42 protein-coding genes (2 of these 42 cut by a window edge) are annotated in these 57,671 nt (G+C 44.6%); 27 read left to right on the plus strand and 15 right to left on the minus strand.

Annotated features, from left to right (window positions below):
- From DLD82_RS04570 to DLD82_RS04580, 3 genes are all read right to left on the minus strand, one after another.
- Positions 1-44, minus strand: partial view of a sugar phosphate nucleotidyltransferase gene (locus DLD82_RS04570; RefSeq protein WP_109939933.1) — the 5' end (the start) only. Its footprint begins 1,135 nt before the window's first position; 44 of the gene's 1,179 nt are visible here — the first part of the coding sequence; its start codon is at positions 42-44; the stop codon falls past the left edge of the window.
- A 62-nt stretch (positions 45-106) separates the two neighbouring features.
- Positions 107-427 (minus strand): hypothetical protein, encoded by a 321-nt coding sequence (locus DLD82_RS04575; protein WP_109939934.1) that lies wholly within the window; start codon positions 425-427, stop codon positions 107-109.
- A 45-nt stretch (positions 428-472) separates the two neighbouring features.
- Positions 473-1,642 (minus strand): redox-regulated ATPase YchF, encoded by a 1,170-nt coding sequence (locus DLD82_RS04580; protein ID WP_109939935.1) that lies wholly within the window; start codon positions 1,640-1,642, stop codon positions 473-475.
- Positions 1,643-1,681: 39 nt separating this feature from the next.
- Here DLD82_RS04580 and DLD82_RS04585 point away from each other — a divergent pair, with 39 nt between their 5' ends.
- Both DLD82_RS04585 and DLD82_RS04590 read left to right on the plus strand, forming a co-directional pair.
- Positions 1,682-2,272, plus strand: coding sequence for a pyruvate kinase alpha/beta domain-containing protein (locus tag DLD82_RS04585; RefSeq protein WP_109939936.1), 591 nt, complete (start codon positions 1,682-1,684; stop codon positions 2,270-2,272).
- A 2-nt stretch (positions 2,273-2,274) separates the two neighbouring features.
- Positions 2,275-3,117, plus strand: a complete 843-nt coding sequence (locus DLD82_RS04590) for a hypothetical protein (RefSeq protein ID WP_109939937.1) — start codon at positions 2,275-2,277, stop codon at positions 3,115-3,117.
- On the opposite strand, the gene DLD82_RS04595 is transcribed toward DLD82_RS04590, so the two are convergent.
- On the minus strand, positions 3,114-4,322 hold the full coding sequence (locus DLD82_RS04595) for a TIGR00297 family protein (RefSeq protein WP_109939938.1): 1,209 nt from the start codon (positions 4,320-4,322) through the stop codon (positions 3,114-3,116). The two genes, DLD82_RS04590 and DLD82_RS04595, sit on opposite strands and share 4 nt — an antisense overlap.
- A 219-nt stretch (positions 4,323-4,541) precedes the next feature.
- Here DLD82_RS04595 and DLD82_RS04600 point away from each other — a divergent pair, with 219 nt between their 5' ends.
- The 3 genes from DLD82_RS04600 (at position 4,542) to DLD82_RS04610 (ending at position 10,126) form a co-directional block, all read left to right on the plus strand.
- Complete coding sequence (locus tag DLD82_RS04600; protein ID WP_109939939.1) at positions 4,542-5,612, plus strand: tetratricopeptide repeat protein; 1,071 nt, start codon at positions 4,542-4,544, stop codon at positions 5,610-5,612.
- A gap of 101 nt (positions 5,613-5,713) precedes the next feature.
- Complete coding sequence (locus DLD82_RS04605; protein WP_109939940.1) at positions 5,714-8,311, plus strand: valine--tRNA ligase; 2,598 nt, start codon at positions 5,714-5,716, stop codon at positions 8,309-8,311.
- Positions 8,312-8,428: 117 nt separating this feature from the next.
- The gene (locus tag DLD82_RS04610) at positions 8,429-10,126 is read left to right on the plus strand and encodes an AAA family ATPase (protein ID WP_219968302.1); all 1,698 of its coding nucleotides are present in this window, start codon (positions 8,429-8,431) and stop codon (positions 10,124-10,126) included.
- 9 nt (positions 10,127-10,135) lie between these two features.
- Here DLD82_RS04610 and tmk read toward each other — a convergent pair whose 3' ends face one another.
- Together tmk and DLD82_RS04620 are read right to left on the minus strand one after the other, a co-directional pair.
- Positions 10,136-10,759, minus strand: coding sequence for a dTMP kinase (gene tmk, locus DLD82_RS04615; protein ID WP_109939941.1), 624 nt, complete (start codon positions 10,757-10,759; stop codon positions 10,136-10,138).
- Positions 10,750-11,424, minus strand: a complete 675-nt coding sequence (locus DLD82_RS04620) for a HisA/HisF-related TIM barrel protein (RefSeq protein ID WP_109939942.1) — start codon at positions 11,422-11,424, stop codon at positions 10,750-10,752. The genes tmk and DLD82_RS04620 overlap by 10 nt, the downstream gene beginning before the upstream one ends.
- Positions 11,425-11,468: 44 nt before the next feature.
- Here DLD82_RS04620 and DLD82_RS04625 point away from each other — a divergent pair, with 44 nt between their 5' ends.
- The 7 genes from DLD82_RS04625 to DLD82_RS04655 all read left to right on the plus strand — a co-directional run bounded on the left by DLD82_RS04625 (position 11,469) and on the right by DLD82_RS04655 (position 20,804).
- On the plus strand, positions 11,469-12,155 hold the full coding sequence (locus DLD82_RS04625) for a (5-formylfuran-3-yl)methyl phosphate synthase (protein ID WP_109939943.1): 687 nt from the start codon (positions 11,469-11,471) through the stop codon (positions 12,153-12,155).
- 1 nt (position 12,156) lies between these two features.
- Positions 12,157-13,617: an IMP dehydrogenase gene (gene guaB / locus DLD82_RS04630; protein WP_109939944.1), complete on the plus strand. Its 1,461-nt coding sequence runs from the start codon at positions 12,157-12,159 to the stop codon at positions 13,615-13,617.
- 33 nt (positions 13,618-13,650) lie between these two features.
- On the plus strand, positions 13,651-14,271 hold the full coding sequence (locus DLD82_RS04635; RefSeq protein WP_109939945.1) for an ArsR/SmtB family transcription factor: 621 nt from the start codon (positions 13,651-13,653) through the stop codon (positions 14,269-14,271).
- Positions 14,261-14,734, plus strand: coding sequence for a CS domain-containing protein (locus DLD82_RS04640; protein ID WP_109939946.1), 474 nt, complete (start codon positions 14,261-14,263; stop codon positions 14,732-14,734). Before DLD82_RS04635 ends, DLD82_RS04640 begins: the two co-directional genes overlap by 11 nt.
- A gap of 82 nt (positions 14,735-14,816) precedes the next feature.
- A complete protein-coding gene (locus DLD82_RS04645; protein WP_109939947.1) occupies positions 14,817-16,136 on the plus strand; it encodes an FAD-dependent oxidoreductase in 1,320 nt (439 codons plus the stop codon).
- A gap of 125 nt (positions 16,137-16,261) precedes the next feature.
- A complete protein-coding gene (locus DLD82_RS04650) occupies positions 16,262-19,420 on the plus strand; it encodes a PAS domain S-box protein (protein ID WP_109939948.1) in 3,159 nt (1,052 codons plus the stop codon).
- Positions 19,404-20,804 carry a response regulator gene (locus tag DLD82_RS04655; RefSeq protein ID WP_109939949.1) on the plus strand — a complete coding sequence of 467 codons (1,401 nt, stop codon included), beginning with the start codon at positions 19,404-19,406 and terminating at the stop codon, positions 20,802-20,804. The genes DLD82_RS04650 and DLD82_RS04655 overlap by 17 nt, the downstream gene beginning before the upstream one ends.
- A 23-nt stretch (positions 20,805-20,827) precedes the next feature.
- Here DLD82_RS04655 and DLD82_RS04660 read toward each other — a convergent pair whose 3' ends face one another.
- On the minus strand, positions 20,828-21,442 hold the full coding sequence (locus DLD82_RS04660) for a response regulator (protein ID WP_181391254.1): 615 nt from the start codon (positions 21,440-21,442) through the stop codon (positions 20,828-20,830).
- 216 nt (positions 21,443-21,658) lie between these two features.
- Here DLD82_RS04660 and DLD82_RS04665 point away from each other — a divergent pair, with 216 nt between their 5' ends.
- Both DLD82_RS04665 and DLD82_RS04670 read left to right on the plus strand, forming a co-directional pair.
- Positions 21,659-22,126 (plus strand): hypothetical protein, encoded by a 468-nt coding sequence (locus tag DLD82_RS04665; RefSeq protein ID WP_109939951.1) that lies wholly within the window; start codon positions 21,659-21,661, stop codon positions 22,124-22,126.
- 242 nt (positions 22,127-22,368) lie between these two features.
- Complete coding sequence (locus DLD82_RS04670; RefSeq protein WP_109939952.1) at positions 22,369-24,843, plus strand: methyl-accepting chemotaxis protein; 2,475 nt, start codon at positions 22,369-22,371, stop codon at positions 24,841-24,843.
- 94 nt (positions 24,844-24,937) lie between these two features.
- Here the strand turns inward: DLD82_RS04670 and DLD82_RS04675 are convergent, their stop codons facing one another.
- Complete coding sequence (locus DLD82_RS04675; protein ID WP_342764532.1) at positions 24,938-25,522, minus strand: response regulator; 585 nt, start codon at positions 25,520-25,522, stop codon at positions 24,938-24,940.
- On the opposite strand from DLD82_RS04675, the gene DLD82_RS19135 reads away from it, so the two are divergent.
- The 5 genes from DLD82_RS19135 to DLD82_RS18885 all read left to right on the plus strand — a co-directional run bounded on the left by DLD82_RS19135 (position 25,445) and on the right by DLD82_RS18885 (position 34,406).
- Positions 25,445-25,618, plus strand: coding sequence for a hypothetical protein (locus DLD82_RS19135; protein WP_245920362.1), 174 nt, complete (start codon positions 25,445-25,447; stop codon positions 25,616-25,618). The two genes, DLD82_RS04675 and DLD82_RS19135, sit on opposite strands and share 78 nt — an antisense overlap.
- Before the next feature lie 230 nt (positions 25,619-25,848).
- Positions 25,849-28,944: a PAS domain S-box protein gene (locus DLD82_RS04680; RefSeq protein ID WP_109939954.1), complete on the plus strand. Its 3,096-nt coding sequence runs from the start codon at positions 25,849-25,851 to the stop codon at positions 28,942-28,944.
- Positions 28,945-29,026: 82 nt separating this feature from the next.
- Positions 29,027-29,911, plus strand: a complete 885-nt coding sequence (locus DLD82_RS04685; RefSeq protein WP_109939955.1) for a proline iminopeptidase-family hydrolase — start codon at positions 29,027-29,029, stop codon at positions 29,909-29,911.
- Between the two features lie 76 nt (positions 29,912-29,987).
- A complete protein-coding gene (locus DLD82_RS04690) occupies positions 29,988-32,051 on the plus strand; it encodes a thioredoxin domain-containing protein (protein WP_109939956.1) in 2,064 nt (687 codons plus the stop codon).
- A gap of 192 nt (positions 32,052-32,243) precedes the next feature.
- Positions 32,244-34,406, plus strand: a complete 2,163-nt coding sequence (locus tag DLD82_RS18885; RefSeq protein WP_219968303.1) for a PAS domain-containing protein — start codon at positions 32,244-32,246, stop codon at positions 34,404-34,406.
- 20 nt (positions 34,407-34,426) lie between these two features.
- Here the strand turns inward: DLD82_RS18885 and DLD82_RS04715 are convergent, their stop codons facing one another.
- Positions 34,427-36,313: a PAS domain S-box protein gene (locus DLD82_RS04715; protein WP_181391255.1), complete on the minus strand. Its 1,887-nt coding sequence runs from the start codon at positions 36,311-36,313 to the stop codon at positions 34,427-34,429.
- Between the two features lie 460 nt (positions 36,314-36,773).
- On the opposite strand from DLD82_RS04715, the gene DLD82_RS04720 reads away from it, so the two are divergent.
- On the plus strand, positions 36,774-38,402 hold the full coding sequence (locus DLD82_RS04720) for a CotH kinase family protein (RefSeq protein ID WP_109939958.1): 1,629 nt from the start codon (positions 36,774-36,776) through the stop codon (positions 38,400-38,402).
- A 196-nt stretch (positions 38,403-38,598) separates the two neighbouring features.
- On the opposite strand, the gene DLD82_RS04725 is transcribed toward DLD82_RS04720, so the two are convergent.
- Entirely contained in the window at positions 38,599-41,112 is a 2,514-nt protein-coding gene (locus DLD82_RS04725; protein WP_181391256.1) for a methyl-accepting chemotaxis protein, read from the minus strand.
- 545 nt (positions 41,113-41,657) lie between these two features.
- Between DLD82_RS04725 and DLD82_RS04730 the strand changes: the two genes are divergently transcribed.
- Together DLD82_RS04730 and lon are read left to right on the plus strand one after the other, a co-directional pair.
- On the plus strand, positions 41,658-42,026 hold the full coding sequence (locus DLD82_RS04730) for a MarR family winged helix-turn-helix transcriptional regulator (protein ID WP_342764531.1): 369 nt from the start codon (positions 41,658-41,660) through the stop codon (positions 42,024-42,026).
- A gap of 49 nt (positions 42,027-42,075) precedes the next feature.
- Positions 42,076-44,472, plus strand: a complete 2,397-nt coding sequence (gene lon / locus DLD82_RS04735) for an endopeptidase La (protein WP_109940055.1) — start codon at positions 42,076-42,078, stop codon at positions 44,470-44,472.
- Between the two features lie 82 nt (positions 44,473-44,554).
- Here the strand turns inward: lon and DLD82_RS04740 are convergent, their stop codons facing one another.
- The gene (locus tag DLD82_RS04740) at positions 44,555-45,343 is read right to left on the minus strand and encodes a phosphotransferase family protein (RefSeq protein ID WP_109939961.1); all 789 of its coding nucleotides are present in this window, start codon (positions 45,341-45,343) and stop codon (positions 44,555-44,557) included.
- A 93-nt stretch (positions 45,344-45,436) separates the two neighbouring features.
- Between DLD82_RS04740 and DLD82_RS04745 the strand changes: the two genes are divergently transcribed.
- The 4 genes from DLD82_RS04745 (at position 45,437) to DLD82_RS04755 (ending at position 49,524) form a co-directional block, all read left to right on the plus strand.
- On the plus strand, positions 45,437-46,267 hold the full coding sequence (locus DLD82_RS04745) for an SDR family oxidoreductase (protein ID WP_109939962.1): 831 nt from the start codon (positions 45,437-45,439) through the stop codon (positions 46,265-46,267).
- Entirely contained in the window at positions 46,224-46,898 is a 675-nt protein-coding gene (locus DLD82_RS19140; RefSeq protein ID WP_245920363.1) for a hypothetical protein, read from the plus strand. The genes DLD82_RS04745 and DLD82_RS19140 overlap by 44 nt, the downstream gene beginning before the upstream one ends.
- Positions 46,895-47,509 (plus strand): hypothetical protein, encoded by a 615-nt coding sequence (locus DLD82_RS19145; protein WP_245920364.1) that lies wholly within the window; start codon positions 46,895-46,897, stop codon positions 47,507-47,509. Before DLD82_RS19140 ends, DLD82_RS19145 begins: the two co-directional genes overlap by 4 nt.
- Positions 47,510-47,736: 227 nt before the next feature.
- Positions 47,737-49,524, plus strand: a complete 1,788-nt coding sequence (locus DLD82_RS04755; protein ID WP_181391258.1) for a lectin like domain-containing protein — start codon at positions 47,737-47,739, stop codon at positions 49,522-49,524.
- A gap of 93 nt (positions 49,525-49,617) precedes the next feature.
- Here the strand turns inward: DLD82_RS04755 and DLD82_RS04760 are convergent, their stop codons facing one another.
- Positions 49,618-51,846, minus strand: coding sequence for a S8 family serine peptidase (locus tag DLD82_RS04760; RefSeq protein ID WP_181391259.1), 2,229 nt, complete (start codon positions 51,844-51,846; stop codon positions 49,618-49,620).
- A 239-nt stretch (positions 51,847-52,085) separates the two neighbouring features.
- On the opposite strand from DLD82_RS04760, the gene DLD82_RS04770 reads away from it, so the two are divergent.
- Complete coding sequence (locus DLD82_RS04770) at positions 52,086-52,472, plus strand: cupredoxin domain-containing protein (RefSeq protein ID WP_109939965.1); 387 nt, start codon at positions 52,086-52,088, stop codon at positions 52,470-52,472.
- Between the two features lie 139 nt (positions 52,473-52,611).
- On the opposite strand, the gene DLD82_RS04775 is transcribed toward DLD82_RS04770, so the two are convergent.
- The 3 genes from DLD82_RS04775 to DLD82_RS04785 all read right to left on the minus strand — a co-directional run.
- Positions 52,612-55,371 carry a response regulator gene (locus tag DLD82_RS04775; RefSeq protein ID WP_109939966.1) on the minus strand — a complete coding sequence of 920 codons (2,760 nt, stop codon included), beginning with the start codon at positions 55,369-55,371 and terminating at the stop codon, positions 52,612-52,614.
- Positions 55,372-55,475: 104 nt separating this feature from the next.
- Complete coding sequence (locus DLD82_RS04780) at positions 55,476-55,811, minus strand: hypothetical protein (RefSeq protein WP_109939967.1); 336 nt, start codon at positions 55,809-55,811, stop codon at positions 55,476-55,478.
- Positions 55,811-57,671 carry the 3' portion of a hypothetical protein gene (locus tag DLD82_RS04785; RefSeq protein ID WP_109939968.1) on the minus strand. The gene runs 1,289 nt beyond the window's last position, so the window shows 1,861 of its 3,150 coding nt (coding positions 1,290-3,150); the start codon falls outside the window, past its right edge; its stop codon occupies positions 55,811-55,813. Before DLD82_RS04785 ends, DLD82_RS04780 begins: the two co-directional genes overlap by 1 nt.

Below are 57,671 nucleotides of genomic sequence, written 5' to 3' on the forward strand. Positions count from 1 at the left end.
CGGAGACGGGTTCCTTCGCCTCCGCACATGATACAGACCTTCATATCGAGTATGTAGGATCTGCGGACATTTAAGACCACATGAAAAAAGACAACGCCTAAAAAAATTACAGAGTGTCCAGGCTCACCGAATCAAAGTCCTGGACAACCTCGGAGATTTCCTTGACACCAAATGCAGTTTTCACTGCGGTTATCTCAAGTTCAGACGCAATACCGCACATGTAATCAAGCACATCAATAGAGAGTTCCTTTTTTACTTTACTCTGTTTGAGTTGCTCTACAAGGCGACCAATCATCTCCACATCTTCACCGCGAAGCTTGGCTAGGCTGATGACACACATGTATATCCGGGTAAGATTCCTGTCGGTACCCGTGATAGTGTCAAAAAAGTTCTTCAGAACCTGGGCCTGATACACCTCGCCGCCCATATGTAAACCACTTATATTAATTCTTTAGTATAAAAAGATGCGGATTTATTTTGCTGTGCTCACAATCTTGATGATATCCCCATCTTTGAGGATTGCACTCTCTTTTATCCGCATTTTTGTTTTTGCATCAATAGCATACAAAAACCCGTTCCCAATGTCTGAGTGAACCTGAAATGCAAGGTCATGGGGGGTTGATCCCTTTTTCATCAGAAATGCATCCGGGAGGACTCGTCCCTGTCCGTCGGTGAAGTGTGTTTCATCCTCCACCGGATAGAGAACAATCATATCAAGGAGCTCAAAAACGGCCCGATTGATGATATCCTGAACACCGGTGCCTCCGTGCTGGTCCATGTATGCCTTCATCTTCATAAGACCAGTCTTCTGGGCCTCACTCAATTTGCTCTCATCCGGAATGCTAAAGGACGGATCGCCAGGATGATAGGCTATCACCTGCGATGCTGCGGCAGTCCGAAGAGCCAGTTCTGCCGCCCCGGATGTAAGGATAGCACCGGATCCTTTTACCTTCTCGATGAGTTCAGGTGATGCAAGATCTGCTTTATTCCCGGCAATTATCATCGGTTTTGCATGTTTCATCAGGATCCTGGAAAATTCGATCAGGTTCTCTGATGATGCAAGCCTGAGCTCTATGCCGGCTTCCCGCTCAGCTTCCAGGACATGTTCCTCTTTTATTGAAAGGCCGGCCAGAACTTCTGCAATACCTGCATATACGGAGAATGTCTTTGACTGGGCCTGTCGTTGCATTTTTGCCCAGTGTTTCTCGATAATTCCATGCAGCCACATTGCCATCTCGGTCTTGAGCATAGGTATCTCATCGATCGGATCATGGGTGCCGGGGTTGTCAGGGTTTCCTTCAATGTCCGTACTTCCGCTGGCATCAATCACCTGGATGATTGCATCAGCCTGACGAAGATGATCAAGGAACTGGTTACCAAGTCCCTTCCCGGTATGTGCCTCAGGGACCAGCCCGGCAACATCGATCAGATGAACCGCAATGTACCTGATACCGTCAGCGCAGACACCACAGCGATGCGCAAGGGCGGTGCAGGGGCAGGGAACCCTGACATAGGCCACTCCCCGGTTTGCATCTATTGTCGTAAACGGATAATTGGCAATCTCGGCGGGAGCCATGGTTGCTGCCCGGTATAACGTAGATTTACCACAGTTTGGTTTTCCAGCAAGTGCGAGGGTTATCATAGATGGTCCTCAAATCCCAGTGCGAACTAACAGGTATGTATGGGATACTGCACCAAAAAAGTGTATTATTTTGATAAACCCGGTGAGGCAAACACCAGGGATGCTATCCGGATTGGTGCTGAACGTGCACAGGAACTTGGATTATCAACGATAATTGTGCCCAGTACAAGCGGGAATAGCGCCCGGGTGGCATATGAAGAACTGAAAGGAAAACAGATCCGCCTGATTGTCGTAACTCATGTTGTCGGGTTTTCCTCGCCCGGAGTATGGGAGTTTGATGAGAAACTGGCAGCAACACTCCGGGAGGCAGGAGTGACCATAATAACCGGAACTCATGTCTTATCCGGCCTGGAACGCGCATTTTCGTCTTCTCCCAAGGTTAGTGGAGGATCCCGGAGTGAAGCTGTCGCAGAAGCTCTCCGGAGAATAGTTGCTGTGGGACTCAAAGTGGCGGTTGAAAGTACCCTTATCGCTGCAGACCAGGGTGCTATCGGTGTAACAGATGAAGTGATTGCTCTTGGAGGAACAGCAAGCGGCGCAGATACCGTCTGTGTTATCAGACCCTCAACCACCCAGCGATTCTTTGATCTTCAGGTCCGTGAAATTGTAGCAATGCCCAGGAACAGGTAACCATGATACAAACCGCTTTGAGGAATACTTTCTCAAAACTGATTCACACACCCCTGCTTTGGATCTCCGGAGTATATGCCGGACTTATCATGACCAGTGTTATCTGGCTTGAGTTTTCCGATGGCATGTTCCTTGCAGGAAAAATAGCGATGCTCTCTCTGATTGCAGCCCCATTCCTGGTCGGGATGATGAATTTTGTTCTGCAGACAGGAGAAAAATCCCCCAGGGAAATCCTCTCTGCAGGACTGAAAAACTATTTTCCTATCGTCCTGCCCTGTATCACACTCGCAGGAATGATGTTTATCCTGATGCTGCTTCTCAGCATCCCCCTATCTATCATGGGGTTTGGAGGAGACCCCTATACCCTTACCGGCCTTACTATTGGAATCGTGATTCCAGCCCTTATCTTCTCCCTGTACATTGACAATGTGGCAGTCTGTGAAAAAAGAAACATATTTGGGACCCTGAAAAGGAGCCTGGAACTTGTCAGTTTGAATTTCTTCGGTGCCATCGGATATTACATTATTAGCGCCTTTTTCATCCTGGGAGTCTCGTTGTTCGGGGCATTCCTCTGGGGCATAATCCTGGCGGATAAATTCACCCCGTTTATTGAGATGAACATGACCGTTCAGCAGGAAACCTTTTCCCACTATACTCTTGTTGACTGGCAGAATCTCATCGGACCGGAAGGAAGTCTTGTCACCGCAATTGTTTTCGGCATTGTTTCCTGTATCGTTGTCCCGTTCCTGATTGTCTTTAAATATCAGTGCTATTCGGAAATATCACAACAGACAATTGTTGAATATGGGGAATTTGACGAAAAAGGACGCTGGTATAAGTATTAACCAGAAAAAAAGACGATTATTCCCCACAGAAGAACAGTAATAATCCCGCCTCCAAGGGTTGCGAAGAAATTCGTCCCTGCATTCCCCCACACTTTTTTATTTTCGTATAATTCTCCTAGCAGACTGTCAAGGTTTGTACCGATAAAGCCACCGATTACCGCAGCAACAAATATCGAGGCATCTGCAACACCGAGAAGAAAGGCGGAGAGGGAGATAAACAGTGCACCAATAAGTCCTGCCATCTCACCGATAACCGAGACACCACCATTTGTCCCTTCAGGCACCGGCTGAAAGGTGGTGATAAGCCGGGGTTTTCCAAAGCATACACCTATCTCTCCTGCAACGGTGTCAGCAGCAGCGGTTGAGACACTGCCCACATATGCAGCAATAAATACCGGATGCTGGGTCACACCAAATCCAATCGCGGCACAAACGGATACGAGGCCATTTGCAAAGACATTGATGTACCCTCTGACCCCTCCCTTCTCTTCCTCAACATGCAGGGATTTCTTGTAATCCATTTTATATCGGGTGGTAATAGCTCCAAGAATGAAGAAGGCCAGCATGATTAAAAACCAGGATATGCCTCCGGCAAACACAATCAATAGAACCCCTACCAGGGCAGCGGAAAATAATCCGGGGATATCTGCAGTTTTCAGACGGTATGCAAAATAACTAAACCCGAATGCAATAACGACTGCAGTGGCCACCAGGGGGAATTCAGCTTCATATTCCAGGTCTTCAATAAGCAGCATGATCATAGCAACGGCAAGAAGTTCGATGGTTATGGCATTCTTTTGTGTTTTAAGAATCGAATGAAGAAGGACACAGACCGTAGCACCGACAACCGCAGAGAGCCATGACCGGACACCAAGGTATTCCATCACAAATGCCGCAATCAGAAGACCGCAGATGAAGGATAATGCATATTCTATGGTCCGGCCCCCGGTCAGGGAGAAGATGAGTTCTTTTGTTGCGATAATAAGAATTGCTGCACACAAAACGAAAATTGGAAGAATCCCGATAAGACCCAGGAACCCTATAGCCCCTAATGCAAAAACAAGTAACCGGTCTTCGTTCTTAAACCACAACGAGACCGCTGCGATAAAAACCAGAAATCCGGGGATTCCAGGTGGAAGATATGGAGATATTATCAGGAGAAGAACTGCAAGAGCAAAAGCAATCCATCTCACTGTGCTGAACATAGGGTATGTAATTTGTTAGTAACGCAATAAATAGTTGGATGGAGGTTTTTTGATTTATTATATAAAGCCCTTTACTGTTCCGGCATTCTGAATTAAACGAAAATTTAGGTTAATTTTATTCAATTACGGTGGGGAGATGATTTTTTTCTCCATATCATCCAAGTATCATCCATGAAATTCTTTAACCTTACGCACCAATTTTTATACTGAATAATTGTGATGCAAAAATATCAGAGAACCGCCAAATACTCAATTGTTGTTCAGATATTTGTTCTCCTCTTTCTATTAAGCAATGGAGTGTGTGCAGCACCAACCTATGCTCCCACAGAAGGAAAAGCCCCTTTAACAGTCTATTTTTCATTTCCCGGAGCTGAAGAATGTGATAGGGTTCACTGGTCATTTGATGATGGAAATTCCTCGAATGCCATTACAACTTCCCACACCTACTACAAACAGGGGATGTTTTATCCAACCTGTTCCTGTGAGCTTCCGGGGGCAAATGCCTCCTATACGTATGATTATGTCTATGTGATTCCCTGGGCGTCAAGCATCAGGGACAGCCCTACCGGAGGAAACCCGAAAAGTTCACAGGTGATTCGATCATCAGAGGACCTCAGCTCAACGGATCTACAAAAGCAGGCAGAAGGACTTGCTGCAATCGGTGAACTCAAATATGCAGCAGATGCATATGCTGACCTCTCCCGGATATCGTCTCCTGATTTTGAAACCCTCACCGATTATGGGGATGTCCTCGCAGACCTTGGAAGACTTACTGAAGCTGAGGCTGTTTACCTGCAGGCACTGGTGCAGAATATTACCCCTTCGGTCCTCAAAAAAATGGCTGAAACGCAATTTTCCCTTGGGAAAACCAGTGAAGCAATAGAGACCATGAACCGGACACTTCTTCTTTCTCCTGACGATGCTTCCAGTTATGCTTCCTATGCAGCATTTCTCCAAAAAGCAGGAAGAACCAGCGAGGCCCTTGACGCATACGACCACTCATTCAAACTTAATGACGCTCAGCCAGAGTTATGGGCAGACTATGCCAATCTGCTTTCATCTATCGGCAGAAATAAGGAGGCTGCAGATGCCTATAAACATGCAATAGATATTGGAATGGGAGGCAATGATATCTGGAATAATTATTCCCGGGTCCTTCAGCAGCTTGGATTAAAGGAAGAGGCGCAGCGGGCTAAGGAACAGGCCACAAGATCATATGTTCCGATATCATCCTCGATGTTTGGTTCAAGCGACAGTATCCCGGTCTGTGGTATCGGCTCTATGTGCTGAAACCTCCCTATTCTTTTAGAATTTATTAAGTTTCTTACTCCCCTTTTTTTTCCGGATTGTTCCATCATCTACATTACCCTTCACCCACAAACGTATGAGCAATGTCGAGGGTCTTGCGGGAACTTCCCAAAACCTATGAGTATCGTGAGGTAGAATCGCGATGGCAGCAGACGTGGAAAGATGAAGACGTCTACTTTAAAGAGGGGTCAGAAAAACCCCGGTTTGTCATTGATACACCTCCACCATATCCCACCGGTGAATTTCATATTGGAAATGCATTTAACTGGTGTTATATTGATTTTTTAGCCAGATACAAGCGGATGAAAGGATTCAATGTCATGTTCCCGCAGGGATGGGACTGTCATGGTCTTCCAACCGAGGTGAAAGTCGAGGAGATCCATAAGATAACAAAGAATGATGTTGACCGGCAGAAATTCCGCGAGATGTGCCGCGAACTGACAATCGGCAATATCACGAAGATGCGGGCATCCATGCGGAGAATGGCATTTTCCATCGACTGGAGCCACGAATACATCACGATGATGCCGGAGTACTTTGGCAAGACCCAGCTCTCGTTTCTCCGGATGTATAACGCCGGACAAATCTACCAGTCAGACCATCCGGTCAACTTCTGTCCCCGGTGTGAGACTGCCATTGCCTTTGCAGAGGTCAATTACAGCGACCGGACCACAAAACTCAATTATTTCAACTTCTCCGGCCTTGAGATCGCAACCTCCAGACCTGAACTTCTTGCCGCCTGTGTTGCTATTGCAGTTCATCCGGATGATGAGCGGTACAAGGATAGAAAAGGTCAGCACCTGAAAGTCCCTATCTTTGGACATGAAGTCCCCATCATCTGTGATGAGGCAGTCGATCCTGCCTTTGGTTCCGGAGCCGTTATGATCTGTACCTTTGGAGACAAGCAGGATGTCATCTGGTGGAAGGTTCATAAACTCCCGCTCAGGAAGGCAATCGACAAAACCGGCCATATGACCGAGATCGCCGGAAAATACCAGGGCATGGATACAACCTCCTGTCGTGAAGCAATCCTTTCAGATATGAAAGCCGGGGGAATCCTTCTCAGGCAGGAACCACTCGAGCAGCGTGTCGGAACCTGTTGGCGGTGTAAAACACCCATAGAAATCCTCTCCGAACACCAGTGGTTTGTAAAAATCCCGCATGAAGCAGCATTAAAAGCCGCAAAAGAGGTCAAATGGTATCCGGAGCACATGTTCCTCCGAATGGAGAACTGGATCTCACAGATGGAATGGGACTGGTGTATCTCCCGGCAGCGTATCTTTGCAAGCCCAATCCCTATCTGGTTCTGTAAAGACTGTGGCGCAATACTGCTCCCGGATGAAAAAGACCTCCCCATTGACCCGACGGTGGATGCTCCGAAAAAACCCTGTCCGAAATGTGGCAGTACCAATTATAAACCGGAAACCGATGTTCTTGATACCTGGATGGACTCGTCAATATCGGTTATGCATGTGACCGGATGGGACGGAAGCCAGAAGGTTCCTCCTCTCTTCCCGGCACAGATCCGTCCCCAGGGCCATGATATCATCCGGACATGGGCATTTTATACCATCCTTCGTGCAGTCTCCCTTACCGGAGGAAAGCCTTGGGAACAGATCCTCGTAAATGGAATGGTACTCGGAGAAGACGGCTTTAAGATGAGTAAGAGCCGGGGCAATGTTACCGTTCCGGAAGAAATCCTGGAGCAGTACGGGGCTGATTCACTCCGGCAATGGGCTGCATCAGGAGCTGCAACCGGATCTGATATCCAGTTTAACTGGAATGATGTGGTTGCTGCAAACCGGTTCCTTACCAAAATGTGGAATATCTCACGGTTTGCCCTCATGCAACTCGACCGTGCCCCCTTTAAGGATGATGCACCGGTAACTGCTCTTGCTGACCGCTGGCTGTTTACAAAGCTCAGTGAGACTGTCAGTGAAGTATCCGAATCCCTGGAATCATACCAGTTTGACAAGGGCCTTAAAGCAATCAGGGAGTTTGCCTGGGATGTTCTCGCAGACAATTATATTGAGATCGTAAAAGGCAGACTGTATACGGATTCCTCCGAACGGGACGGTGCCTGTGTTGCAATCCGGACCTCTCTTGATGCAATCTGCCGGATGCTGGCACCATTTACTCCCTACTTTGCTGAAGAGATCTGGTCATTCATGAATGAAGGATCAGTTCACCAGCAGCCATGGGTCTCTTTCTCGTATACAGATGAAGAAGCACTCAAATCAGGGGAGACCCTTGTCCAGGTAATATCTGAGATCCGGCGGTACAAACATGACAAAGGGCTGGCCCTTAATGCTCCGCTTGGTAACGTCACCGTATACACTCCTTATGCAGTTGACGATGCCGGAGACGGAAGTAGTGCCCTTAACTGCACCCTTACCTGGAAGGCCGGAATGCCACAGCTTACCCAGGTCGTAAGTGGTGTGAAGTTTGATATGGGCATAATCGGACCAAAACTCAGAGGAAAGGCAAAAGGATTCATGCAGGCTATTGAAGCACTGCCAAAGGATCAACTGACAAAGGTTCCAAAAACCATCATGGTCGACGGAGAGGAGATAAGTGTTCCGGAAGGATCTGTTCTCCCCCAGCTTTCGTATACGGTTGCCGGGGCAAGTGTTGACCTGATTCCGGTCAGTGATGACTTGGTCATCACCATCGACCAGTAACACGAGTAATTATTAAAAATCTAACTTTTTTTATCACCATTATTATCACTGGACACACCTTTCAAAAAAAGAATTATACATGTGACAAGGCAATGTACCAGAATATTATTCACAATAATGATGCTTACATCACTTTCTATTAAAAATTTCAAGCGATTCGAAGATGTTACAATTCCCCTTGGGGACCCGGTGGTATTCATTGGCCCCAATAACTCAGGGAAAACAACCGCCCTTCAGGCTCTGACTCTGTTTTCAATCGGGCTTTCAAAATGGATAGAAAAAAGAGGATTGAATTCTTCAGTACAAAAACGAACAGGCGTCACAATCAATCGGAGGGATCTTCTTGCAGTCCCTATTCCGGAGGCTACCCTTCTATGGCGAGACCTTCATGTTCGATCATCAGAATTGACAGAGGGGAAACAAAAAACCACAAATATCAAGATTGAGATCATACTGGAAGGAATAACCGATAATGAACCCTGGACATGTGGACTTGAATTTGATTACGCTAATCCTGAATCCCTCTATTGCCGACCAATCAAGGATAAAGAAGGAAGACTCCTTTCCATCTCACAAAACTTAAAGTCATTTTCTATTGCTTTTCTGCCACCAATGTCAGGCCTTGCAGCACAGGAAATAAAATTAGAAACCGGAGCCATTAATGTAAAAATTGGTGAAGGAAGAACAGCAGAAGTCTTGAGAAATCTTTGTTATCAGATTAGTTCATCAGGAAATGATGAACCCTGGAAAACAGTTGTTCAAAACATCAGGGATCTCTTTGGAGTCATCTTACATACACCAGAATACATCATAGAACGTGGTGAAATAACGATGGAATATGATGAGATAGGATCCGGAATAACTCTGGATATCTCATCAGCAGGAAGAGGTCTGCACCAGACGCTGCTATTGCTTGCATATTTGTATTCACATCCGGGAGATGTTCTGTTACTTGATGAACCAGATGCGCATCTGGAAATATTACGGCAACGGCAAATATTTAATCTTCTTATTCAATCATCACAAAAAACAAAAAGCCAGATAATTGCAGCAAGTCACTCAGAGGTTGTTTTAAATGAAGCAGCAGATAAAAACGTTGTCGTGGCGTTTATTGGCAAACCTCACCGAATAGACAAAAAAGTAGGACTTGAAAAATCACTCAGGGAATACGGATATGATCAGTATTATCTGGCCGAGAGAAGGGATTGGGTACTCTATGTTGAGGGATCAACCGATTTGGCAATACTTCAGGAATTTGCAAAAATACTGAATCACAAAAGTCTTCCTTATCTTACAGCTCCTTTTATCAGATATATTGGATGTAATGAACCATCAGAAGCACAAAAGCACTACTACGCCATGAAAGAAGCAAATAAAAACCTTCGTGGTATTGCACTTTTTGACCGTCTTAATAAGGAGATAAAAAAAGATCCAAATCTTACCATTATTTCCTGGAAAAAACGGGAAATTGAAAACTATTTTGCCATCCCGGAAGTAATAGTGAGATTTCTGGAAAATAAACCAGACCCTGCAACACAGCAGATGGTAAACATGATGAAAGAATGTTTAACTGATGCGATTCCTCCAAGGGCGATGCGGGATCGGAAAGACAGATGGTGGACAGAAACGAAGATGAGCGATGATTTCCTTGACCCACTTTGGGCTGATTTTTTTGAAAGATCAGGACAAAAGGTACTGATAAATAAAGGCGGTTATTATGAAATTGCACAATATCTATATCCTGACGAAATTGATCCGGAGATTATTGAAAAACTCGATAAAATATATGATATAGCCGTAAAAACCGTTGATTAGTACAAAATTTTACTTATTATTTTTTCTTTTTTTTCTCTGTTCTGCATGCCGGAACCTAACCGCTTCTGATGCCACCCGGAGAATATGTTCCGGCGGCAATGTCCCGTCGATGATAACAAACCTGGATGGGTCTTCTTCTACGAGCCGCATATAATACTCCTGAACCCGGGAGAGGACATGTTCCTGTTCAAAATGTTCTCCTTCTCCTCTCTTTCCGGTCCGTTCCAGGGCAACAGCAACCGGAACCGCAAGGAGAATAGTAAGATCAGGAATAATAGTCCATCCTGAATGGACTGCCCTGAGCCATGAAAGCGGGTCAGGGATGATGCCATCAAGGGTGACCTGCTGGTACACATACCGGCTGTCTATATACCGGTCAGAGATAACAAGATGACCCTCTGCCAGGGCAGGCCGGACAATCTCCCGGAGGTGGGCTGCATGATCAGCAACAAAGAGCAGGGCCTCTGCCACCGGATCTGCCTGTTCCCGGATAGCCCGGCGGACCGCATCACCTATCCAGGTAGACCCGGGCTCACGGGTTATCACCGGAGAAAAATCCGCCAGAGCAGTTCCAAGTGCCTGATGCAGGGTGGATTTTCCACTTCCGTCAATCCCCTCAATAGTTACAAGCAAAATGTTCCCCTCCGGATATACTCAACGGGGATGATTCCAGTATGCACCGCGGTTGCAATTATCGCCCCGTCAAACCCTGATTTTGCAAGGAGAACCAGGTCATCTTCAGAAGAGACACCCCCGCCCCAGAGAAGTGTGCCCGGATATGCTGCACGAAATGCAGAGAGCATGCCGGAGGAAAGACCTCTCCTGGTCCCGACCCGGCCGATGTCCAGAAGAATTACCATCTCGAAGTGATACCTGCTGCACGAAGAAAGAAACGAAACCGGATCGGACTTCCAGGGAATGACCAGGTCATTTTTTATATCAACCGAAAGAACTCCCCCGGTAAACCGATCAAGGACGTCTCCGGCAGTTTCGGTGCCCACGATATTTTTCACCCCGGCAATGTGGAGCATGTCATCCGGACCCCGGCAACCCCGGTCAAGAAGGATACATTCTGTCCGCTCTGCGAGATGGGGTATCAGGGAATCATGATCGCCAGTGCCACAGATTCGGTCCAGATCTGCGATATAAAGATATTTTGGCTGCAATTGATCGATAAACGCGATTGGCTCTGCGGTCGATGCATGAATGGATGTTACCGGAGCGTAACTCTCCCGCATCCCACTCTTTCCGTGAACGATACAACCGGATTTCAGGTCTGTGGCTAAATAAAGGTCCATATTACAAACGTAATCACTATTTAGATGACAGATCCATAAAATGTATGCAGTTGCTTGTCAGCCCGGCAACAATCGAAGAAGCAAAGAAGACACTTTCTGCTGATATTGTTGATGTAAAGCGTCCTGAAGAAGGCTCACTTGGAGCTTCTTTTCCCTGGATAATAAGTGCAATAAAAAAACTTACCCATAAACCGGTTAGTGCCGCAATAGGTGATTTTGACTATAAGCCCGGAGGTGCAGCCCTCACTGCTCTTGGAGCTGCTACCGCTGGTGCAGATTATGTAAAAATCGGGCTGATGTTTGATGGTATTGAAGAAGCACAGACAGTTATTCAATCAGTAACCCGTGCGGTCAAAGACACCTATCCTCAAAAATCTGTTGTCATTGCAGCCTATTCTGACTGGGAACGGCTTGATACCATTTCACCTTTTGATATGGCTCCACTTGCAGCAAAGGCAGGTGCAGATGTATCAATGGTCGATACCGGAATCAAGGATGGCAAATCCACATTTGAATTTATGGATGAGGCAACCCTGGTAGAATTTACAAACCTGAACCGATCACTCGGTATAAAAACTGCCCTTGCAGGATCTCTGAAATTTCAGGATATTGATATTCTAAAACGGATAGATCCGGAGATCATCGGGGTCAGAGGCATGGTTTGTGGGGGAGACAGAAGAGCAATGGTGCAGGAAGAACTTGTTTTAAAGGCAGTAAGTATGGTCCACTGATATGTATATCGAAAAACTACAGGCAGAATCCGGACTCACTTTTGATGATGTTCTGCTTATTCCGGCCGCTTCTGAAGTTGAGCCGGACCAGGCGGATGTTACCACCCGTTTTTCACGCAATATTCCGCTTAACATTCCTCTTGTCAGTGCTGCAATGGACACGGTCAGTACCTCACCGATGGCTGTTGCACTCGCACGGGCAGGGGGCATTACGGTTATCCACCGGAACATGTCGGCGGAACAGGAAGTGGAAGAGGTCAGGAAAGTCAAACTGGAGTCCGAAATTGTCCAGCGTGAAGTTCTTACCGTCACGCCGGACTCATTGATAGCTGATGTCGACCGGATGATGACCTATCATGGAATTGGTGGTGTTCCGGTTGTTGAAGATGAAAAAGTCATAGGTATCGTCAGCAGGCGGGATTTAAGAGCCATGGTAAGCCGCATCGGAAACAAACCGGTACGATCTATCATGACTCCCGAGCCGATTGTTGCACAGGAAGGCATCTCCATTGACGATGCCTTTGACCTCATGTACTCAAGGAAGGTTGAACGACTTCCGGTGGTGGATGAGGATGGGCTTCTTACCGGTATTATCTCCATGCAGGAGCTCCTGGAAAAGAGGCAGTTTCCAATTGCAATCCGGGACAAGGATGGAAACCTCCGGGTTGCCGCTTCGGTTGGTCCCTTTGACCATGACCGGGCAATGATGCTTGTTGAAGCAGGTGTTGATGCCATCGTTGTTGATTGTGCTCATGGTCATAATCTCAATGTGGTTAAAAGTGTCAGGGATATTAAAGGGAGTATCCCGGTTGATGTAATCGCCGGAAACATTGCAACGAAAGCTGCTGCAGAGGCACTCATTGATAATGTTGATGGTCTGAAGGTTGGTATCGGGCCGGGTTCTATCTGTACTACCCGTGTCGTCGCCGGAGTCGGAGTTCCGCAAGTCACCGCGATTGCATCGGTTGCAGAGGTTGCAAAGGAGATGGATGTTCCCATCATTGCTGATGGTGGTATCAGATTCTCCGGAGATGTTGCAAAAGCCATTGCTGCAGGTGCAGATTCTGTGATGATGGGAAACCTCTTTGCCGGAACCGATGAGTCGCCAGGCCAGATAGTTACCATACAGAGTAGAAAATACAAGCAGTACCGGGGCATGGGTTCGCTCGGGGTTATGAGCACCGGTGTTTCTTCAGACAGGTATTTCCAGAAGAAAGAGATAGGAAAGACAAAATTTGTCCCTGAAGGAGTTGAAGGAGTTACCCCCTATGTCGGCCCGGTTGCTGATGTAATTTATCAGATGATAGGCGGCCTTAAATCGGCCATGGGATATGTTGGAGCGCGAACCATAGGAGATATGCATGAAAAGACCAGGTTTATCCGGATTACCCAGGCAGGGTATCTTGAGAGCCATCCGCATAATATCACCATCACCGATGAAGCCCCGAACTACCGAATATAATAAATACCTATTTTCACTAACATAGAGTTAGTGATGTTGGAACAGGCGGAGTTATCCCGGCTTCTGGATATCCTGGGAAACCGTAACCGGAGGAGAATCATTGAACTTCTTCGGGAAAAGCCCTGTTTTGTCACAGAGATATCAGAACGGCTTATGATATCCCCAAAAGCCGTCATTGACCATCTCCAGATGCTCGAAGATGCAAGAATCCTCGCATTCCGGAGTGATTGCCGGAGAAGAAAGTATTACTATCTTGAGCATGACATCAGTATCCAGGTACATCTGGACGAACAAAGCCATGATCTGATCCCGATGATTCTTTCAGGTGAACAGCGTCTCCTGATATCCTTACAAAAACTCCGGCAGATGATTGAAGAACGGGATGAACTTGCCAGGAAACTTGAGGAAAAGGAACGTGAAATTGATCACCAGATAAGTGAAGTCCTCCATGAAGGCAAACAGGCCGGATATGGAGAAGAGATTATGCTGGTTTCAGTGGCTCTTGCTCATGGAGCTGGCAATCCTGCTATGATACGGGATCTGACAGACCTTCCTCCGGAGACGGTTGAAAGTACCCTCCGCCAGCTCACGGACGAAGGAATTGTATGGAGAAAAGGAACAGGATTAGAACTCCGAGGTATATATGCCGATTAATCCGTACGATGATCTGCTGAAAAACCTGGTCCGGTTACTTGAGCAGATCACTTCATTAGAACAGAATATGCGAAAAATGCAGGACGGTACTGAGGTCAAACCAGGTATCATTGGTTGTGCAATTATTACCGGAGGACTGCATCCCCAGGATGGAATGACCCTGGGCAAAGGAAATAAGACCGGGCTTTCCTATGAGATGGTTGACGCAGAAGAGACTGCGTTTCTGACCATTCAGCTACCGACCGGTTTTGGAAATAATCCGGAGGTAGTCTTCAATGAGAAGGCATGCCATGTCGGTATGAACGGGCTGTCCGGAACGATTGACCTTCAGTTTCAAATTAATCCGGAGACATCAACATTTACCTATAGCAACGGAGTGCTTGATGTCGTCCTGGTTAAAAAGGATTCTGTGCCCGAAAAAATAAACGAAGAAGATCCGGGCATGGAAACTGAATTTTTCTAGAGATATAACTTTTTCTTTTTTTGGAATTTTTCAAAATTTCAATACCTGTGCATATATCATCCAGTTCATCTGATAATCTGTTATGATAGTCGTGATTGGCGGTGGACCGGCGGGGCGGTACGCAGCGATGCGGCTTTCCAAAGCAGGAAAGAAGGTCAGAATAATAGATAAAAGATCTACAGGACTTGGCGGCCAGTGTCTTCATCAGGGCTGCATGACTATTTGTGCCTTAAATGATGTTGCCAGGTTCATGGAACAGGCACGGATATTTCAGGACCAGGGAATCCTCAATTTTTCAGCAGAACTATCATATCCGGCCCTTATCAGTAAGATGCAGGAGATAATCGGCCAGATTGCAGGAGTCATCGAACAGGAGACACAGCAGACCGGAGTAGAGGTCATCAAAGGAACAGCAGAGATACAAGGGAGTAATCTCTTTATAAACGGAGAATTAATGCCTGCAGAGGCAATTATCATTGCTTCCGGGGCTCAACCAAAAGTTCCTGAGATCTCCGGATGCTGTCTTCCTGGAGTATACACAGCCCACACCATACTTTCAATGCCTGACCTGCCAAAAAGGATGGTAATTATCGGCAGCGGAGTAATCGCTGCAGAATTTGCATATATATTCAGTTCTTTTGGGACAAATGTTACCATCCTTGCAAGAAGTTCTCTTCTTCGGACCTTTCCGGACCAACTGATAAAAGAGGCAAAAAAAGATCTCGGCCGGGTTTCTATTGAGGAACACGTAACCGTTGCAGGTATCAGTGGCCAGACCAGGGTTTCGGGAGTCATTATCCGGGAAGATAGCAGCATTCGAGAGATTCCTGCAGATGCAGTTCTCCTTGCAACCGGGATGAACCCGAATACTTCTTTTATTTCAGGGATTGCATGTAGTCCGGACGGGGCGGTCCTGGTAAATGAACGAATGGAGACATCTGTTCCGGGCATATATGCAGCAGGCGATGTTACCGGCACCGGATATCTGACACCTATCGCAAGACACCAGGGAAGAAAAACTGCTGACAGTATCCTCGGTAACAACCACGAACCAGACCCAATAGCCGTCCCTCAGGCGATAAAACTCAGTCATGACCTCGCATTCTGCCGGATGTCCCCGACGGTAAGTAAAGCTCTTTCAATTCCAGGCCCTGCAGGCCCAGGTACATTCTGGGAAGTTCCAGGTCACCATACCGGTTCATCCCTCGTAGAATTTGATAAAAACGGACATCTGACCGGACTTGCAGAGGCTTCTCCATCCGGAGCGGTTGCCATGGCATATCTTGGGTGGATGATGAACAGTAATACCACCATTGATGAATTTGACCGCTTTATTGAGGTACATCCCTCTGCAGACGGGATCCCCTGGCTTTTAAAATACCTCAACGGAAAACGAAAATAATCCGGATTTCGCAATAAAATCTTTTTTATGCGTAATTAATTATTCATTTACCTGGGTTTTTTCATTGGGTAGTAGTGCAACACCTTTTTCAGGTTTAAAAAAAATCATCCTTATCAGGAAGAAAAATGATCAAAATCATCGCGGTAGATGATGAACCTGCATTTAATGAGATGCTGTGCATCTACATGGAGGATTTTGGTGATTTTAAAATTTCAGCCTATACATCACCAAAAGAAGCGTTTGAGAGAATAATCGCCGGTGATGTTGATGCCATAATAACAGATTATTTCATGGAGGAGATGGATGGTATCTCATTCATCAGAAAGGTCAAATCAGTGGTTCCGGAAATCCCGGCTGTATTATTAACCGCACGGGATGACCGGGAGATAATCCTGAAGGCTATGGATGCCGGAACCGATTTTATCCAGTTTAAAAGTGAAGAACCATCCAGATTATTTGCTGAAATCGCTCAAAAGATAACCAATGCCGTAGAGAGATATCGCGCAAAACAGGATTTCGAAAAGGGGAGTAAAACCCGTGAATTGATGATGAGAACCCAGCGGGATCTCATGGAACGACTCTCCGCATCATCAACCACTAACCAGGCTCTTGATGCCACTCTTACCGCAATCCGGTATCTCACCGGATGCACATCAGGCAGCATTCACCTCATCCAGGCCAAAACAAATAAATTCGAACTGGCAATCTCTCACAATCTTCCAAATGACCAGATTAAGCGGTTCACTTTCGGAGATCTGTACAAAGTTGTGTACTCTAAAAAGTCCGGTTATTATACAACCGAAAGTGGGACAAATGAGTCAGAACAGATGATATCCGGCGGACAGATCCCCATTCAATCCGGGACTGATGTTGTCGGTGTTCTCTCATTTATGATGGACAAACCACAAAAACTTCCATCAGATTTCAGGAACACCCTCGAACTTCTGACCGGATATCTTGGTAGTACTCTTATCAGGATCCACTCAGAAGAACAGGTCCGTCACCGGGAGAGAGAACTCAGTGAATTGTACCAGGCAATGCAGGAACTGGTCATTGTCATTGATATGGATGGAACAATTTTAAGTGTAAACCCTGCGACGACCCGGACTCTTGCATATACAGAGGAAGAACTCGTCGGAATGCCAGTACAGATTCTTTTTTCTCCTGCTATCAGGGACGAAGTTATATTTCAGTTCATGGATATAACCGGAACCGGAGGTTTCACCCAGAACACCTTCCCCCTCCTGAACAAAAAAGGGGATGAAATACCGGTTGAAACGAGGGGTACAACTGGGATGTGGGGAGGGCGTAATGTCCTTTTTTGTATATCCCGTGAAATCGGTGAGCGTCTGGAAGCAGAGCGTAACATGCATGAATACTATGAGAGGATATCTGCAATTCTTGCTTCCTCTGCTGCCCAGATATACATGAAGGATACCAGTTTCCGGTATCTGATGGGAAATTCCCCATTCTGCTTATTTGTGCATACAGATCCTCATGACCTTATCGGAAAGACCGATGAAGATTTTTTTTCTTCGGATATTGCTGATAAAAGACGAAAGACCGATTCAATTGTTATATCCCGGGATGTTCCGATTCACAATATTGAAGAAGAAATGATTGAAGATGGTGAACACCGTTGGTTTGTTTCATCAAAAATCCCGGTCCATGACCAGTCCGGAACAGTAACCGGCCTTGTCGGCACATCACTTGATATTACCGACCTGGTGAACACCAGGGAGGAACTTGAAAGAAGAGACAGAATTCTCAGCGCCATCAGTACCGTTGCCCAGAGCCTTGTGAGAAATGATGAATGGGAGCCGATTATTCCGGATTATCTTGAATTATTAGGCCTTGCTTCAGGTGTAGAACAGGTAATTCTGATTGGGATGAACCTGTATGACAGACCGGGATTTGAAGATTATTATTGTGAATGGGTGATGCCGGATGAAAAAGGGGATAAAATTTCGCATGGCAGCATTTGCCAGGAGATTTTCCCTTCATTTTATAAATATCTGAGCAAAAACCGTTTTTTTATTTCTGACCGGAAAAAAATTGCAGAAGAACTTGGAATTATCGAGAGTGAAAGCATCCCGTCATTTTTACTCATGATCCCGGTATTCATATCCGATACCTTATGGGGAACACTGGCAATGATGGCATGGAAAACAGACTATATCCTCAGAATAGCAGAAATTGAAGCACTTGTCATGGCATCGGAGGTGATTGGATCGGCAATCAGCAGGTACCAGACAGAAGAGCTGTTTCATAAACCGGTGGAACAGTCATTAGTCGGAGTATACCTCATTCAGGATTCTCATTTTGTATATACCAACCCCCGCTTGTCAGAAATCCTGGGATGCTCCAGGGAAGAACTTGACAATTCCCCGGTGACTGCCTTTATTTATCCGGATGATATCGGGATGGTGACAGATAACCATGAGCGTCTCAATCTAAACCCGGATATGGCACTGGATTATGAATTCAGAGGCGTGACCAGAGACGGGAGAGTGATATGGATGGAAAACCTCATCACCGGCATACTCTACAAGGGAAAACCTGCGGTTCTCGGAAGCATCATGGATATTACCGTGAGAAAGCAGGCTGAGGAGAGTATCCGATTATCATTGAAGGAAAAGGACATTCTGCTCCGGGAGGTCCATCACCGGGTTAAAAACAACATGCAGATTATTGTCAGTATGCTCCGGATTCAAAGCAGTATGGTTGATAATCCCACCGTCTTTGATGTTTTGCAGGAAAGTAAGAACCGTATCCTGTCAATGGCTATCGTGCATGAAAAACTCTACCGGACAGATAATCTGGTAAGTATTAATCTTCTTGAATACATCAGCTCACTTGCGAACACATTAATCACTGATTTCTCTCCGGACGAACCACTGATTACCCTGGATCTTATCTGTAATCCGGCCATTGAAATGACTATAGATGCAGGAATTCCTCTCGGACTTATCATGAACGAACTGATCACAAATTCATTTAAACATGGATTTCAACCACAAAAGAAGGGGACGATTAGCATTACCATTGTTACTGATGAGGCAGGTTTTCTGGATATTACCTATCGTGATACCGGAAAAGGACTTCCTTTGGGATTTGATATGGAAGCGAGTGATACACTTGGGATGCAGATAATATCCAATCTTATCTTCCAGTCCAGTGGGGAGATAGCGTTTCAAACCGATAACGGGGCAGTTGTCCATATGAAAATTCCAGTTAATGAAGGCTTTATCATAGGAGGGAGTGAGCATGCCACAGGGGAGTAAGATCGTAATTGTTGAAGATGAGATGATAATCTCCATGGAGATTAAGCAAAAGCTGAACGCAATGGGGTATGAGGTGGTCGGTCAGGCAATTACCGGAGAGTCAGCCATTCAGAAAGCTGGAGAGAAAAAACCAGACCTGATGCTCATGGATATCAGGCTCAAAGGAGAGATGGACGGAATCACGGCTGCAAAGAGGATTATTGAACTCTATGACATCCCCATCATCTTTCTTACTGCTCACTCGGATAAAACCACCCTTGAACGTGCCATCGCGGTTTCACCATCCGGGTATCTGCTCAAACCGTTTAAGGAACGGGAATTGATGACAAATATCGAGATGAGTCTGCATAAACACCGGATTCAGCAACGGGTCAGAGAAGAAAAATATCCGGAAACCCTGTCTGAACTCGGAAAAAAGATCTCTTCAGTTCCTTCTCCCATTGTCAGTTTTTCTCATGGTGGCATTATTGAAGAGATGAATCTGGCAGCAGCAGAGATTGGTGGATTTAATAAACAGGAACTCATTGGAAAACCTGCAGATTTTCTTTTTGGCTCGGAAGAAATTGCAGAGCCGGAAGATGCTGAAATGGAAAAATCGGATATAACATTCATTTTTCCGGACCAGGTCTCAATAAAACATAAAAATGGTACCATTATTCCGGTCATTCTGACTGGCGGATTTATTTTCCAGGGAAGTGGTAAACCACCACATTATATGGCAATAATTGAAAAAACCGGGAGCGATGCCTCGGATTCAATGGAATCAGGGCCCCAGATTATCCGAAACCTGATGGCAATAACTACAGCCCTCAAACTTCCTGCTTTTGTTATTGATAAGGGACTGATGCTGGCCGGACACAACCCGCTTTTTGATGAACTTGCACGAAAGGCAGGAATCAGTGAATATATGCTGAAACGGCCACTCTATGAAACCCCAAAATTTTCTTTTTTCGGGGATATGCAGGACATCCAGGAGATTTTCAGATCCGGTGACATTGAACGGAGAATCAGGAAGTATAACTTTGGAGATACCATAAAATTCATAGAATTTACCCGGATTCCACTTAAGAAAGAAGGAGTTACCACCCATTTAGTGACCATCATGGAAGATGTGACAAAATTGCGTCACGCGGTATTTGAAGCAGAAAAAACACGAAACGATTATGCTTCCCTCTACTCCCAATTTGAACAGATACGCGAATTATCTGCAGAATTGCGGACACCCATCCAGGAACTGCTCATGAAAATATCAGGGGGAATGACCCTTGAAAAGGGATATGTACTTGACATGAGTGAAAAAATTGTAGATCTTATGTCAAAATTTGACGCTGCCTGGATACGATATGCAGAACATAAAGATCAACTGAAAAAAGAGCTGAAATGATTAATAAACGGGTGTTTAATATTTTACGGGCAATTTTCTGTTTCCTGATGAATCCTGGAAAATTCCCGGGCAATCATCTCTCGTAATGCCGAAAGATTATTCATCAGATCAGAACCCTCATCGATGCCCTGGCTCATTAACCGTTCCTGTTTAGATAAAGTTTCCCGCAAAAATAAGAGCATTTTCATCTTTTTGATTGCGGTTTTACATGACAGCGCCTTATCCGGACTCATACCTGATGACAGAGCACGTAAATACCGCTCTTCACTCTCATCAAGGACGTTCTTCACCTCATCGATAGCAGCAAGAAGCATATTCCGTTCAAGAGGTTTCATGATAAATCCCTCAATAATCATACCATATTTGAGGGCTTCGGGTGCAGTCAGGACTTTTCCGGTGAGGATGATCACCGGCAATTCTGCCAATTCCGGGGAACTACGAATCTGCTCCAATACATCCCATCCGGATATCGGTTCCATCATGAGATCCAGCAATAAGAGGTCGGGTTTTACCGCTCGAATAGCATCAAGAGCTTTTGTCGGATCTGTTTCTATCCTGGCATCGTGCCCGCCTTTTGCAAGTATTTGCTGGTATAAACCACAGAGCTTTTCGTTGTCATCAATGAGCAGAATCAGCATATGTTCAACATGATAGTATGGAAAACTTAAAAACTTAAACCTATGCCTGTATCTCATCACAAAAATTTAGTTCATCTCTGATTATCCCTGAAAAACTTTCATTTTTATATCTTTCAGCGGTTTTTTTGTTACAACGATTTTTCATTCGTATGAGAAAGTATTCAAACCAGATCTACATAGTGGAATACACCGGAATCATTCAACGGGGACATATTCATGAAGGAAGAAGCACTTGTCCTTTCTGCACAAAAATTACAACAACCATCAGAGGCTTCAACGAAGGTTTTTTACGAAAAAATAGACATAATTGCAGAAAAATTAAACCATGCAATGCTGTCAAGACCGGACATTGAACGGCTTGTTGGTACAGACAACATCAATATGATGGAGAATAATTCCCGCAATTACCTCCGGTTCATGGGGGCGATGTTTCATAGTTATGACCCCCTGATTCTTGTACAGACATCCCTCTGGGCTTTCCGGATATATAGATCTCACGGATTTTTCGTCGAATACTGGCCGGCGAACCTTGATACTACCGTAGAGATACTCAAAAAAGAACTTCCGTCTCCGGTTTATCAGGAGATTTACCCCTTTTTTGAATGGTTGATTGTAAATATTCCTGCATTCGTTGACATCACCGAAAAATTGATCCGGGAAGGGGCCAGCCTGGAAAGATACTAAAAAAGAAAGATTAGAGGTTCATCACCTGGCAGGGAAAAAGCCAGATCACCCGTAACCGATTGATTATTATATGAGAGATCACGATAAAATCCGAGTCGAATTGAGATATTATTTCGACCATCTTTTTTGAAATATTCTCATTTTTCATCTAAAATTAGAAACAAACTCAGTATTTTCGAAAACTTTGGAGATGTGTTCGCCACATACAAAGACATAAGTTTATGAACGGTCATTAGGATTTTATGATATCAGCAGGGAAAATCCGGGTCTCGCATTTTGGTATAGGCAACAAAATTCTCACCCTCTGTCTCTGTTTCTGTATCATTCTTCCATTACTCGTCGGAGGAATTGCCTATTTTGTTGCTCTTGATGTAATGAACAAAGAAACTAAAATAAACCTTTTAAACCAGGTCTCTTCCACAAAAATCCTGACCGGTAGTATTGATAAGATAAGTCAGGATACCATCAATAAAAACCTGGTTGTCTTTCACGATATCGTGTATTCTTCCGGACAACCGGAGATATCCGGAGAAAAGATGATCCTCTCTAAAGGGAGCACTCAATTACTCCTGAATAATGATACAACAATCGTTGACCGGATCCAGTCTGCTGTTGGAGGGACCGCCACCATTTTTCAGATAATCGACGATAAAGCCATCAGAATATCAACGAATGTGAAAAAAGAAGACGGGACAAGGGCTATTGGCACTGAACTCTCACAGCAGGTCTATGATATTGTTATCAGGAATGGTCAGATTTACCATGGAACTGCAGATATCCTCGGGAAAAAATACCTGACAGCCTATGAACCGATAAAAAATAAGCAGGGAAAGATCATCGGTGTCCTGTATTATGGAATGCCGGAAGAGGAGGCACTTGGGATTTTAAAAGATCAGGTACGGGAAACTCCTGTTGGAACCACCGGATACATGTTTGTCATTACCAGTGATGGCGACCTTGTTATTCATCCAAATCGTGAAGGAGAGAATATCGCTGAATATGAATTTATCCAGGAGATGATGCAGACAAAGGAGGGATATATCCGGTATCCGTGGGAAGGAAGGGAAAAGGTAGTTGCTTACACTTATTATGAGCCGTTTGACTGGATAATTGCATCAGGAAGTTACATCGAAGAGTTTGAAGGGCCTCTTGAAGCGATTAAAAACGCAATTATCATCACCATCATCATCAGTTCAATTGTTGGGGGTTTCATCGCATTTATCCTTGCCAGGAGCATTACCGGACCTTTAAGGCGTGTTGTGAGCATGATCAGCGAATTGTCGTTTGGACATCTATCGATGCGGCTTTCCATGAACCGAAGGGATGAAATAGGCATCATGGCAAATGCAATGGACTCGTTCGCAGATTATCTTGAGCATTCGGTTATCCGGACCATTCAGCGGATTGCAGCAGGTGAAAAAGCAGATGAAATTGAGATGAAGGACAGCGGAGATGAGATAAGTCCGGCCCTGAACAAAATGATAGGGACCTTAAACTCACTGCTTGACCAGATGGGAATCCTTATTGGAGAAGCACAGGAAGGAAGACTTGGAACAAGGGGTGATACAACCAGATTTGTCGGTATTTACCAGGAACTGGTCAGCGGTATCAACCGGATGCTTGATGCAGTTACCATCCCCCTCAATGAAGCACTCAGAGTTGCTGACCGGTATGCGGAGGTTGATTTCGATGCCAGGTTTGACGAGAATATTCCGGTGAAAGGCGATATTCTGGAATTAAAGCAAAAACTCAACCAGATAGGGGAGCATGTCGGGACCGAACTCAAATCACTTATCGAAGAGATCTCAATCCAGGTCAGAAATCTTTCACAATCGGCTGAATCATCCGCTGCAACGGTTGAAGAACTCGCAGCCGGTGCGGATACCATTGCGAAAAATGTTGACAATGTTCAGGCAAATGCGGATATTACCAAAAAATCAGTTCAGCAGGTATTGACAGCCATGGAAGATCTGTCAACATCAGTGACAACCGTCGCAGCAAAGGTTGAGTCTGTTTCTCACCTGAGCAAGGATGCAGATTCCACATCCACGCAGGGAGTAACTCAGGCAGCTGTTGCCGAAGAGGGAATTAATGCCATTAACACAGCGGTGAACGATGTAGGTTCGATGATTAATGATATCCGGAACCAGATGACGGAGATCGGAAAGATTGTTGAGATCATCAGTAGTATTGCAGATCAGACAAACCTGCTTGCGTTAAATGCTGCAATTGAGGCCGCTCGTGCCGGTGATGCAGGGATGGGATTTGCCGTGGTTGCCAATGAAGTAAAAACCCTGGCACAGGATTCACAGCGTTCTGCGGTAAATATTGCAGAGATAATTGCATTATTACAACAAAAATCAGAAAAAGCAGCAGTGGCGATGAATCAGGCAACAGATGAAGTCTCAAAGGGTTCTGAAGCCATTACCGATACTATCTCCTTTTTCCGGTCAATTGCAGACCAGACAAAACAGATCTCTGTGCATATGAATGAAATTGCAGTATTATCTGAAGGTGAAGCAGCTTCAGTAGAGGAGATAACCGCAAGTGTGTCTGAAGTAAATACCATTGCAGGTTCAACAGCTGAGGAAGCAGTGGGAGCGGCAGCAGCATCAGAAGAAGCCGCAGCGGTGCTCAAACAGTTATCAGAGATGCAGGTAATCCTGGCAGAGGCGTCATTAAAAATACAGGCTTCAATGACCAGATTGTCCGGATAACCTAAATTTCAGAACTTTTTTTATTATTCCCATGCTTTTTTCCCGGAAAAAAGATTATATGAATGTTCAAATGATGTATCAAAATACTGAATAATCAGAGAGAAAATACCGGATAGAGTATTTTTAACCGGTCACGTTCTTTTATTCTGTCGTCAATTATCTGATTAATCTGTTTCATTCTTTTTTCTTTGCATTCTTCATCGGAGAGAACACTATCGGGGATACAGTAGGGACTTACAAACTCTAAAAGCCGGGAATATGCATGGATCTGACGAACAACCCGGACCCATCTGGCACAGATGTCGTCAGGAACTCCTTGTGTTTTTGCTGCTTTTGCATTTGAAATCAGGAGATCATACCAGGAGAAGAATTCGGTCAGGGTTTCACATAATTCAGCATCAACAAAGGGTTTTTTGATAAATCCGGAAAGATAATTTCCGTACCTGATTATTTCATCCAACTGGAGATTTTTCACAGAAAACAAAATGACCGGGATATCTACTCCGTTCGGGAGATTTCGAATCCTTGCCAGAGTGTCCCATCCGTCAACCGGATCCATGATGATATCAAGAAGAACAAGGTCGTATGACTCCCTCTTCAGATGCATAATACCATCGGCAGGGTTATCTACCGCAGCAAAATGCCATTGCCGGCTGCAGGATTTCAGGGCTTTGGTTATCGATTCGATAAAAATCAGTTCATCGTCGATAAGAAGAATTTTCTTTTGTATGATCCCAACCTCCAGGGCATATTCACTGATTCTGATGAATTATAGTATCTCTATGTATTGACATAAAACTCCTTTCTACCATCAATATGAGAGGAAACAAAAAAGTAAATACCTGGGCGATCATGAGCTACATTTATACCGGATAAAATCATAGCCTCTCTCAATAATAATAAAACCTGAAAAAATAGTAATCATCTCCAATTTCTCAGAACATACGTGAAACAGCATATTATTCTACAAAAATTTGTTTCAAATGGATACTGACGAGTCAGACAATGAATCCGGTACATGTTCTATTGGTTGACGATGAACCCTTATTTCTTGAGGCAATAACTGAATCCCTGGCAATAAGAGGGAATTTTATTTTTGATTGTGTCTTATCAGCACAGGAAGCCCTTCAGAAAATTGGGCACATGAAGTATGATGTCATCGTTTCAGATTATTCAATGCCTGAGATGAATGGAATTCTACTCCTGAAAGAGATCAGAAAAACATCATCCATTCCGTTCATCCTTTTTACCGGTCAGGGTAGTGAGGATACTGTTATTGACGCAATAAACAGCGGGGTCGATTATTACCTGAAAAAAGGAGATAATGCGGAGATTCTGTTTACCGAGCTTACCCATATGATAAGGCAGGCTGCATACAGGAGATATTCTGATGAACGTCTGCTCGAAAATGAAAAAAAATACCGTGAACTGTTTGAAAAGTCACCAATAGGGATTATTATTTTTAATCCGGAGGGAATGCTGATAGACATAAACCCGGCAGCCCTGCTATTACTTCGGATATCATCAATATCAAAGATAAAGAACAGAACACTCTTTTCGAACCATATGTTCTCTCAGGAAACACTTGAAAAACTCAAAACCGGAAAGACCATCAGATATTCTACGACTTTGGATTTTCAGGCACAAAAATCAGGAATATTTCAGGTCGATAACAGGGAGGATACCATTTTTGTAGACATCTCCCTGACACCTCACACAAAGCGTGATGGAACAATTTCTGCATACTATATTCATATTATTGATCTTTCTGCCCAGCACCTGGCAGAAGAAGCACTTCGCAAAACCGGGCAAAAACTCAGTCTTGCTCTTGAAGGTTCAAGAATCGGCCTTTGGGACTGGAATATTAAGAAGGGTGAGATGACATTTAACGAGCGAACTGCTGAAATTATCGGATACACTCTTCCTGAACTTATGCCCATGACCATTGAAAAATGGGAGAGTCTGACCCATCCTGAAGACCTGAAAACTCTTACAAAGATAATTCATGAGCATTTATCCGGAAAAATCCCTTATTATGAATCTGAAATCCGGATACGCCACAAAGATAACAGATGGGTATGGATTCAGGACCGAGGAAAAATTACTGAATGGGATGAAAAAGGCCGCCCGGCCAGGATGACAGGGACTACCATTGATATTTCAGACCGTAAAAAGACTGAACAGCAGTTAATACGCAAGAAAAATATTCTTGGAGCCATCAGTTTTGCTGCTACAAAGATGATGTCATCGCTCAGTGACGAAACAATAAATGAGGTCCTATCAAGAATTGGTAAAGCGGTCGGTGTTTCCCGGGTATACATTTTCAATCATGAATATTCCAAAGATGGAATAGCTCTTATCAGTCAGAAATATGAATGGGTTTCAGAGGGCATCATTCCCCAGATAAACGATCCGCTTTTTCAGAATCTGGATTGGAAATCCGCAGGTTATGAAAGATGGGGTTCGGTCCTTTTTAACGGAGGTATAATCTATGGGAACATACGGGATTTTCCAGATAAAGAGCAGACCATGCTTTCCATTCTGGATGTAAAATCAATCGCCATGGTCCCCATCTTTTCAAATAACAAATTTTCAGGTTTTGTCGGATTTGATTATTGTGCTTCGGAGTTTGAATGGAGCTATCTGGAACTTGAAACACTCGAAGTTGCTGCAGGACTTTTTGGTGCATCATTTGAGAGAAAAAAACTAGATGAAGAGGTAAGAATTCGTGAAAACAACCTCTCCACTTTCTTCAATACCATTGAAGATTTTATCTTTGTCCTCAGTCCGGAGGGGATTATTCAAAAGGTCAATGAAACGGTCATTCGAAGGCTTTTATATACCGAAGAAGAACTTATCGGCCAACCGGTCCTGATGGTTCACCCGGAAATGAGGCGGGCAGAGGCAGCGAGTATAATATCAGATATTATTGCAGGAAAGAGGAATTATTGCCCGATTCCTTTAATCACGAAAGATGGAAATCTGATACCGGTTGAAACCAGAGTCGTCCCGGGCATCTGGGATAATAATCCGGCGATATTCGGAGTTTCAAAAGATATTTCTGCATTAACACTTTCAGAAGAGAAATTTTCAAAGGCGTTTCACTCCAGTGGTTCGCTTATGGCGATTTCCAGATTGGATACCAAAGCTTTTGTTGATGTCAACAAAACGTTCCTTGACACCCTTGGGTTCAGTCCTGATGAAGTGATTGGGAAAACCCCTGCAGAACTGGGCATATTTGATGATGTCCGGATGCAAGCGACGATAAGTAAGCAGATACAGCAGAAAGGCAGCAGCAGAAATAATCAGATTACCATCAAAACAAAAGATAAGCGGTTAGTTACCGGAATTTTGTCAGCAGACATCATTCATATCCAGGATACTGATGCTCTGCTCATGGTAATGAATGACATCACCGAAATAATCAGGCTTAGTGATGCCCTTCTTCAGGCAAACAAAAAAATGCACCTCCTTTCTTCAATAACCAGGCATGATATTTTAAACCAGGTCCAGATTTTATTTTTAATGCAAAATAATTTTGAGAGGAAGATAAGCCCTGATTCTCCATATAAAGAAGATTTAGATATATTTACCAGGACCACCGATACTATTTACCGGCAGATTCTCTTTACCAGGGACTATCAGGAGATGGGAATTAAAGAACCGGTATGGGAAAGAGTTGAGAGGGCTGTGGAGAATGAAAAAAATAATCCTATATTTTCAAAATTACAGATAGAAGTTACGACAGGAGATCTGGAAATTTTTACCGACCCCATGTTTTCAAAAGTCTGTTATAATCTCCTCGAGAATGCAATTCGTCATGGCGGGCATGTTACGAAAATTACCATATCCTTCAAAAAAACTCCAGAAAATGGGATTATTATCTTCGAAGATAACGGGATCGGAATTCCGGATAAAGAGAAAGAAAAGATATTCGAACAGGGATTTGGCAAGAATACCGGTTTTGGATTATTTCTAACCCGTGAAATACTATCAATTACCAAAATGTCAATTCAGGAAACCGGAACTATAGGCAAAGGTGCCAGGTTTGAGATTATCGTACCTCATGATAACTGGAGATATAACCCGAGACAAACGTGAATATCCCGAATTATCGTCAGAAAATATTCGAATTTACCAATTACATAAGGTTTACATCACTGCTCACCATACCTGAATTATTATGTCAATTGACAGCCGGGAAGGATACATCGAGGTTTGCGGACACCGGATCTGGTTCAGGATGGATGGAGCTCAAAACCCCGGCATTCCACTTCTTATTCTCCATGGAGGGCCGGGTGTTCCCCATGATTACCTTACCGGATTGAATCCGCTTTCTTCAGACAGGCCGGTTATCTGGTATGACCAGTATGGATGCGGAAACTCTGATAAACCTGCAGATACCCACCATTATTCGCTCGATTATTACACCCGTGAACTTGAGACCATCAGGGAGAAACTCGGACTTGAAAAAATTCACATTCTGGGTCAGTCCTGGGGGACGATGCTGGTGGTGGAATATATGCTTGCCATGAACCCCCGTGGCGTCAATTCTTTAATCCTCTCCGCTCCCTGCCTGAGTGTTTCACGCTGGCATGCCGACCAGCGAAGATATATCGGTGAATTACCTCAGAAAACCAGGGAAATAATTCTAAAATGTGAAGAAACAGGTGATTATGACTCCCCGGAATACCAGGAAGCAATGATGGTATTTTACAAAAAGCATGTCTGCCGGCTTGACCCCTGGCCAGTATGCCTGGAAGCATCCATGAGTAAAATGGCCTTTGATGTGTATGAATATATGTGGGGACCGAGTGAATTTACCATAACCGGAACACTAAAGACCTATGAAAAAGGGCCTTACCTCTCCAAAATCGCTGTACCAACATTGTTTACCTGTGGGAGATATGACGAAGCATCTCCGGATTCCACCAGGTATTATCAGAGTATGGTCCCGGATTCACATCTGGTGATTTTTGAGGATGCATCTCATTCACATCATCTCGAGCAGGAAGAGGCATATATCAAAACAGTCAGGGAATTTCTCTTTTCTATTGAAAAACCGTAGACAGGCAGATCAATGACCAACAAAACAGGGTTTTAACCATGAAAACAACAGACCAAAAACGGACGGATACGGTATCATGACCACTGACCGGAAAAACAGGCTGGCCGGAGAAAAAAGCCCGTACCTCCTTATGCATGCCTCAAATCCGGTGAACTGGTATCCTTGGGGGGATGAAGCATTTCAGGAGGCAAAGGAGCGTGACCTCCCGGTTTTTCTCTCAATCGGATATGCTGCCTGTCACTGGTGTCATGTAATGGAGCAGGAATGTTTCTCAGATAAAACCGTTGCAGAATCACTCAACAACCATTTTATCTGTATCAAGGTTGACCGGGAGGAACGGCCTGATATTGACCAGGTATACATGACGGTCTGCCAGATTATGACCGGCACAGGGGGATGGCCGCTCAGTATCTTTCTTAACTTTGACCGGGAACCGTTTTATGCTGCAACCTATATCCCAAAGAAGGGTCGTCAGGGTATGCCGGGGATGATGGAGCTCATCCCATACCTCTCTGATATCTGGAAAAACCATCGTGGAGAGGTGAACAATGCCGGAAAAAAACTTATCAATGCAGTTATACAGGTTACCACCCATCATCCAGATGATTTTTCTGAAAAAACCATTCATGATGCATATGCTTCACTCTCTGCCGGATTTGATAAGACCTATGGAGGGTTTTCTAAAAGCCCCAAGTTTCCATCAGTTCCCCAGATTTTTTTTTTGCTCAAATACTACCACGTATTTTCACAAAAAAAGGCATGGGAAATGGCAGAGTTTACCCTTCAAAAGATGGCAGTAAGCGGGATCAGGGACCATCTTGACGGAGGATTTCACCGGTATGCAACAGACAGGGAATGGAAACTTCCTCATTTTGAGAAGATGCTCTATGACCAGGCTCTTCTTGCAATGGCATATGCACAAAGTTACCAAATCTCACCCGATCCGATCTTTCAAACCACAGGAACCGGAATTTTAGATTATGTCTGTGCATACCTTACCGACCCGGAGGGCAGATTCTGGTCTTCGATTGATGCCGACAGTCAGGAAGGAGAAGGAGCGTATTATCTCTGGAATTATGATGAGGTGATGGCAGTTCTTGGAAATGATGACGGCAGACTGTTTTGTGAGCTGTATGGAATTACCAGGGAAGGAAATGTATCCGGCCACGGGATAGCGAGCGGGAGCAATGTCCTTCATCCGGGAAAAAACCCTCTAATCGCCCTGAATGACCGGGGAGTTTCATCACCGGAGACCTGGCTTTCCCGGATGCAGGAGAAATTACTCATGGCCCGGAGCAGGCGTTCCTATCCGGCAATTGATGACAAGATCCTGACCGACTGGAACGGACTTATGATATCCGCCCTGGTTCAGGGTTTTCTGACGTTTGGAAAGAGAACGTATTATGATACAGCCGTCCGGGCGGCCCGGGCTCTTCAAAGAACCATGATCCGGGAAGATGGCAGTATCTACCATCACTGGCACCGGGGGAACACCGGGCAGCCAGGAATGAGCGGTGATTATATCTTCTTATCGCAGGCATTCCTTGATCTCTTTCAGGCAGACGGGGATATCACCTGGATGACTGCCACGAATCAACTCATGCACCAGGTTACCATGCGGTTTTGGAATCCGGAAAAAGGAGGATATTATCACTCTGCAAACGATGCCACTGATCTTCCGGTACGCCTTATGGACCTTCCGGATGGAGCAATACCATCAGTTAATGGTGCTGCAGCCCTCCTGCTTGAACGCCTTGTCCGGGTAACCGGAGATAAAACCCATGAACGGCAGTATCATCAGCTCATGAGAATAGCAGGCGGCGTATCTGGCAGGGGTTCAGGAGGTATGCTCTCATTTCTCAGTGCCTACATGGAAAAAAAGACCGGCTTTCGGATAATTGCCCTGTTATACAACCAGTCAGCAGAGATATCCGGCCTTCTTGAAAAGGCCAGAACACACTATCTTCCGGGCAGCGTAATTATTCCGGTTGTGGATCCTCTTTCTGTCTCATCAGTCATCCCGGAGGTCATGGCATATCCCCGGACACCGACCCTTCATATCTGTGGTGAAACGCACTGTTATCCTCCGGTAACTTCTGTCAAAGAATGGGAAAAATGGATAACTGATCAGGGAATGTGATACGTATCAAAAATATCCGGGGGGAACTGACGAGAGTAAAAAGTGGATCATCCGGAGTTTTTTATCGTTTTTTAAGGAGATTAACAGGTATCACTAGTGCATGAGAGATCTAAATAAATGACAGATAATAAATATTTTCTTGAGAAACTATAAGCCCGATACTAATAGTCAGAATACCATCAGGACCCCATCATGAAAGATACCATTCAACTCCTTTATGTTGATGATGAACCTACTCTGCTTGAAATCGGAAAAGTCTTCCTTGAGAGGTTTGAAAATTTCCAGGTTTTTACAGAGGAATCTGCATTATCAGCACTTGATATTCTGAATTCCCAATCCTTTGACGCGATAATATCAGATTATCAGATGCCAAAAATGGATGGAATTGAGTTCCTGAAAGTTGTCCGGAAAACAGGAAACAAGATTCCATTCATCTTATTCACCGGAAAGGGCCGGGAAGAGGTAGTCATTGAAGCCCTTAATGAAGGAGCCGATTTTTACTTACAAAAGGGCGGTCTACCAAAATCCCAGTTTGCAGAACTGGCCCATAAAGTCCGGCAGGCAGTAAAACAGAGAAGACTTGAATCCAGCATCAGGGATCATGAGCAACTTGAAGCAGACATCATGAATTTTCTTCCGGATGCAACCCTCGCAATAAATTCAGATGGCATCGTTATTGCATGGAACCGGGCAATGGAACAATTGACCGGAGTTCAGGCAGGAGATATCTTAGGAAAAGGAGATTATGAGTATTCCATCCCGTTTTATCTTACACGCCGCCCCATGCTCATTGATCTTGTCTTACATGATGACCCGGAGACATCTGCAAAATATTCTGCAATAAAAAAACTAGGAGAAAACCTCTCAACCGAAATCACTCTTTCACATTTTCATGAGGGAACAGGGGCTTCATTCTGGTTTTGTGCTTCCCCACTCTATGATAATCAGGGCGGAGTTGTCGGGGCTATCGAATCCATCCGGGAGATAACCGAAAATAAACGGGCAGAGGCTGCATTACGACTTGATGAGGCACGCCTTGAAAAACTCTTAGAGTTACACCGGATGATTGACGAACCGGAACAGGTTATTACCCGGTTTGCCCTGGATGAAGCAGTCAGACTTACCGAGAGTACTATCGGATACATCGCATTCGTACATGAAGATGAATCAGAACTTACCATGTACTCCTGGTCTGAAAAAGCGATGAAAGAGTGCCAGGTACTGGATAAACCACGAACATTTAAGCTAGCCAACACAGGTCTATGGGGAGAGTCACTCAGACAGAGAAGACCTGTTGTCACCAATGATTATGCAGCAGACAGCCCTCTTAAAAAAGGGATACCAAAGGGGCATGTACACCTGACAAGACATTTGGGCATTCCGGTTTTTGACGGGGATCGTATCGTCATTGTTGCAGGAGTAGGAAACAAGGAAAAAAATTATGAACCATCAGATATCCGCCAGTTAAACCTCCTGATGAGCGGCATGTGGGGAATTCTTCAGAGAAAGAGATCAGAACAGGATCTTCTCCGGAAAAATGAAGAGATAATGGCTGCATACGAAGAGATAACTGCAACAGAAGAGGAACTACGGGCAAATTACGAAGAACTTGTTCAGCAGGAGAAGGAACTACATAGGAATGAGCAGCAGTTCCAGTCAATGGCCGGCAATGTTCCCGGGGTGGTATACCGGGTCCATGCAAAACCTGACGGAACATTCATATTCGAGTATATCAGTGACCAGAGTATCCGAATATTAGGAATAGAAAACAATTTTAATACATTTCTGGAGAATTTTTTTCAGGGAATCATACAAGAAGACCAGGAACGATTCAAACTATCAATGCAGGATGTTGTAAAAAACAAAAAACCGTGGGATTATGAAGGCTGGTTTCAAAAACCCTCCGGGGAGAGAATCTGGCTTAAAATTGTTTCAAATCCAATCATGGAATATGGCAACCTCATCTTTGACGGAATTATTTTTGACGATACAGACCGGAGAAAGAGAGATGAACTTGTCAGGCTTCTAGCAAAAATTTCTGATGAATTCCCGGCATCTGTGACCGTTCATGACTATGACGGAAACATGCTCTATGCAAATGAACAGACCTTCCTCCTTCACGGATATACGAGTCAGGAATTTTTATCAAAAAACCTGCATGAACTCGATGCTCTGGAGAGTGAACAATTGATTAACGAACGGATGAAAATGTTGCAGGAAAGAAACGAAATCGAGTTTGATGCCGAACATTATCACAAAAACGGTTCAATAATCCCTCTTCATGTATTCGTGAAAAAAATAGCATGGGAAGGGAAAGATGTCCTCCTTAGCATCGCAACAAGGCTGACACCATAAAAAAATAAACCCTGATTTTATCATTTGTTTTCGGTTTTATTTCGCTTGAATCCACCCCATGGAACCTGAATTTCAAACCTGGCACCAACCCCCGGGGTACCGTTTTCTATAATCGAGATGTTGGTCAGAGAGAGGATTTCCCGGACAAGAAACATGCCAAGACCGGTATTCTGACCAAAACCTCGTTCAAAAATCTTTTCTTTTTCTTCAGAATCTATACCAACTCCGTTATCTTCCCAGATTACCGTAAGGCCACCTGCTGATTCACGGGCTGATAGCATGATTTTTGATACGCTCTTCCCATGCCGTATTGAATTATCCAGAAGGTTAAAGAATACCCTTTCCAACATAGGATCTGCAAACAGGGAGATTTCATCAAGATCCATACTCAAATGTATACCTTCAGGGATCAGTGTCCATGGAATGATGGATTTGAGAGAGACCCATTTTGGTTCACAGGAACCAAGTTTCTCATAAATCCGGGTGAAATCAATCTGGGTCTTAATTTCATTGGTTACATCTTTTATTATCTCAAGATATTCAGATTGTTGGGGCATTAAAGAGTCCATCTCAATGATCTCCAGATATCCAAGTATTATGGTAATCTTATTGAGAATGTCATGCCTGGTAATACCCGTAAGCAGACTTAACTGACGATTTGCTTTCCGGATTGCCTCTTCAGAACTCCGGAGAACGGTAATATCATGGCTGATACCCTGGACCCTGATAACAGTATTATGGGAATCGACTATCGGAGAGAGGCTTAAGGAATGCCACTGCCAGGAACCATTCTTATGTCTGACACGATATACATTCCCGTTCATGTTTTTTCCGGTTTTGACGGCTTTTAGAAAGATCTCACGATTTCGTGGAAAATCATCGTTATGAATTACAAGACGGGCTGATTTACCAATTAATTCTCCGGGTTCATATCCGAGTTGTGCGGTAATCCGTGGTGAGATATAGGAGAAAATTCCGTTCGTTGTCATTGAGTAGACGATATCATATGCATTCTCAACAAAGGAACGAAATTTTTCTTCACTATCTTTGAGGGCTTTTTCTGCAATTTTTACCGGAGTTACATCCCTGATTGAAACCTGTGCTCCTTCAAAGACCCCATCACAGATGATAGGAACTGCAAACAAATTCACATCTACCTGACTTTTGTCTTTTTTACTTAGACAGATCTCAATGTTACCTACGAACTCTCCCCGCAGAATCCTCTGAATTGCATGTACATATTGAGAACCACTTTGAGCAAATATGGTTTTGGAGGCGTAATTTAACGATTTCCCTAAAAGTTCATGTGATTCATACCCAAGGAGCGTCAGGGAGGAAGGAGAGACATAGGTCAAAGTCAGGTCTTCATCAAGAATCAGGGTAAGATCTGAAGATCTCTCTGCAATGCCCCTGAACCGCTCTTCGCTCTCAATGAGTGCAGCTTCTGCCTGTTTTTTTCGCACTGCCTGCTTTACCCGGAAAGCGAGTTCGGCAAACCGGATTTCTGGTGAACCACTTTTTTGCAGGTAAAAGTCAGCACCATTATTGATAGCATCAATAACAATCTCTTCACTTCCTTCGCCGATGAAAAGAATGAAGGGAATATTGCCATATAATTTTTTAACTTTCTTTAAAAAGTCAATCCCGTTCATCCCTGGCATCGAGAAATCAGAGACTATGGCATCATAATATTGTATTTGGGGATTTTTCAGGGCTTCCTGAGCAGACTGTACAGTATCTACCCTGAACTCTCCTGTTCGTTCCAGGAATATCTTTGTCAGAACAAGAATGTCCGGTTCATCGTCCACAAAGAGAACAGAGATCATCTGCTTTTTTGCGGACTGAAATCCCGGATATCTCATGCTCAAATCCTTATGCCACAGCCCTTCGGTTATTTCACCCAGCATGCTTCTTTTGCCTGAGGAGACGGATTCCAGATAATCATGCATCGTTCTGGTTTAGCCAGAGCTTTGAATACTACCATAGTGATTATTACGTAGACCAGAAAATCCCTTTATTTTATGAGAATTTTTAAGGATTTCCAGTATTCCGCAATTATCAGTTGAATAAATAGATACGTTTTGAATGAGTAAAAAGATATTCAATTGAACTTTCTATAATTCTGAAGAAATTGCGCCCGTTTTCAGAATTTGATAGAAATATGACTCTAAACATTCATACTCCTGATTGTCTGAATCATGTATCTGCCGGTTGTATTATCCAACCGGTCAAATCAGGTTTTCTTATATAAGTTAGTGAGAAACAGGGAGTACTTTGGTAGCTGATCGCTCTGGAGAATACCCGTGATTCGTTCTCAATCAGACGATCAGAATCCGAGATAAAACGCATACTATATGGCGGGCATATATGAAAGACAAAAAATGCACAACTGTGATAATAACCCTGTTTTTTGCGGTTATAATTGCTATCCTCTTTCAGGGAGTGTGTGCAGAAGTGGTAACAGACGGTGAAGAGCCTGTTATTGATGAAGCAGATAGTGATGCATCCGATACTGCACCAGATTATGAAACCGTTTTCCCGGATGATGAAATAAGGGAGATCTATATAACCATCAGCCAGGACTCCTGGGAAGAAATACAGGAAGATATGGAGAGTAAATATGGTGAATTCGGCAACCGGACCATGACCGGGCCCGGACAGATGGGCGGAATCCGACCGGAGAACTTTACAAACGTAACTCCTGGTGAGAACATGATGGAACCTCCCGGAGATGGTGGTCCGGGCGATATGATGGACCAGGAAGATCCAATCTATGTTCCGGCCAATATCTCCTTTAATGGAGAGAACTTCGAGAACGTCGGGCTTCGGTATAAGGGAGTTAACTCGCTGATGACTGCCTGGCAGCAGGGAATCGGGAAAATATCTCTGAAAATTGATATGGATCATTATGAGGACGATTATCCTGAAACAGAAAACCAGAAATTCTATGGATTTAAAGAACTGAATCTGCAGTCCGGAATGTCTGACAAATCGGTTATCCGGGAGAAAATTGTTCCGGAAATCTTCCAAGCGGCCGGAATTGTCGCTCCAGAGACGGCATTTTACCGGGTATACCTTGACCATGGGGACGGGCCGGAATATTTTGGATTATATACCCTGGTTGAAAGTATCGATGATACCGTAATTGAGACTCAGTTTTCCAACGGAACCGGTAATCTCTATAAGCCTGAAGGAGAAGGAGCCACCTTTGCCGAAGGGAAGTTAGACCTTGAAGACTTTGAGAAGAAGACAAACGAGGACGAAGGAGATTACTCTGATATTGAAACGCTCTATTCCGTTCTTCACGCTGATACCCGAAACACCAGTCCGGAAACCTGGCGGTCAGACCTTGAATCCATCTTTGATGTCGAGGAATTTCTCACCTGGCTTGCAACGAATACCCTGATTAAAAACTGGGACACATATGGTGGAAATTCACGGAATTATTATCTGTATAACAATCCGGATACCGGAACTCTCAGCTGGATCCCCTGGGATAATAATTATGCATTGATGGATGGCATGGGAGGCAGCATGGGAGGAATGGGTCCGGACGGGATGAATAGAACCGAGGGGTTCGGGATGATGCCCCCCGGTGATATGAATATGACACAACCCCGTGGATTTGGAATGCCGGAAGATGGAGGCGGACATGGAGGTATGGGCAGCACTGTTACCTTTAGTATGGATACCGTTACTGACCGGTGGCCTCTTATCCGGTACCTGATGGATGATCCGGTCTACCATGCCATGTATGTGGATATCCTGGCTAATGTGGCAGAGAACTGTTTTAATACCACCGAACTTGCAGAAGAGTTCGATAAATACCATGATATTATCGAATCATCCGTCATCGGTCCGGACGGGGAACGTGAAGGGTATACCTATCTCACCGATGATTCTGACTTTGATGCTGCATACGAAGAGCTGAAAGAACATATAAATACGCAATATGCCGAAGCAATGGAGTATTTACAGGAAGAAGAAACGAAATAATTTATCCTTTTTTTCAGTAATTCCACATTATGGCTCTGTCAATTTTTCAAGTGAGACAGAGATATTTTCAGAGTCACTTGACTCATTCAATCGTTCCATATTTTATGATCTCAAAGAAACTCAAATTACCGTTCTTGAAAAGGAGGGAGATTGAAAGAGTGATGCCAGTTGATTTCCTGACTGGGCCTTTTGAAATTTACGAAATAACAAATTTCCCCATCTCATGATTGATGAGATCTGTGGCAGCTCCAACCTCAGATATCGACTGGGAAATCTGGTCCAGAGCAGCAGAAGTTTCTTCAGTCGCTGCTGCTGACGATACTGCCTCTTCTGCGGTTTTGGTAACCTGGGTTTCCAGTTCGTGAACACTTGCAGTAATTTCCTGAACCGCAGCAGCCTGTTCTTCTGCTGCAGATGCCACTGCCGATGTATTCTCTGATATCTCCTGGATGTGGGTAACGATATCTGAAAAAACGTTAAGGGTTGCGGTTACTGCTTTATTGCCGTCAGATACTTCTGTTGATGACCGGTTCATTGCTCCTGCTGCATTTTCTGATTGTCTCTGAAGGGTTTGAATAATTGTTGATATTTTCTCCGCAGACTGCTGGGATTCAACTGCAAGTGCCTTTACTTCGTCTGCAACAACAGCAAAACCTCTTCCGGCATCACCTGCGCGGGCGGCTTCAATTGCTGCGTTTAATGCAAGGAGGTTCGTCTGGTCTGCTATCTCACTGATAAGTTTAACAATCTGACCGATATGATCCATCTGCTCTGACATTTCATTCATCATTCTGGAACTCTCTCCAATGGATGTGGTGATATTCTGCATCCCCTGTTCAGCCTGATGAGCAAGTTCAGCACCTTTGGTAGAGAGAAGGTCAGTAGAATGAGAGACTGAAGCAACTTTATCTGTCATTTCTGCAACGTGAGATATGGTGTTTGAGAGATCATTCATTGCCCGTAGAATCTGACTTACTCCGAAAAGACTAGTTTCAGCAAGTGAACTTACTTCGTTGGAACTTTGTGCCAGTTTTGAAGAACCTGCCGTTACTTCTTCCATTGAAGCAGTTGTCTCTTCAATACTTCCTGCCACCGATTCCATCTGAACTTTAACCTTCTGTACTGAAGCGGCGGTCTGTTCCCCGATCTTGTCCAAGGCATCACGAAATGTCAAAAAGTCACCTGAAACAGGGATTAAAGGATCAAACCTTGCGGTATAGTTGCCAGATGCATAAATACCTGCAAGGTTCATCGCCTCGTTAATTGGCCTTATTACTGCATCGAGGGTTTCATTAACTCCACCGATTATTTCGCGGTATTCTCCCTTGAACTGTCCAGTTTCTCCCCTTACCTTAAGATCCCCCGCTGCTGCCTGGCGGGAGATATCCCTGACGGTATTGCTCATCTGACTGATGGTATCTCTCATGGTTACCATTGATTTACCGAGCATATCCCGTTCTGAAGCGACTGGGATGTCAACCAGGAGATCACCTGCAGCAATGCCATCTGCAGCAAGAGCTTTTCCTTGCAAACTGGATAACATTCTTCTGAAAGAATCTGCTAGTATTCCAATTTCATCCCGCCGGGTTATCGTTATCTCCTCTCCAAGTTCACCCTCGGCAATATTGTCAGCATGATTTGATATCCATTCTATCGGACGTGAAATGCCTTTCGCTGCCAAATATAGAATAATAAGACCAATAAAGGTAAAAAACGAGCCGATAAGAATGAGGATAATAGTGTTCATCCGTGCTTTGGCAGTAGCAACATCTACCGGAACGGTGAAAATAACTGACCATGGCTGACCAGAATTCCCGGTATTTATTTGAGAATATGCAATAAACTGGCCATTATGCTCGGTGACATCATTTCTTCCGGCCTGAATATCTTTAATTATGGTTTCTGCATCATCAGACAAAGGAATATCTGCATCCGCAAGTGGTTTTCCCACACTATCCGGATATCCCGTGGCCCCGGTTACGATACCATCATATGAAACAAAATAAACCTTCCCTGAATCCTGATATTCATCCAGAGCATTGGCAAGATCCTGTACTTTGTCAAGGGGAACATCAACTCCGGAAATTCCGAAAAAACCATTGTTAACCATTATTGGAACCACAACGGATGAGAGGAGTATTTTTCTTCCCTGAATTTCCCAAGGGAAGGGCTGGGTGATATATTCCTTACCTGTGGTTTTTGGGACCTGGTAATAATCACTCCCTTCTTCACCAGCATTATAGGAATATACTTTATCAAGAAGAGGATTTCCTGCAGCATCTCGTGAATAATATGCCATGAATCTGCCGGAATCATCAGTTCCCGGTTTACCACTGAATGCCGAATCTTTTCCTTCCCATACATCAGGTTCAAGGACAATGTATAATCCGTTATAATCAGGGTATGCTCGCATCATACCAAGAATCATTCCCTGGAATTCTTCTCTTGCAGGTTTGTTCCCTGTTTCAACCGCACCAATGACAGAATTGGCAAGGGTTCTGTCGATAACGAATGCCTCATCAAATATTTCTTTCAACTGCGTAGATTTCTCTGAAGATATCGCCTTAACGGTATTAAGAGATCCTTCCACAGATGTTCCATACAGAGAAATACTTGCATATGCAATTATCGCTACAGAGACTATTATCAGTGCAATAGCTCCAAAAAATAGTATTTCATGCCGTATTGATCTAAAGGATAAATGTATCATAATATCATCAATTAATGATAGTAAGGAGGAGGAGAACATTATTAAAAATTTCTCTATAGAATATATTCACTCAACTATTTTTTTATGAAATATCCATAGGAAATGCCAGATTAAGGTCGGAACAAAAATTGTTCGATTACCAGCATATATACCATGGTTTTTTAATCTTCAAAATATGGGTTTTTTGACGAAATATGGCCAGATTACACATTCAGAAAACTCGTTGATCATGCAACAGATAATATGCCTATATTGAAGATAAAATATGAAATTACGGGCACAGGTAGTTTAATAACAGGCCGCTATTGAAAGTTACAGGGGGGGTTAGTTTGGTATGGCTCAGAGGTACATAGACCAATGACGACCCGCTATGTGAATCCCCCTCTTTATCACGTAATTTAAGCCCTTTTTTACTATCTGGAGATAAAAAAGCCATGCGAGCAGTAACCCGAAAGATTATATTTAGGTAAACCCAAACTAATTAGAAGTGGATCATGTGTAACAGAAAAGAGCATTTATTCAGCATCTTTGATCATCTGGTCCAAATGAAAGCTGAATGCTCATGTGGGATATTTTCGGATTGTTGTCTTTCAGATATCACCCTAAAGCAGATCCATTACCTGAAGACTATCGACATGAATGGAGAGGTAACTTTTAGCAGACTTGCTGAGATTACCAGAAATTCAAAACCCACAATTACCGAGATGATAAATAAACTCTCGAGATTAGAGTGCGTTTACCGCGAACCCTGCCCTAAAGACGGACGGATCCACTACATAAGGCTTACGAAAAAAGGAGAGATGATTGCCCGGGCTGAACAAAATGCCCTGCACCAGGTCATAGAAAAACTGGTTGAATCACTAGACGATCATGAAATAGATCTCCTCATTGCAATTCTCAGAAAAGTCAGGTAATTTTTTTGCCGGAATAATTAGTTAGGTAAAATAAAACTAAATGACGAAAATGACACACACAGAAAATACACAACCGACACAAAACCAAAAGCATTACATCCTGCCCCTTCTCAATACCGTCATCTTCCCGAAATCCCGGACAAAAATCCTGGTAGATACCGATTCCGGGAATATTCTTATGAAAGAAAAAACCCGTCCGGATAATCAGTATCCGGTGGGAGTTTTGATACACGGCAGTGAGGAGCCATCAGAGATATCAGAAAAACACTTGTGTAAAACAGGGTGCATCCTTGATATCTCGTTTATTCAAAAGACAGAAGAAGGATACCTGGTCGGAGTAAAGGCACTAACGCGAGTGCACCTTCATACCATTACCCAGGTGGATGACCGGCTGTATGCTGGTTGCACACCGGTTCCGGATATTGAAGATGTTGATTCTCAGACTCACCAGGAGATGCTGTTAGAGGTAAGAAAAACCATCCACGAGATAAGCAGTAACTTTCCCGGATCAGGTAATTTTACCGGACCCATTGACAAACTTGAATCGGTCGATGAAATAATGGGTTTTGTCATGCCGTTCATTCCCATCTCTTCAGAAACAAAGCAGGAATTACTAGAGACTGACTCTCTTAGCAAGCGGTATTTGATGTTTCTTGAGATACTTCTCGAGTTCAGGGAGAACATTAATCTCCAGATTGAACTCCGGAAAAAAGTATCAGAGAAGTCTGCAAAACTAAACCGGGAAACTCTCCTCCGGGAACAATTAAGGGCCATCCAGGAAGAACTTGGTGAAATTGACGGGCAGGGATCAGGTACTGGTGGATACCGGGATCGGATTTCAGAGTCAAAGATGCCGGAGGAAGTGAAGAAAAAGGCTTTCGAAGAGATTAAAAAACTGGAAACCTGCGGAGCCCAGAGCCATGAAAGCCCGGGAATCAGGAATTATCTGGATCTCCTTCTTGACCTTCCCTGGACAAACGGAGAAATACTAAGTATTGACCTTGAGAAAACCCGGCATATTCTTGATTGTAACCATTATGGTCTTGACAAGGTGAAGGATCGGATTGTTGAACACCTGGCAGTCCTCAAATTAAAACAAGAAAAACAGGGTTCCATTCTCCTCCTTGCCGGACCACCGGGAACCGGAAAGACCAGTCTTGGAAAGAGTATTGCAGAGGCTCTTGGAAGGAAGTATATCAGGGTCAGCCTTGGCGGAGTAAAGGATGAAGCAGAGATTAGGGGTCACCGGAGGACATATGTCGGGGCATTACCTGGCCGGATAATCCAGGGATTACGGAGAGCCGGGACAAAAAATCCGGTCTTTGTCCTTGATGAAATCGATAAACTGTCCAGTTCATATTCAGGGGATCCGGCAAGTGCTCTTCTGGAAGTTCTGGACCCGGAGCAGAACAGCAGTTTCTCTGATCATTATCTGGAAGTGCCGTATTCTCTCTCGGATGTGTTCTTTATCGCAACCGCGAACTCCCTGGCATCTATTCCTCCCCCACTTCTTGACCGGATGGAACTCATAGAAATATCAAGTTACACAAAACAGGAGATGTTCTTCATTGGAAAGAACCATCTCCTGCCCAAATCCCTGAAAGAACACGGACTGGACGAAAATACCACAAGTATCGAGGATGAAGCCCTACACCGGATTATTGAAAAATATACCCACGAAGCCGGAGTAAGGGGGCTAAAAAAGCAACTTGATCGTATTTCCAGGCATGTATCAGAGAAGATTGTATCAGGGAAATGGACAATGCCGTGTGTGATAACATCAGGAATGCTTTTGGATATCCTCGGGCGAGAGGTCCACCGGCATGAGATTGCAAAAAAGAACCTGACTCCGGGGGTTGCAACCGGCCTTGCCTGGACTCCGGTCGGCGGTGATATCCTCTTTATCGAAGGCACTTTCATGCCGGGAACCGGGAAACTGACTCTTACCGGTCAACTCGGAGATGTAATGAAAGAGTCGGCAAACATATCGATGAGTCTTATCCGCTCAAGATTTGCGCATACGGCATATAATTTCGACTTTATGGCAAGTGATGTGCACATCCATGTTCCCTCCGGAGCAACACCAAAGGATGGGCCGTCTGCCGGAATTACGCTCTTTACCGCCCTTGTATCTCTCTTTACCGGGAGATCCGTTGATTCAAAACTTGCAATGACCGGTGAAGTGACACTCAGCGGATCAGTGCTTCCGGTCGGTGGAATCAAAGAGAAGGTCCTTGCTGCTCACCGGGCAGGGATAACAAAAATCATTCTCCCAAAAGAGAATGAAGCTGACCTTGAGGAGATTCCAAAAGAGGTACGAAATGAGATGATATTCATTCCGGTTGAGACAATTGACGAGGTCTTAAAAGAAACCCTTGACATAACACTTCCTTTTCCGGTTCTGACCGGGACTGGAAATCATCAGCTCCCGACATCATATGTATAAAAAACAAACGAAAAAAGGGATGATCAATTCGTGGTCAGGAGAAAACCCCTTAATTTTATTTTGAAATACACAACTCCTGTAATTAAAAGAATTTTCTAACCCTTTTCTTTCCTTCGTCACTTAGAAATCCATACAGAGAGCCTGCCATCACCGAAAGCCAGGCAAGTATCTCTTCCCTTGTAACCCCGGTTGCCTTGGTATACTTTTCCAGGTATTTCTCTGCATATTCTTCTTTATACAGCATATAATCGATATAACTCCGGCATGCATCGGCTGCCGGATTCCCACAGGTAACCTCTGCCCAGTCGATAATCCGGTATGACTCCCCATCAAAGAGAACATTTCCCCCGTGAAAATCACCATGAAGAATAGAAAGCCCATCGGGAAGTGTGAGGAGGTTATTTTGGAGGCGTTCCCGTTCTTCTTTGGTTAGACTGGGACTTGCCAAAATCATTCCGGTCAGTGCCAGTTTTAATGGGCGAAAATCGGTTGTCTCTACTGCATGCATCGACTTTTGAAGCTCCACCACAGTATCAATACATTCATCTGCCTTTTCCGGATTCTCTTCCATAATATCAAGCAGGGATTTCCCCCGGACCTGATCCATGAGAACCGCTGTTCTGCCACAAACCGTTTCAACACCATAGACCGCTGGTGCCGGAATCCCAAAATCGGTTACGACGGCAAGGGTAAATGCTTCCTGATACACCTGTCTTTTGAGCTGACCTTCACGGTACACCTTTGCTGCAATCCCATCACGTGCATAAATCACTGCAGACATCCCACTGCCAATAAGCTCTCCAAATCGTTCCCTGAATGCCGTATCATCTCCGATCTCCCCAAAGAGATTTTTTGCCTCATCACTGGTCATAGTATATCACAATGATTATGTCAGTAATTTAATATATCCTAGATATACCATCAGGATATACCGGTTGTCAGGCACACAAAAAGGAGGAAGATTATGGTTGATGCAAATTATTACAAAGACAAGATCTGTATCGTCACCGGAGCAAATTCAGGAATCGGATATGCAGTAAGTGAAGAACTCCTGAAAAGGGGAGCGGTTGTCTACATGGCCGGACGAAATCCGGGTAAACTGACCGACGCAGCCGGAAAATTATCTGGATATGGAGATAGGGTCCATACTCTTGTCATGGATGTAACAAACCAGGAGCAGGTACAAAAAGGGATAGAAGATACCGCATCAAAAGCAGGCAGAATTGATCTTCTCTTTAATAATGCCGGAGTTGGCGGAACACTGCCATATGAACAGGCAACCCTTGAGGACTGGAAGAATATCATCGATACCAATCTCTGGAGTGTCATATTCGGAGTTCATGCTGCGGTCCCCATCATGCTCAGGCAGAAAGCAGGGCACATCGTAAACACCAGTTCAATAGCCGGAATTGTTCCGTTTCCCTTCCAGGCACTTTACTCACTGACCAAATACGGGGTCACCGGATATACCGAATGCCTGAAGTATGAATATCTTGATAAAGGACTGCATTTTTCCACGATCTGTCCGGCAAACATTGCAACCCCCATCTTCAACAAGGGAATAGACGGGACATCTCATGGTGATCTGAGAATTCCCGAGGATGCCTGGCCGGTAGAGAAAGCCGCAGCCCTCATCCTTGACCGGGTTTCAGAACAGAAAGGGATTATTATCGTCCCTGAAGAACCATACACCGACCTTTGGAAAGGGTATATCAACGGAGAACAGGAAGATATGCTCATTCAGCTTGCCCATGACCGGAGAAAGTCATTCGAGACGGGTGGCAGTTACTTCTAAAACCGGTATCATGACGATAAAAATCACATACGAATCAGACCTGACACTTGAGGTTGTTATCCTGCTCATTCTCGGAGTGTTCATGACCATATTTGGCATACTCCTCTTTTTCATTCACACCGGGAGCCTGCCATATAATCCGGACAGTATGTATGGCCTTTTACTGGTAATCGCCTCCATCCAGATAATTACCATGGGAAAGACTCCTTTTGGTGACATGAACCGTTCCTGGGCAGTCATTATTCTCGGGATGATAATGTCAGTCCTTGGAATGCTCGCATGTTTTATTCCCGGATTTGTTACCGATATTGTAAGAACTCTGGTAGGAGCAATGCTTTTGTTCGGTGGAGCAACGCTTCTCTTTGTGCTGTTTGTTTCAGAAGAAAAAGCAAAGAAATGGATGCACGTCCCCGGAGTATTACAGCATTTGATCATTGCCTGTGGCACGGTTTACATCCTCACCATATTAGCAGGATTAATCACTCTTATCCCCGGAATAATCACCATTCCACAGATAGGATGGTTCCTTATCATCTATGGCATCTCTTTCTTCTATCTTGCCGGATGTATCCAGAGTGTGAGCAGAACATATCCGGAAACCCGTTCTGATGGATTCGGAGGTATTACATGAACGCCAGTTCCCGGCTTTCTAAACGAAACATTATCTTTCGTGAGGCATCCCTCCCTCTGTCATTTGCCATCATCATCCTGCTTGGACTTCTTCTTGTAGTCCTTGGAATACTTCTCTTTCCGGTAAACCTGGGACTTCTTCCCTTCTCTCCGGACGGGCAGTTAGGACTGTTACTGGTCCTGAATGCTCTTCAGATGATGGCCCTTGGAAACACTCCGCTCGGCCAGTTCAAACGTTCGTGGATAATGGTTCTGATTGGAATCGGATTTGCATCCATGGGAATTATCTCCTGTATTGTTCCGGGTATACTGACATTTATCATCCAGTATCTGCTTGGACTCTTAAATATCGGAGGAGGAGTAATCTTCCTTGCAACCGGATTTCTCCCGACCTATCGGGCTATTCAAAACCCGCCCCCGGAATTGATTTCTTCTGTGCCGGTTTACAAAAAGATGCTGACGACCCAGACGGTTCTGAATATTGTCTCGATAATGTTTGGTATCACCATGCTGCTGCCCGGGCTTGTTTCAGGGTTTATTATATCCGGAATCGTCATCATCAATGGAATACTGCTCTTTATGCTGGTCAGGATACTTCAGAGAGTTTCATAGATTCGAAAAAAATAATCAGAACCCGGACAAAAACGCAATAAAAAGATTTATCCACTAAAAGATATAATTCAAAACTTATATTTTTCTGTAAGAATGGTGTATTCTGGTCAGAAAATAACGAAGTGATTGCTGGATCTCCGGATTTCGGGGACAACAGGAATCTCTTTTGGTACATATCAGATTATGGGGGAGATATGTATCATCCCGTCAAAAAGAGGAAGTTTTGGATGTCTCGACATTACATAGTATGCATAATAATGCTCCTTTTCATTGGTATATCAGGAGCAGGCGCTACTGAACCGGTGGATGATGATTTAAACACAAGCGAAAAGTTCGTGGCTTCTCCACTCAGTCCGGCTTTTATCTCCTACCTGGAAAACCAGGAGGTGGCCGGGGATGAGCAGCAGACGTTAGAACACGGACTTGGAGCGATTCCATCTCCTTTTTACCGTCCGGAACTTACCGATGCAGAGATGGATATCCTTTCCATACAGGAGTTCAATTCCACGTTTGATTTAAGAGATGAAGATAAAGTGACTCCTGTCCGGGACCAGGGAAATTTTGGAACCTGCTGGGCTCACGGTTCTTTGGCTTCGCTTGAATCATACCTGCTTCCGGAAGAAAACCGGTCGTTTTCTCCGAAGAATATGGTAAATCTCCATGGGTTTGATAATGGAGTTAACGATGGTGGTCAGATATACATGGCTACAGCATATCTCACCAGGTGGAACGGGCCGGTAGACGAGGCTACAGATCCCTATCCGGAGGAAAACTGGACATTATCTGAAGTTTATCCGCCACAATACCATGTGCAGGATGTTGTCATTTACCCGACAAGAACTGACCGGAACGATACTGCCAGCATCAAGGCCGGACTTATGGAGTGGGGAACAGCTTCTGTCGGTTTCTACTGGAATAGCTCATTTTATAATCCGGCATCTTTCGCATATTATCAGCCGGAAACTGCCGAAAACCAGAAACCGGGAGGCGGACATATCGTAAGTCTGGCCGGATGGAATGATACCTACCCGGCATCTGCCTTCATGAACACACCTCCGGGTGACGGGGCATGGATAGTCAAAAATAGCTGGGGAACCGGGTTTGGAGATGAAGGATTTTTTTATGTTTCATATTTTGACAAATATTTCGGATCTGTGACCAAAACCGGGGATCTAAACTATGAAACAGCCTTTGTAACCGGTGAACCGGTTGATAATTATGACCAGGTCTATTCTTATGATCCCCTGGGAGAGTGTAATGAATACTATATCGGATATCCAAAGACCGGAACGGTTGCCAGCAGGTACAAAGCCACTGAAACCGGAAAGATCTCTGCAATCGGGTTTTTCACAACCGATGTGAGTACTCACTATAACGCTACAATCTATCGGCATGCAGATGACGGCCCGGTTGGAACAAAAGCAGCAGAGATTGAAGGAAACCTTTCATTTATCGGATATCACACCGTCAGTCTTCCAACGGGTGAAGAGGTTCCGGTTGAAAATGGTGAATTCTTCTCAATTGTCCTCTATCTTGAAAATGAAGAGAATAATTACCCTGTTGCAATGGAGTATCCGATTAATGGATACAGCAGTAACGCCACTGCAAATCCGGAAGAGACCTATTATTATGACATAGACTTGGAATCTTTCATAGATTTAACCCATTTCAATCCGAATATGAGTGCTTGTCTTAAAGCATATTCCATATCTGAACCGGTGCCAACTCCAACCCCGACTCCGGAGCCTCTTTCGGCATCATTTACGGCAAAGCCGGTTAAGGGAAAGGCACCTCTTACCGTCGCATTTACTGACACCTCATCCGGAGATCCAACCAACCGGATTTGGAGCTTTGGGTCCGGTTCACAGTCAATGCTTCAAAATCCGGAGATAACATACACCGAGCCCGGACAATATACCGTCTCACTCCTTGTCCAGAAAGGAAAAGAAGTTGATAAGGAGACCAAATACCATCTGATTACCGTTCAGGAAGGCTCCTCAGCAGAAGAACAATAACCTCTCCATCAGGGACTTCTTTTTTCCGGGATTACTCTTTTTTTACCATAACTCCTGAAAATCAGGGAATTTAAAAAAGGAATCGTTTGATTCTTATTGTGATACAAATTCTGCAGGAGGAGCCTTCACTTCAGGAGTGTTAAGAGGTCCTGCAGATGCTGCAATTATCGGAGTGCTTTGGCATTTGTAACTCATCATCTTCAGGTTATACGTTCCACTTCCGGATCGTGCATATATCATGACATAGTACGTTGAACCTGACGCCGGAGAGGGTATAGAAACGTATGAATTCGGGCCATATGAGTAATATCTTGTGTAACAATACGAATGCTTCGGGTTGCAGTCTTTGAATACATAGATGTCAAAGGTTGATGTGGATGCTCCGGCCTGTTGGTTATCTGTTATTTTCGTTGTTTTTGCTGCATGTTCCAGGCCTTTCCCAACACCCGCTGATCCATATGATTTGAGTTCCCACTCAATTTTTGACCTTCCGTCAGTCGGGATCAAGTATCCATACACCATTGCCTGGCCCTGTCTTAAAAATCCGGACTGTATGTCGGTTTTATACACTCCACAGGGAGTGGGAGGGACAGAAGTCGGAATCGGAGTAGGAGTAGGTGTGGGAGTAGGTGTGGGAGTCCGGGTGTAGGTTGGGGTAGGAATCGGAGTAGGAGTAGGTGTGGGAGTCCGGGTGTAAGTGGGGGGAGGAATCGGAGTAGGAGTAGGTGTGGGAGTCCGGGTGTAAGTGGGGGGAGGAATCGGAGTAGGAGTCGGCGTAGGGGTTCGGGTGTAAGTGGGGGTTGGAATTGGTGTAGGAGTAGGTGTGGGAGTCCGGGTGTAAGTTGGGGTTGGAATTGGAGTAGGAGTTGGCGTTGGTGTGCTGATTCCAAGGGCTTTTGCTGCATTTAATCTTCCTCCGGTTCCTACCTTTCCGGATAAAGAAGAGATTATGTCACAGGAACCAAGGATTTTACTTTTTATCTGCGAACTGGTCATTGAGGGATTCTGTGCTTTGAGGAGTGCTGCAACCCCGGTTACATAGGGAGTTGCCATTGATGTTCCGTCAAGATACTTGTACCCTGCAGATTTTGTTGTGCTGTAAATACTGACTCCCGGTGCAGCAAGATCCACTGAACTCGTTCCATAATTCGAGAACGATGCAAGAGTATCATGGTAATTCGTTGCTGCGACGGATATGATATTACTACAGGTATATGCGGCAGGATACTGGGGAGTAACATCTGAATTAGCCCCGGAATTTCCGGCTGCACAGATGACTACTGCCGGAGATGCATCAAGGGCATCTTTGAGTGACTGCGAATATCCCGGACCGTTCCATGAGTTTGAGATGATGGGAACTCCTTTCTTGTTTGCATACAGGATGGCCGAGATTGCATCTGATGTATACCCGGACCCCTGGGAATCCAGGAATTTGAGCGGTAATATCTTTGAATTCCAGGTCACACCAGTCGTACCGATTCCATTATTCCCGACCGCTGCAAGTGTTCCGGCACAATGTGTCCCATGTCCGTTGTCATCCATGGGATCATTGTTCTTTGATACAAAATTCCATCCCCGGACATCATCGATATAGCCGTTCCCGTCATCATCGATTCCATTTACGGTTTCAGCGGGGTTCTTCCAGATGTTTGCTGCAAGGTCCGGATGAGTATAATCCACCCCGGTATCAATCACGGCAACAACGATTCCGGATGAGCCGGTTGTGGCACCCCAGGCAAGGGTAGCATCGATATCGACACCGGGAGTTCCGGAAAATGGTGCCTGTCCGGTATTTTTAAGACCCCATTGATTTGAAAATCCCGGATCGTTCGGATAGGTGGCCCCTGCAGCCTGCATGCTTTGAATGTCGGCGGTTTTTCCGGCTTTTTCTATCGGACTGAGTGATATTTTGTAATCCGGTTCGACGTACAGGACATCCGGGTTCGCATCGTATGCTGCCATTGCACTCTCAAGTGATGTTCCGGTGACCTGGACGACCTGCATACCAGGAACTCCGTTGTTACTGTGGTCTTTGATAACTTTTGATCCGGTCTGTGCATTAGCCACCGACTGAACAGACATCATTGCCTGACTGGACCGTACCTTATCGGTGTTATATCTGACAATCAACCGGTCCGGGGCATGTTCTTTAGAGAGTTCCTGTGAGATCTGGTACTGACTTGCCATTCCGGAAGGATACCATTGATTGTTCGGATAGAAATTCATATTTGGATCGGCAAATCCGGCCTCTATGGATAGACCAACCAGAAGTAAGAGTCCGATGATGGAGATTGTTATTGATAATATTCTAAAATGTTTCATACGCTCCCCCGGGAAATTATATACTGACTGTGAGATCTGCTGCACATGGTCATGAAGTTTCTTCATGTACGATATGATGTTTTTATAGCGAAGGCCGGGGACGAGAAGAAAGGTTTTAACAGGGAAGATAGTCCGGTTTTTACCGCATCCGGGCTTCAGGGTAAGAAGAAAAATCCGAAACAAAAGTCAGTTTTTCATTCTCACAGATATCTATTAGCCTTTTTAATCCGAATGAATATATGAATAATCAGCTCAATATAGCGTGGTTTTTACCATATTTCCTGGTTCTCTGTACCGCCTGTTTGTTTGCCGGATGTACTGGAACAGACGATAATCAGTCATTAATAGCAGAGGAGCCTTCCATCGCTTCAGACCTGATAATCATCGGAGAGATGACTTTTAATCCTGATTTGATGGTTGTGACTCCCGGCACAACGGTAAGCTGGGTGAATGAGGACTCTGTTTTGCATACCATTGAGTCTGATCCGGAGTCTGCGATTCAATTCTCTTCAGACGAACTTGCAAAAGGTGATACGTTTTCATTTAAGTTTTCAGAACGGGGGACATACCACTATCATTCATCAAATTATCCATCAGTGACCGGAACAATCATTGTTCAGACATAACCCCATTTTTGAGGGGCTGTTTCGGGAGATTTCCATGGGCTGCTGCGAGAAATATGCCGCTTTGAGTGATAGTTACCCGGTGATATCTCCCACATTTTTCCTGATGGTTTATCCACCATAGGTTGAACATTAAAAAATATCAGGAATTATCTTTTCGCCAACCGCCTTTCGGAACGATCATTTCAAATCTCACTCCGGCATTATGAACCCCGGTTTCTTGAATCCGGATATTCGTTAATAACAAAATTTCTCTGGCAAGAAACATCCCAAGACCGGTATTCTTTCCAAAACCCCTCTCGAATATTTTTTCCTTGTACGTATCCGGAATGCCAACCCCGTTATCTTCCCAAATAAGGACCAGATCACGATCTGACTCTTCTGCAAAAACCCCGATATCGGTGACATACTTACCATGCCGGATGGAATTATCAAGCAGATTATAAAACACCTTTTCAGCCATAGAATCAGCATAAATAAAATAATTTGCAATATCGGCATGCAACACGATACCGGATGGGAGATGCAGACGGGAAATGACCGTCTGTAGATTTATCCATATGGGATCATGTGAACCGAGGTCTTCATAGACCCGGGTAAATTCAATCTGCTTCTGAACCTCATTTGTCGCATTTCTCATAATGGAAATGTAATTCAGTATCCGGGAATCTGAAAAATCCATCTCCCCGATATCTAAGTACCCGAGAATCAGCGAAATGCCATTTAAGATATCATGCCGGGTAATACTGGTCAGAAGGTTTAACTGACGGTTTGCCTGACGAAGAGCAACTTCAGCCCTTTTTCGCTCGGTAATATCCTGATTTGCCCCATGAGTCCGGATGGCCCGCCCTTCATCATCCCGGGTAATTCCAAACCGTACCGTAATATACCGTATCTCACCATCCCTCTTTATTATCCGGTGCTCAACCTGTGAGATAATTTCAGAACCCACCGAGTTTATGACCTGGTACAAACCCTCCAAAACCCTGTTACGGTCATCCGGGTGGATAAATTCCCGGCCATATGTTTCAGAGGACATAACCATACCACCTTCCCGCTCTGCGGTGGTTCCATACATGGCATAAAACCGGTCATTAAAGATAAAAATGTCATTTTGGATATCATATTCCCAGTTTACCAGATTTGCCATGTCCATGGCTTCAGCGAGAAGCCGACGGTTCTCCTGAAGATTTTCTTCAATATGAGACCGCTCAATATCTGCTGCTGCCTTAACAGCAATAATCTCAAAAATCTGCCTGACATACGAAAAAGTATCAATCGGTTTTTTAAAAAAAGCACACAGAACACCGATCACATTGCCGGTCGAATCCCGAAGCGAAGTGCCGACATAACCCTGAAAGCACAATCCTTTAAGCACCTCACATTCAGGAAAGATACATGCAACTTCATCGTCACAGAGGCTGAATCCAACCTTTGCAATCTCTTCACAGGGAGTCCCGTGTATCGGAAAGGAAAACCCAGGAATCTCATTCCCGTCAAGGACAATAGAGAGAACCCGGATATTTTCTTTGTCCGGTTCAAACTCTCCGATAAGCACACAATCAGCCATAAGCCATGAACTAATTATCTCGGAGATCTTCCGGAGAGAATTAAAACCGGTAGTCTCTACAACACTCATCATCAGGGCACGATTCGCTGATTCGGTCTTCCTCCGCTCGGTGATATCCCGCATGGAGACCTGTGCACCGGTAACTTTTCCTTCATCAATAATCGGAACTGCATACAGACTGACATAGATGACAGAATTATCTTTTCTTACCAGGGGTATCTCTATGTAATCCACAGATTTCCCGAGCATTGTCTGTCTTACAGCCTGCATCAATTCCGGACCACTCTGAGAGAAGATCGTCGCTGTAGCAAAATCTGCATTCTTTCCAACCAGTTCTTCAGGTTCATAACCTAAAAATAACCGAACAGAAGGAGAGACATACGAAGCACTCATATCCTCATTCAGGGTAAATATAAGGTCAGATGACCGTTCTGCCATACCTCTGAACCGTTCTTCACTCTCCAGAAGTTTCCTTTCGGTCTTTTTTAACTCGGTGATATCCCTGATGGACTCAATCGTCCCTATCATATCCCCTTCCGGACTGAAGATCCGGGAGACTTTTACCAGTGCAGATAATTGGTTTCCTTTTGGATGGGAGAGTTCTGTCTCACCGGTAAGGGTTGTTTCGTTCCGGTAGATCTGCGTATAATACTGCGAAATAGTCTCGTCAGACTCATCAATCAGGTCAATCAGAAGTGGCCGCCGGTACCCGTAGAAGGGAATGCCATACTCATAATTTCCCTTTCCAAGCATAACCTTCGAAGGAACTCCGGTCATCTCTTCAATAGCCCTGTTCCATGCGATGACATGACCGGTCTTATCAATGGCAAAGGTTGCATCAGGAAGAAAATCCAGAATATCTGCGATATATTTCTCCGAGTTCCGGATGATTCTTCTCTCTTCCTTTCTTTTGACCGCCCGTTTTATATTTAATATCAGTTCTGCAAACTGGGCCTCACAGGACGAACTCTTCTCAACATAAAAATCAGCCCCGTTATTGATTGCATCAATTATTACATCCCCCCGGTTCCGGACAGAAAAGAGGATAAAGGGAATTTCACCATAATTTTCCCGGATTGCTTTGAGAAAGGAAAGCCCGTCCATATCAGACATGTAATAATCAGATACTATTGCGTCATATTCCAGGATTTTTTTATATCGGAGGGCATCACGAGCTGAGGTCAGGACATCTACTTTGAATTCACCGGTTTTTTCAAGATAACGTTGTGCCAGATAGAGAAGATTCTCATCATCATCTACAAAGAGAAGGGAGATTATTTTTCCCCTCGATTCAGGGATAATGGTTGAGATATTAAAATCCTGATTTGACATTTACGGCTCTTCTCTCAAGTTTAACCAGTACCGATATTACTATTTAGCATTTTTGATAATACCAAAAAAAATCCGGAGAATGAGAGTTCAGCATGATGAAACCATCACTCTTCTTCCGGACTTATCGATTCCCGGATAAATAACGCTGCTTTCTTCTTTGGCCAGTCCCGGATCATGCCCCTGACCTGTGTTACCAGCACAACATACTCTCTTTCGTCTGTGCCTGAAATTATCATCCGGTTTCCTGACTCACTTAACCGGAAGCCTTCTACCTCCACTCCGTTCAATGCCAAAAGAACATCCCTGGTCCGGACACACCTGATGACTCCATGCCCGTCCCGAACCGCCTCTACCATTCCGTCATCTATTGGCCGGAGCCTGCCTATCTTTTCATACCTGACCGATGAAGCATCCCGCTGTGATGTAATGAGAAAGGGCATCAGATCTTCTCCTGCTCTATCCTCATTCCTTCATCTCTTTCCTTAGATTCACGGGCATAACAGACATCACAGATACCAGTCTTTGTTTCATGGTCGTACCAGGTAACTTCTCCAAGACCACAGACACTGCACCGCCCATAATCCTTCTCGGCCTTTGCCATGCTGGAAATATTGAGAAGACCAGGAAGGGTAGAGAAGATCCTGCTCTTTTTTGCCACCGCAGTGCTGTAGCATTTCTGACAGATCTTTCTTGGATCCCGGCCTTCTTGTTTCATCTTTTTCGTAACCCGCTCAGTATACTGCACTATCTTACTACCACAGACAGCACAGGGGCCGGTCCATAGCCCCCGGAACTGATGAAATTGGGAAGGGTCTATGTCACCAGGCGGAACATTACCACTCATGGCGGAACCCGGCGGATTTTTCCGACTGGGGTTTTCAGTGTTTGTTTTTAAAACCAGCGCCGAATCGCAGCCTGATTGAACGGGCAGAAGGGTGTCGGCGGAAATGGCGGGATCAGTAATACAGGAAGATGATGCCGGAGGTTCCTCTTGTGAACCCAAATCTTTCCGCCTTGATGTACTATCTAAGAAATTATTTGTACTATTATTAGTATTTAGAGAATCAACGACTGTTTCAGTGAGATTTTCCCGGCGGAAATCTTCCGCTTCATGCCGCCTTGTTCCGCCGTTCCGCCGGGTATCATCATTGGTCCCATCGGTACCGGTACCATCGGTACCATCCCCGTCTTTCTTGTCAGAGCCATCATCCTGACCCAAAAGCCAGCACCCTCCACCGGATGACCATAATGCATAGATTTCAGGATTCCATGCATACACTCTCACTCTCCTGCTGGTAATCCCACCGTCATATGTTCTGGTTCGTTCCAGAAATGACAGTGCAGGGCATTTCTCCAGGAGTCCGGAGTACTGATTACCATGACTTGCATACCCGTGCAGCATCTTCTGAATGCTGGAATAGGACCTTCCGGTTAATTGCTGCATCTCTTCGATGGACAACTCATCTTTCCCGCTATCCCGGATTGCATCGACAAGACCAGACTCATTTCTTGTCAGTTTGGTCATCTGTCCGCCTGAATCACTGTTCAGAGCCAGGTATATCTGGCTGGCGTAATGAAAATCATCAATTGATGCAAAGACCACGTCTCTTCCGGAAATGACCGTTTTTTCTCTCTGGAACTGAAAAAGAGCAGCAATGGATTTGATAAGGTCAAGGAGCATCCCCGGATTTCTTCGGTTTGCCGATGAAGAGAACCTGATCTGTTTTGCATACGGAATGACCACATGCACCGGAGTCATATGTTCCCAGATCTGCTGGCATACCAGGACTTCCCTTCGTGTTATCTCGAGTTCGGTGGGGAGAGCCTGTGCCATCTCAAGTTCTCTCTCCAGAACTTTTTCATCCTGCTCAGGGCTTTCATCAATCCAGCAGGTAAGCATGCGATTCCAGACCTGATCGTCACCGGTTCCCTCCATCTTGGCTACCCACCACAGACACCGCTCCGGGATGAACCGTTTCTGCCCTTTCCGGTCCTTGTCCACCGTCCGATATACGAATCCTTTCTGAAACGCAGATGTTACCCCTTTCAAAACTTCCTGCATCTGGTCAGAGAGGGTGACATCATCAAGGCAGATTGCAGAACCGGCTTTGAGATCGTCAGCGTAAAAGAGAGCCTTATCACTCATCCGTCCGTCCAGCCGGTATTCAGGCGGGATATGCAAAAGCATGTTGTCAAAGGCATGAGTCTTTCCTTTCCCTGATTCTCCGGTGACAAGGACATGAAGACCATTTGAGTTTATCACCGACCGGGATGCAAGCGACATGATAAGACACCGGGCA

It is taken from the genome of Methanospirillum stamsii (genome assembly GCF_003173335.1).
In the GTDB taxonomy this organism is placed as follows: Archaea; Halobacteriota; Methanomicrobia; order Methanomicrobiales; family Methanospirillaceae; genus Methanospirillum; species Methanospirillum stamsii.

Coding starts and splice junctions, on each gene's coding strand:
- DLD82_RS04575 (WP_109939934.1), bottom strand. CDS start 427: ATGGGCGGCGAGGTGTATCAGGCCCAGGTTCTGAAGAACTTTTTTGAC.
- DLD82_RS04580 (WP_109939935.1), bottom strand. CDS start 1,642: ATGATAACCCTCGCACTTGCTGGAAAACCAAACTGTGGTAAATCTACG.
- DLD82_RS04585 (WP_109939936.1), top strand. CDS start 1,682: ATGGGATACTGCACCAAAAAAGTGTATTATTTTGATAAACCCGGTGAG.
- DLD82_RS04590 (WP_109939937.1), top strand. CDS start 2,275: ATGATACAAACCGCTTTGAGGAATACTTTCTCAAAACTGATTCACACA.
- DLD82_RS04595 (WP_109939938.1), bottom strand. CDS start 4,322: ATGTTCAGCACAGTGAGATGGATTGCTTTTGCTCTTGCAGTTCTTCTC.
- DLD82_RS04600 (WP_109939939.1), top strand. CDS start 4,542: ATGCAAAAATATCAGAGAACCGCCAAATACTCAATTGTTGTTCAGATA.
- DLD82_RS04605 (WP_109939940.1), top strand. CDS start 5,714: ATGTCGAGGGTCTTGCGGGAACTTCCCAAAACCTATGAGTATCGTGAG.
- DLD82_RS04610 (WP_219968302.1), top strand. CDS start 8,429: ATGATGCTTACATCACTTTCTATTAAAAATTTCAAGCGATTCGAAGAT.
- DLD82_RS04620 (WP_109939942.1), bottom strand. CDS start 11,424: ATGGACCTTTATTTAGCCACAGACCTGAAATCCGGTTGTATCGTTCAC.
- DLD82_RS04625 (WP_109939943.1), top strand. CDS start 11,469: ATGCAGTTGCTTGTCAGCCCGGCAACAATCGAAGAAGCAAAGAAGACA.
- guaB (WP_109939944.1), top strand. CDS start 12,157: ATGTATATCGAAAAACTACAGGCAGAATCCGGACTCACTTTTGATGAT.
- DLD82_RS04635 (WP_109939945.1), top strand. CDS start 13,651: ATGTTGGAACAGGCGGAGTTATCCCGGCTTCTGGATATCCTGGGAAAC.
- DLD82_RS04640 (WP_109939946.1), top strand. CDS start 14,261: ATGCCGATTAATCCGTACGATGATCTGCTGAAAAACCTGGTCCGGTTA.
- DLD82_RS04645 (WP_109939947.1), top strand. CDS start 14,817: ATGATAGTCGTGATTGGCGGTGGACCGGCGGGGCGGTACGCAGCGATG.
- DLD82_RS04650 (WP_109939948.1), top strand. CDS start 16,262: ATGATCAAAATCATCGCGGTAGATGATGAACCTGCATTTAATGAGATG.
- DLD82_RS04655 (WP_109939949.1), top strand. CDS start 19,404: ATGCCACAGGGGAGTAAGATCGTAATTGTTGAAGATGAGATGATAATC.
- DLD82_RS04660 (WP_181391254.1), bottom strand. CDS start 21,442: ATGCTGATTCTGCTCATTGATGACAACGAAAAGCTCTGTGGTTTATAC.
- DLD82_RS04665 (WP_109939951.1), top strand. CDS start 21,659: ATGAAGGAAGAAGCACTTGTCCTTTCTGCACAAAAATTACAACAACCA.
- DLD82_RS04670 (WP_109939952.1), top strand. CDS start 22,369: ATGATATCAGCAGGGAAAATCCGGGTCTCGCATTTTGGTATAGGCAAC.
- DLD82_RS19135 (WP_245920362.1), top strand. CDS start 25,445: ATGCATAATACCATCGGCAGGGTTATCTACCGCAGCAAAATGCCATTG.
- DLD82_RS04680 (WP_109939954.1), top strand. CDS start 25,849: ATGAATCCGGTACATGTTCTATTGGTTGACGATGAACCCTTATTTCTT.
- DLD82_RS04685 (WP_109939955.1), top strand. CDS start 29,027: ATGTCAATTGACAGCCGGGAAGGATACATCGAGGTTTGCGGACACCGG.
- DLD82_RS04690 (WP_109939956.1), top strand. CDS start 29,988: ATGACCACTGACCGGAAAAACAGGCTGGCCGGAGAAAAAAGCCCGTAC.
- DLD82_RS18885 (WP_219968303.1), top strand. CDS start 32,244: ATGAAAGATACCATTCAACTCCTTTATGTTGATGATGAACCTACTCTG.
- DLD82_RS04715 (WP_181391255.1), bottom strand. CDS start 36,313: ATGCTGGGTGAAATAACCGAAGGGCTGTGGCATAAGGATTTGAGCATG.
- DLD82_RS04720 (WP_109939958.1), top strand. CDS start 36,774: ATGAAAGACAAAAAATGCACAACTGTGATAATAACCCTGTTTTTTGCG.
- DLD82_RS04725 (WP_181391256.1), bottom strand. CDS start 41,112: ATGATACATTTATCCTTTAGATCAATACGGCATGAAATACTATTTTTT.
- DLD82_RS04730 (WP_342764531.1), top strand. CDS start 41,658: ATGAAAGCTGAATGCTCATGTGGGATATTTTCGGATTGTTGTCTTTCA.
- lon (WP_109940055.1), top strand. CDS start 42,076: ATGACACACACAGAAAATACACAACCGACACAAAACCAAAAGCATTAC.
- DLD82_RS04740 (WP_109939961.1), bottom strand. CDS start 45,343: ATGACCAGTGATGAGGCAAAAAATCTCTTTGGGGAGATCGGAGATGAT.
- DLD82_RS04745 (WP_109939962.1), top strand. CDS start 45,437: ATGGTTGATGCAAATTATTACAAAGACAAGATCTGTATCGTCACCGGA.
- DLD82_RS19140 (WP_245920363.1), top strand. CDS start 46,224: ATGACCGGAGAAAGTCATTCGAGACGGGTGGCAGTTACTTCTAAAACC.
- DLD82_RS19145 (WP_245920364.1), top strand. CDS start 46,895: ATGAACGCCAGTTCCCGGCTTTCTAAACGAAACATTATCTTTCGTGAG.
- DLD82_RS04755 (WP_181391258.1), top strand. CDS start 47,737: ATGTCTCGACATTACATAGTATGCATAATAATGCTCCTTTTCATTGGT.
- DLD82_RS04760 (WP_181391259.1), bottom strand. CDS start 51,846: ATGAAACATTTTAGAATATTATCAATAACAATCTCCATCATCGGACTC.
- DLD82_RS04770 (WP_109939965.1), top strand. CDS start 52,086: ATGAATAATCAGCTCAATATAGCGTGGTTTTTACCATATTTCCTGGTT.
- DLD82_RS04775 (WP_109939966.1), bottom strand. CDS start 55,371: ATGTCAAATCAGGATTTTAATATCTCAACCATTATCCCTGAATCGAGG.
- DLD82_RS04780 (WP_109939967.1), bottom strand. CDS start 55,811: ATGCCCTTTCTCATTACATCACAGCGGGATGCTTCATCGGTCAGGTAT.